Origin of the sequence: Microbulbifer thermotolerans (assembly GCF_900112305.1) — a bacterium.
GTDB lineage: Bacteria > Pseudomonadota > Gammaproteobacteria > Pseudomonadales > Cellvibrionaceae > Microbulbifer > Microbulbifer thermotolerans.
Genome location: NZ_FOKT01000007.1, coordinates 188740 through 246410, shown reverse-complemented (window position 1 = coordinate 246410; position 57671 = coordinate 188740). Strand labels below are relative to the sequence as shown.

Sequence of the window (57671 nt, the reverse complement as noted above, 5' to 3'; positions counted from 1 at the left end):
ATTGTGAAGGTATTGTCCCAGGTTTCGCCGCCGCCGACTTCGGACTGAAAACCGATGTCGTAATCAATGTACAGACACTGACCCGGCGCAACAGGTCTGCTCACTTGGAACAGCATGTCCTCACCGGGATTTTGCGGCGCGGTATAGGTGTAATCGGTCCCGTCAACCAGCGGCTCCAGGTTGGTGCCGTCGAAAAGGTAAAGCGCGAGATTTTCGATGGAGGTCTGATCCATCTGCGGCGCCAGGTCGTCGGTCAATTCAATACCGTATGCGGGGGCTCCACCGCTGTTGCAGGCTTGCAGGCGGAACTGCATAACGTCGTTTATCAAATCGACAACGGTATAGGGGTTGGGCTTGCCGCCCCTTTCCGATTTCACCAGTGGGTCGAACACCGGCTGCAGTACAGTAATGGCCGCTTCGTCCTGAAGATCTGTCGGCGTGGGGTGGCCGTCGGAGCCGACATAACTCAGCAGCGCCCGGTTGCGCAATTCGATACTGGCATCCCCGGCGAGCGCGGGATCATCGACGACTCTGGCAATGTACTGAATTTCAAACGGTGCCGGATTATTGCGCTCCACATCGCCGAAACGCCATTCCACGGTACCGGTCGCCGGCAGTGTCGGCAGTGTCACCGACGAGCAGGTGTAGCCGTCATCACAGCTGGTGCTGACTATTGTTTCCAGTACCAGTCCGGTGGGCAGCTCGTCGGTCACTACCAGCTCCTGCGTCATTCCCGGCTGCAGCCCTAACTGCAGGCTGTAGGTCACCGTATCGCCGATGCGCACACCGGCGTCGTTTTCCGGATCGTAGCTGTCGGAGACCACCGTTTTTGTCAGGAAGGTATTGTCTTCAGTGACAATAGAGGCTTCGCCATAGGTGCAGTAATCATTTCGGCCACTGGCAACACCGCCGGCGTTGCCGATACAGTCACTGTCATCGCGCTCGTACGGCTGGGTGGGGTCCGTTTGATTCTGAGAAGTCCAGCCGACCAGCACGCTGTTTTCGATTACACCACCGAATGCGCCCTGCACGCTGGCCTCGTAAGTCAGCGTAACAGCGCAACCGAGTGGCAGATCCAGGCTATCATCGCCCCGGATGCGGCCCCAGGCCACGGAACCGTCCGGCTGTGTCTGTGGCTGCAATTGGAAACTGTCCACGGCCGCACAACCTGCGCCCTGCAGCGTCAGGTTGATGGAGCCAGTATCCAGCACCAGCTCGGGCGCCAGGCTGTCGACAATACTCAGGTCATAAGCTGCGCTATTGGACGCCTCGTGGCTGATTTCCAGGGTGTAAACCAGCGTGTCACCCCCCTGGGCATTGACGTTGCCATTTTTATTGGCGACCGTTTTTGCAACTTTTAGGCGCGGTTCGGCTGCGGTGACAGGGGCGGTCGCCGGCGGCTGAAGCTGCTCGGTACTGCCATCCTGGCCATTGGTGTATTCCAGAGTTGCCAGGTTACTGAGTTCGTCGCCGTCATCTGTCGCGTCGTCATTATTAATCCGCGCCCAATAGCGGATGCGAATCTGTGGATTCTTGTCGTTCGCGGCGCTGTCGTCCTCACTGTCGGTATCGACAGTGCCAATATTCCAGATGATCGTGTCGGCGCTGTCATTTGCCGGCACGCCCAATAGCGAACAACCGGAATCAATGGCCGGGGCACTAACCGGGCCTGCACCGCTATCGATCGCCTCTATGTCCCGATACTCGCACTCGAGGGGGAAGTTTGCATCAGCGGTATTGAGTACATAACTCACCGTGCCATTGTTGAGGTTATCTGTAACCTCCACGCCACTGGTAATGCCTTCCGGCAAATCAATGACCAATTCAAAGCGACGGTGCGATCCAATCGTACGGGATTCCGGGCTGTTGTCCGCGGTAATATCGGCCTTTGTAAACTGCAGCCCCCATACCGTAGTGGAGTCCTGCGCATCGGTTTCGTAGTCATTGACATCCCCGGCGACACCCGGAAGATCACCGATACGCATCCCGTCTTCCGCGCCATTGTCACCGATCAGCCCGCTCGCGTTGAGGGCAATATCATTGCCCGGCAGCGACTGCCAGCGTGCTTCGATGGTGTTCATCAGCTCTTCGTGCGGCGCCACAGTGACACCGGGCTCTTCCGTTTCGCCGACGACGCGCACCTTGTAACTGAAAGTCACTGAGCCGCCCACAGGAATGGCGTAGGGGGCCGCGGTGTCATTGCGATTCCAGCGGAAGATGGGCGCGTTCGTATCCCCATCCAGGAAATCGACAACATCTACACCGACTTCACTGCCCTCGACATAGCGGTATTTGGTTCCGCGCAAATCGTTAAGCACCCGCAGATCGTAGGCGGTGGCGCTGGTTGCGGAGTCCGGGTTGGTGGCAGTGACGGTGACGGTGACTATGTCATCGGCATCGACTTCTTCGACGGAGAATTCCTTGGTCAGCTCTATGCGCGGGCCGCGCACGTTCAGGCTGATCGGATCGAAATTCGCTGGCTGTTGCAGGTTGCCCGCGGCGTCCTCGTAAGTCATCTGCGCGACACCGCCCGGGTTGGTCAGCGTGGCGCCATGCGCGGTGATGCTGTTGTTTTCTACCCTGGCCACAAAGGTCAGGGTAATGGGGAAGAGGCCGTCGAAGTCTCCGTATTTGCTGGTGTCATAGTCGAGCAGATACTGGTCGCCATAGCGCCACTCCACAATATTGCCGCTGCAGGTGGTCCCCTCTTTTGGCGTCGTGGGACCGTCACCGGTGTACCAGTTGGCATCCGGATCCAGAGCGCTAAGGTCTACTTCTTCCACTTCCACGCAACGGAGTCCATCCGGAAGTTCGTCGCGGAAGGTGAGATTCCGCAAACGTGCGGCAGGTACTGTGCCGACCAGACGGAAGCGCACTTCCTCACCCACAACCACATCAACACGGTCATCAGGACCGACTATTGGCCCCAAAGCCATATCCGGATCAGTGGCAATACCGGCGTTGTAAGTGGAAGTTTCCACCACCGCCTTGGGCTCTGAGTCCACCCCGATAATGGTCATGCGGGCCGCGTCGGAACCGCAGTAGTCGCTACCGTCGACACAATAGATACGCGCACCACCGTGGGCGCGGTTATCCGCACGCGGCGGTACACTGCCGTCCGCCCCCGGGTGGTTGACGTTTTCAATACGCGGCGCGGTTTGATTTCCCGCTTCTGCACTCAAACTGTCGTAGCGGAAAATATTAGCGGTGTTGTCGAACATCTGATTCGGCACCACCGTGCGGTGCGGGGTGACCCGGTAAAAGAGTTCAACACTATCGCCAGCATCGATTTGCTTGAGCGCATCCGAGTGATCGTAAGAGAAAGTGATGTACGCGGACTCACCATTTTCCTTACAGTGAATATCCGCATCGGGATTACTCGGGTCATACTGGTAATTATTGGCACCGATATTGTCGATACCGACCAGGCCGAAATCCCCTTCCGGCGTATTGTTCAAGTCATCCCGATCAAAAGGCCAAACACAGATCTGCGGGCTATCGAGAATATCGGTAATCACCACATCATAGGCGGGCGCGGCTGTAGGGCCGTCTTCCTGACGGTTTTCTACCGTGATACGGTAAACGAAGTCATCGAACTTACTGCCGCGGACATTTTCGTCTTCCCAAACACAAGCGCTGAGATTCTCCCCGGCCTGGGTGAAATTACAAACTTCCTTGGTGATATGCAGTTTGGGTTCAGTGATTGTCAGCTGAGCAGTCCAGTCCTGCCACTGTGGATAACCGGGATAATCTGGATTACATGCCTGGCCCGCACCGAATTGCGGGTTCTCCCAGTCATCCCCCGATTTGAAACAGGCACCTGCACCGCCGGAACCGTCGTTGGCGACAACTTGGCTAAAGATTGGGTTCCCACCATTGTCTGCATAAGTAACCTGAAAACTCGTGCGCCCGTAGTCAACACTTATACCGCCATGTTGGTTGGGGCTACTAACCTGATCCTCGAGCTCGTTGCGCAGACGGGTGGTCATATTGGCCAGGAACCAGTAATCCTTACTGGTTACTTCCGTGCCGCCGAATGTCCAGCTCAGGCTGTTTCCCGCACTCTCTTCCAGAGCCGCGGACGGCGAAAAACCGCTCGGGGCTATGACACCCTCACACACAGAATTCGGGGAGTGCGGCAGACCGCTTGTCGAGCAGATATCACTGAGTTCATCTTTGCGGATGTAGTGCTGACGCCCAGTGTTGCTGTCGTCACCGCCAGCGTGCAGCGGAAGGGCATCCGCCACAGCGATGGAGTCAACCGTAATATTCCAACCGGGAGTTTCAAAACCGAACCAGCCGCCGGCATAAAGATCAAAGTCACACTCTTCGCCAACCAAAATATGTGGAGGGCTGTTTCTGCCGTCGCCATCGCTGCCACCGCGATTCGGCGCTTCTTTACAGGACCCGGGTACATAGCGCTTGAGCAGATTGAAACCCAGTGCCCTGCCGCGCACAGCGTCCAGGGTATAGTTATTGGCCAGCTGCTGGGAGGGCGTGGTGCCGTCAACGCCATTCAGGTTGGCTGGTGTGGGATAAACCAGCGCTTCGCCGCTGCTGGCCCAGTCGCTTTCCTGACCGGGCTCCGCGAGCGTAATCTGCCCGATCACGTCCGCGCGCATGGTCAGGTCATCGCCCACGTTGTGATTTTTACTCAGCCAAAATACCAGAGTTTCACTGGCCCCACCGGCGAGATCGCCGGCATCACAGGCGTAGACTTTGGCATTATCTGGCAGGGGATTGCCATCGCTATTTGGATTCCCATCACCCCGCCATGCAGGAGTGTTCCACAGAGGTACCTGTTTACCGTCCAGGTAGAGCGGATTTACGGTTAGTGAGCACTGCGCCGGGGCACTGTCCACATTGATGGTCTCACCAAAGGTGACATAGAACAGATAATCACTGGCCGTATGGCCACCGCTGTTCCAAATATTGACCGTAACCGGTGTCGAGCCTTCATCGCGAATAATATAAAGCGGATGTGGAATATCGACATTGAGGTTTTCCGGATCGGGGGTAAATTCCTGCACCGCCTCCGGAATATCGTCATGCTCATAGCCATTGGTGGCACAGAAATCGCTCCAACGCACTTTTAGCCGGTTGGTCAGTGTGCCCATCGATGCAGGGTCGATTCTGGAGCTTCCCGCACTCTCTCCGCTCTCGTCATGATTATCCAGGTTCGCCATGCGATCGTAATATGTCAGCGACTCGTTCTGGTTGACCTGAATAATGCGGAAAGTAATAGTGACTTCATCGCCATGGCGAAGCAGATCCACCTGATTAGGATCACTATTGGCCATAGTGCCCAGACTGTTATCATCAGATGCCAGGCGAAAAACCGGCGCTTTCAGCCGGGCGTCCGACAAATAGCTCTGATTTCCCGCGACTGGAGTAACCCGGTTGACCCAATCCAAACGAGACACGCGGCCCGCATAGGCTTGGTAGTTACCGCGGAATGAGGAGATTTCAAACTGGGGCTCGAAATTGGGATCGAGAATATATTCATCCGGCAGTGTGTCGGTGAGTACGACCTTATTAATGGTGCCACCAGTCAGGTTCTGCAGTGTAATACGCACCATACCGCGCATCCCCACCGGCTCCGACTCACCGTGCAGTCCAAAAAACTCCACATCGTAATTGAGCCGGCCTTCATTGTTCAGCCCCTGAATACCGCGATTCAGATTTGGCTCTGACAGCACACCAAAGCGGGCGCTATTATCGGAATAATTCGGCAATCCGTTTTCAACACCGGCACTGATATCACCGGGATTATTAATGCGGGGGCCACTGCTCCCATTGCGGAAACAGCCCCACTCCACGCCGTCAAAAGTGTTGACCTGACCAGTACAGGAATTGCGTAAATAACCCGCCAGATACAGCGTTACACTGCTACCGGCGGCGATGGAATTGCCATAACCAAAGTCCGAAAGAAGGCTGCCCGAAAGAGAATCCCCACTGATCGCATAACAGCTACTAAGCGAGCTGGGATTCGCCCCGTTGGCCACCTGTTCGGCATCCGCTTCAGTCCGGCACAGTGCAACCATATCCATATTGGCGGCACCGGAAGGGTTCATAGTGTCATCAAAGACAACGTCATACATCGGTGCATCGCCGCCGTTGGCAACGATTATCCGCCAGATAATGCCGTCATCCTCATGACCGTAAACAACATCCCCACTTGGACTCGCCGAATTGGAAAAAAAGCCCCTCGGCATACCCGCGTCCACATTGCGCACCGCTTTGTGCACAACGGGGCCAGGTTCCTTAATCGGCAGCTCATCGGTAAAATTTTCCGACTCGGAAGACGGGCTGCCACTCCCGGGCAGAGCTTCCCAGTCTTCCCAATTATCAAAGGGCCAAGTCCCCTCCCGGTCCCGATACTCTTCTCCGGAACAATTGCCGTAAGTGTAAGTCGCACTGGCCGAAATCTGCCGCGAGATAGCGACTAGTTGCTCCTGCGCGCCGGCAATGGGACTCAGTGTGACGGTTCTATCCGTCCAGGCACCGCGAGGCAGGGAGCTGATATTCCAGGTCACAGACCCGGGCGTATAAACCTGGTCCAGTTGTCCCAGATCCAGAGTGACCTGCACATTGCTGAAATCGCGGTTCTCGTTGCGGTACTGTCGGCTACCAGTGTTTCCAGGTTGTGCCTGGGTATTATTGGCAATGCGCAGAGTCACCTCGCCGCCGGCGCAAAGCTCACAGTAACTGCTAGACAGTAACGTTATGTCCAGATCCGGTTGCGGACACAACTGTTGCGCTGTGGCATTTACAGGCGACAACAGAAACCCTATAAAGGCGAAAAAGCAACAAAAAAGTGCTCTTTTCAAGAATTTCCGCCCGCTTGCATCCGACATAATCGCCACTTATAAGCCGCCACTCTAACCATCGAAATTTCCAACCGCGGCGCACACGGCACCACCACCGGATACGTCACCCGGCGAGCGAAATTTATTGGTTGTGCGCTTTAACAGCCGTGAAGCAGATCAAAATTAGTGTTCGGGCAGGGATTTTTTTTCTGGTTTGCCAAGTGGTTCTCAGGCGAAGTTGAGGTAGTTTCTTAAGGATTGCCTGCCTATTTCGCCACTTCGCGATAAAGCGACTTTGAAGCCCAGTGAGCTGCCCGGGCTATAGGTGCCCTGCCCCTCCGGCTTACGGGTAGAGGGGCAGGTACAGGCGGCATTATGCTGCCGGCAGGAAGTCGATCGGATAGAGGATGGTGATTGTCGGCACCCCTTCCTTGGCACCAAAATTAAACCGCTTCACCCTCGCAACGATTTTCGCATCCAGGCTCGGCGAATCCATATCGCTGGAGGCAACTTCGACCAGCGACACAGAGCCGTCCGGCTCGATGGTGATCTTCAGGACCATCTTCCCTTGCAGGGCCGGATTCTCGCGCAACTCGCGGTTGTAAATGCGGTAGAGCGAGGCCTTGTAACGGTCGAAGACAATCTGAATTTCCTCGTCTGTCCGGGAAGGTCCCACACCGTCACTAAGCGGCCGGTCTTCACCCGCAAAATCTCCCTCGGTTCCGATAGAGCTCTCCACCCGGGAGAAGGCCACTCCGGCGAGCGCTGTGCCCGTACCGCCGGCGTTGCGGCTGATTTCGGCGGTGTTGATACCGCCACTGCCAGCCGTCGCCGCCGCAGTGATAAGTGAGCGCTGACTGCGGTTTTCCTTTTTACCCGCGGTACTGAGTTGCGTCTGGGGACCGAGGCGGTTGTCGAGATCATCCTCGATAAGATCCTGGAAGTTATCCTTGAACGCCAGAACACCGGCGCGCTCGGCCCGTTTGCGGGCCTCTTTCTTCTCAGCCTTGGTCGGTTTCGGATCCTGCTGCGCAACCTCCTGCTTGGGCTCAGGCTTTTTCTTCTTCTCTTCAACCTTGGGTTTTAGCTTCTCCGGCTCCGGTGGCTTGGGCTTGGTTTTCTTTTCTATCACCAGCTTGGCCAGACGCTCGGGGATTTCCACAATTTCATCATTTTCCGGCTCCGGCAGCTTCCACAGCGGAACCAGATAGCCGAGCAGCAAAGCCACAAACAGCGAAGCCAAAACACAGCGGCGGAAGCGCCGTTCATCTTCGCCCTGGGTGTGCCAGGGCATCTGCATCGGGCGGAATGCCGGCGCTTCGTACTCCCGGGTTATCTCGAATTCGAACTGGGCCTCTTCCTCTTCGCGCCGCAGGTTTTCGGCGCGCTCATCCAGTTCACAAAGCTCGTCTTCGCAAATCTCGATTTCATCGGACACCCGCCTGCGCTGCTCCTGCAGCTGTTCGAGGCTGGAATTGTAGTTGCAGATCGTTTGACGAGCGCGGCAGAGGATTTTTTCAGCCGTCTCCCCGCTGCAATCATCCGCCCAGAAAAGCGCACCGGCGCCAGCGGCTTCCAGCTGATCGAGCCGGTCACAAATTTCTCCGAGCAGTTGGTGTTTCGCACCCTCTCCGCGCAGAGCTTCCAGTTGGGCGTCGATACACTGGCGCTCCTCCTCGAGCGCCAGTATTCGCTGGCGAACTATCTGTAGTTCGTCACTGACCGCCTGTTGCTGTTGAGAAAAATTGCTCACAAACTTCCGTTAACCTTGCGATGCTTTCTGAATAACCGCCAGAGAGACCTTCGTGTACCCCGCCTCAGTACAGCTGGACATCACCTTTTTCAGCAGACTGAAGGGTATTGTTCTATCCGCGAGAATATTGACTTCCGGTGGCCGCTGCTTGACCGCCTCATCACCGGCAGCCTCCTCATCGCCGGCCTGAGCGACCAGCAGTGCCTTATTCAGCTCAGCGATCATCGCCTGCTTAATGGCCTCGATGACGGTTTCCTCGCTGTTAATCACCTCTTCAGTGGCGATCACTGAATTGGACTCAACCAATATCTCCTCGTCTGTCACCATTAAAGTGACGGTTTCACGCGGTTTGGTTTCCACCACGGAGTCCGGCAGGGTGATGACTTTCGGCGGCTCCAGGGCTTCATTGCTGGAGGTATTGGTCAGCAAAAAGAACACCAAAATCGTGAACACATCCATCAGGGATGTGAGATTCATCCCGGAGGTTTTCTTGCGCCGGTGGCTCCGGGCCATGCGCTTCATGCGTCGACTTTCGTGTCTCACGGCGCATCTCCTATGGATATATCCGGAAATAAAACCACATGCTCCACTGCTTCCAGATCGTCCGGATCGGCACCCTCTTCCCGCACATCGACGCCGCGCACAGCGTCCATTACGCCGACGAGGTGCTCGTACGCAATATCCGGCTCCATCAGCAATATGGAATCGGTTTTATCGGGATAGCTGCCCTTGATCTGCAGTAGAAACTGGCTCAGTTTTTTCAGATCGTAGATTTCCTCCGTAGGCGGCACGACAAGAGCCTCCGCCCCCTGGAGAGACTGGTCGATCTGATCCTGCTGCACGTCATCCGCGGTCTCATCCCCAGCATTCAGATTCGGGAAACGGGCGATAACCTTCTCTCCATCGCTAATTTCCAGTGCTTCCTTGCGCACCACCACTTCCACCGTAACAGTGGGGTCATCCGGTGCACCACCACCCGCACCGGCGGGCATATCCAGCTCCAAAATGGTGACCCGCGAGAAAACCGCGGAAACCAGCAGGAAAGGCACCAGCACCACCATCAGATTGAGGAAGGCAGTGATGTCCAGCTCCGGAGCTTCTTTGTTTCTGCCTTGGTGCCGTCTTCTCATCAGGCTTTTTCCATTTGCTGGTCTTCAGGGGCTGCCTCCGGCGCAACCTCTTCACTTTCCGCGTCCGCAGTCGCTTCGTCCCCCTTTTCGGCAGTCTCAACCGGAGCGGCCTCGGCCTGGAAGCGCCGACGGGTGGACGCAGAAATGTGGTTGAGTGCTTTTACCGATACCATTTCCAGGCTGTCGACAATTTCTCCTGTCAGAGAGTTGAGAAAGGCGTGCACAATCAGCAGAGGAATACCGGTCATCAATCCAAAGGCCGTGGTATTCATCGCCACCGAAATACTGGCCGACAACAAATCCGCCTTCTCGGCCGGATTGGCGTTGGCAACCGCGGTAAATGCTTCGATCAACCCCATGATGGTTCCCAGCAGGCCGAGCAGGGTGGCAATGTTGGAGAAGAGCGCTACATAGGGGGTGCGCTTTTCCAGCTGAGGAATAATTTCCATCATGCTCTCTTCCATCGCGATCTCGATATCTTCGCGACGACGCACCGTACCCTGGCGAGCCAGCCCCATGGCAAGTACCTTGCTCACACTGGAATCATCCTGCTTAACCAGATTACGTGCGCGGTCGAAATCGCCGGAAGCCAGAACCGGTTGCAGCTTGTCCCACATGGCGCGATTGGTATGGCGCTCATAGACAAGACGGATATAGCGCTCTGTCGCCACCGCGACCCCCAGAGCCGCCACCACCAGGATGGGGTACATGAAAGTTCCCCCTGTCTGGAAAAAGGCGATTACGCTGTTAAAAAAGTCCATTACAAACCCTCTTTATAAAGACCGCAGTAGTTTTTGTTGATGACCAAGTAACCTTTAAGTTATCCACAGGGCGCATTCGCCAGTGAGACGACTTATCCAAAAGCGCTCGAGAACGCTCCTTTCACTGTGCGGGACTCCGCTCTGTATATGATGCTTTAGAAATGTTCAGCCCATTATCCGCGCTTCTTACCCGGTGCAGAGTTGCGTGTGCCTAAAACGGCAAAGTGAGCAAACGCTCACTGATTACCGACCCGGGTCAAGCGTCGGCTTCAGTCTTCCGTCAGGCTAAGCTCGTAGAATTCCAGCTCGCGCGTAAAGACTTCCTTGTCCAAAGGCTTGAGCTTGTCATCCATAAGACTGGACACCAACTCGCTCTCCACGCCCACCTCGGAATTTTTCCAGGGCACTATGTAGAGCGACTTCGGTGCTTCTTTGTTGCCAATAATTGAGATTCCGGATAGCTCCTTGACCTCTGTATCCACCTTTTTTTCTTCCGCGCAGAGAAAAGCAGGGAAGCACAAAAGCGCAATCAGCAGCCTTTTCACGGCCTTACCTCACAGTTTCCGGTCTCTGGCACGCGTTTATTTTTTCGCCCGCCGTTTTAAATCCGCCACCCAGATAGCCACTTCTTTGTCTTCCGGCGACAGACTCAGGTACTTTTCGAATTGTGCCAGAGCACACTGGATATCTTGCTGATAGAGATCACACAAAATGCCCAGATTTTTAATCAGAGGAAGATAATCCGGGTTTTCCGCCAGTGCGTCGGTATAAATTTTCCGCGCTTCGGTGAACCGGCCTTGCTTGCGATAGAGAACCGCAAGCTCATTTGCAGTCACAGGATGGGTCGAGTCCAGATCACGCGCCTGTAGCAAAGCCTCTTCTGCATGTTTTTCATCGCCATTTTTGTAGTAAGCAATAGCGAGATTAATGTAAGGGGCCGGCAGGCGCTTTTCGCGCTCGATTACAGACTGGAGCAGTTCAATCGCGGCCGCGTAGTTCTCCTCCCGCAGGTACTCTAAAGAGCGTTCAAAATCGCGGTTGACACTGCCCGAAACCCGCACTGTTGAATAATCAGACACCTTCCCGCCTGCCGTGGGCGTGCCGGCACAGGAAGCGAGTAAAAGCGTGATCATCAAGCTCGCCAGGGCCAGTAATGTTTTGTCACCTAGAAACATAAACGCTCTTTTCTCTACCGCGAATCTCCGCCGGATAGAGTATTTCCTTTTCATTTTGTCACCAGTTGAGGCGCATCGGGCAATTCATCTCCACGGACCAAGCGCAAGGGTCGGCAAAGCAATTCGCGCCCCCCTAACCTTCTCTTCCGGAATCCGCCATATCTGCACTGGCCTGTTCTTGCGCCGGAGGAAGAGGGACTATGCTTTCCATGTATTGCCCAGCTTCCTCCGCGCGCGCGTAGCGCGCCGGGACGAGAGAAGCGAGCTTGCCGATACTCTTATCAATCCAGCGGTTGTAGATACCAGCACCAAGCAACTCAACATTTTTCTCGTGCACCGAAATCGCTTTTTCCTCGAAGGGGAATATCTGTTCCTCCAGTGCCAGTTCGTACTCCTCCAGCTCCAGCGCACTCAGATTGGTCGGACGTTCGGATTCCTTGAGGGCCTGACTAAAGTGGAAATAGATCTCTGCCAAGTAGTAGGTCGCCGCAGCAGTTACATCCGCCACCCGGTAGTCAATCAGATCCGTATAGGCGCTAACCGCGGCTTTCATGCGCTGGCGTTTTTCCTTCATGTTGCGCTCCAAAGGAGATACCAGCTTAATTTGCGTAAAGGCTTCGAACTTCGGTTGTGCGAGCTGCAGAGCCGCGTTTCCTGCCAGAAAACGGGTGCGGTCGTTGCGTTCATCGCCACCGCGCAGCTCAATTCGCACAATTTCTCGCAGCTCATCCATATAACGCTTCTGGCTGTCAGTGGCTTTATAGATGTCCGCGATCTTTTGTCGCGTTTCCAGAGCCGGCTCCATGGGGCTTGGGAAGAGTTTGACGTAACGGCGCAGCACGGTGAGGGCTTTGTCATTTGCCTCGGCGGCGCTGTAGAGATCCGCCGCTTGCGTCAGCGCCTCGCGGCGAACATCATCGTCCTCGGACTCCCTTTCTATGCGCTCAAACTCCTCCGCTGCCAGCAGCAGCTCACCGCTTTCCTGGTACACCACGGCGAGCTTCTTGGTCACCTCCTTAGCGAGCTCATGTTCGGGGAAGTTGCGGCGGAAGCTGTTTAACACCGTCGCGGCCTGAGTCCAGTCTTGCAGCACGATAAGAGACGCTGCCGCATCGTATTCCGCTGTGGCCAGCAGGCTGGCAGTCGGCGCCGCCTCGCGGATACGCAAGAAGTGCTGTGCCGCCGCGGCGTGATCTTCCTGTTTCCTAGCCAAATCACCCTGCTGGTAAATTGAAGCGGCCAAATTGTCCACCAGACCAGCCCGATCATCGGCATCCTCCGCGGTTAGAGCCAGCGCTTGGCCATAGGCGTCTTCAGCCTCTACATAAGCTTCGGTATCAAAGCTCGCGTGGGCGACCATCATCCAGGCAGAACGCCGTATATCCTGCTCTGCAGTCGGGAATTTTTCCAATAACAGGCGACCATTTTCGATCGTCTTTGAAAAATCCTTTAAGCCATACAGTTCTTCCACGGCGCCTACCATAATCCTCGGTGCCTTTTCATGCTCCGGGAAGGTATCCGCGAATGTCAACGATGAACGGATAATTTCTCGCAACAGCGGCGCCCGCTGCTCATTTGGGGCATCCTTAAAGTTATTGGAAAGGTGTTCGCGGTAAGCGTAAACGGCCGCGTAGCCGGCTTCACTGGAATCCTTGTGTGCCGGATATTGGTAAGCGGTACGCTCATACTCCAGTGCGGCGGCGTGAAAATCGCGATTTTCCAGCATCAAACCGGCGAGCTGATAGTTGATCTCTGGTGCGCGCGGTTTATCACTGAAGGACTTCAGGTAACTGCGGTACCAGTGTATCGCCTCCTGATAATTCTCCCCTTTCTTGTCCTTCAATTTTTTATTTTGATAGGCAGCGTGATAATGGCTGGCTAGATCAATCAGGTTGCTTTGCAGGAATTCAACCACCGGGCCGTATTCATTAATATCAAATACAGTCCAGTACTGCGCGTCCAGTGCATAGGTTGTAGCGAACTCTTTCTTGGCTTCCAATACCAGCTTGGGAAAGCCGCCTTTCTTATAGATTTCGATTACGCGGATAGAGAAGTCCGCTGAGACTTTATGCAGCGGATTGCGCTCAACAAATACATTGTAAGATTTGGCAGCATCCTGGTAGCGCCGTTTGTCCAGATAATACTCACCCAGACCACTGTATATCAGCGGTTCATACTCCCGAGTCCCCTTGCGGGAGAAATAGTCCACTACCGAATCGGGGCCGCCCAGGTAGGAAAAACTCAGGCTGATAACGCGAAATGTGTCTTCGACATGTTTGCGCTCGACCTCGTTGGTCTGCTGCTCAAAATCGTAGCCCTGGGACACCTTATAGTCGAGCATGGCAATGTAGTCATTCAATGCCATCTCGTACATTTCCTGTTTAAACAATGCCCAACCGCGCTTGTACAGGGCCAGTTCGTAAAAACTGGAAGTCTCCCCTATACCGATGACTTTGCCGTAAGCATCCTCGGCGTCCAGGTATTTTTTTCGGGTGAAATAGTACTCTCCCAAGCGGAACCATGACTCATCGATATGGCGGGAATTCGGATACGTGGCTACGAGCTTGCGCAAGACTTCCACCGCAGCCTCAATCTGCCCAGTTTCCTCATAGGCACGAGATAACTGGTACATAACCTGGTCGTTGCGTTCATAAAAGGGGTACTTGACCAGCAGCTCACGGTAAATATCGATAGCCTCGCGGGCATTGGCGGAAAGCAAAGCATCGCTGCTTGAACCCGGCAAATCCGCAACACTGGAATGCGCAGCAATATTCACTCCGGCAGTGGCACGCGCTTCGAACTCCGCATCCGATTCCCGATCAACGCGCGTCGTATCGGATTCTGGGGCCGCGGCCACAGCCTCAACGGGTTTACCCGCTGCCGGCGCATCCAGTCGCACCTCAGAGGCCCGGGAGTCCGCACCAGAGGCCACTGCAGTATCACTGCCCGCAGCTCTGTCCACTAACGCATCTTCAGCGCGGTGCGCCTGTTTGATTTTCAGGTCGGCAATACGCCGCATCGCTTCTGGAGTCAGACTGGTTTCGGGCGTTTCCTGCAGATACCGCTGGTAGGCGGCCAGCGCCTTTTCCAGGCTACCGTCGATATATTCCTCTTTTATTTCGATATCGACATCGTGCAGGCTGCCGATGGTTTTGCCGCTGTTTACAGCACAGGCATTTAGCAGCAGTGCCGCGGAAGCTACTGTGGTCACCTGTACAAGACGGCGATAACCATAAAAACGTTTATGGAAAATCACTGATCGCCTCCTTCACTCGCAGGTGCCTGTAATTCCTGCGGTGTATCCTGGGGTATCAGCTCCGCTTGTTTTGCGCGGTATTGCTCAATCTTGCGCTGATCAGCACGCTGCTCCTGCAATTCATTGGCGCGGTCATAGCTATCCGCCAGCGCAAACCGGGCCTTGATCTGATAGCCCTCCAATTGTGAGCGACGGCGTTCCAATTCGTTGACTGCCAGTGATTCGAGCATTTTCCCCTGACGGGCCATCAGCGTTTCCAGCCGGCTCTGGGCGTTTAGAAGTTGTTCCCGCAAAGTGTGAATTTTGCCGTTATAACCGGTATAACTTTGAGTAGCGGCCTGCCGGCTGCGCACATAGGACTGGTACACCGTCTGCAGTTTCGCTATCTCCACATTCAGCTCCTGCAGGTGCTTGTAGGCGTCGGTCAGCCTATCATCGTACTCTGTAGCGAGGCGCCAGTTGAGAACCCCCTCAAGCCGAGCAATACGCGCTTCAACTTCCTCACTATAGTGACGAGGGCCTGCGGCCAGCAATTCGCGCATACTCTGCAACCGCAAGCGCGCGTACTGCTCGTCGGCATTGGCTAAGTATTCCGGGCGGCGGGTAACCAACATCTGATCAATTCGGCGTTGGAACTTATCTCTCTGTTCCATGCGCAGGTGGATTCGCGCATCCAGCTCGCGAAACTTCCGATCAAGATCCGGCAAAAGCGGTTCGTAATAAGCACGGCGCAACTCGATAATATCTTCGTAGGCGCTGAGACTTTTTAGCCATTCCTTGTTGCGCTCAAACAGGTCATTCAGGTCCCGGTAGTTGCGCAGAAAATTCTGGTAGTCGTTGGAAGCCATCAGGTCGAGCAGATAGTGAGTCTCCGGCGCATCTGGCAGTTGCCGCAAAGCCACTACCCAATTCTTTACCTGCGTGGCCTCCTTGCGGCGCAAAGCCTCGAGAAATTTACCCGCGCGGACGCTGTCAATGGAGGCGCTCAGAGTATCGATTTCATTACCAAAGACCTCCAGAGCGCGGCCGTAGTTGATTGCCGCTGTACTGTGAACATCCAATTTGCCGTAGGCATAGGGCACAGCGAGCATAGCTTCCTGTACCGCTTCATCGGTGACTCTACGCTCCTGTAGCAATTTCCAAGGGACCAGTGCACGGTCATAGCGGCCGGCCCGCGCCTCCACCCAACCCGCACCGAGCAGGGCGCGGTTGGAGAATGGACCTTCCAGATTCACTCGATCAAAATAAGTTCTCGCTAGAGCGAGCTGATCGGCCTCCACCAGATACGTGCCGAGAAGTAAATTGGTTTTGTCGTAAAGCGCTTGTTTTTCCGGGTCCGAACTTCTATTTTTACCCAGCGCCGCCAACTCCAAAACGCCGCGCTCTTCCTCACCGGATTTAAGTAACGCAATTCCCAGGTTGTACTGCACAAATCCATCCAGCGATTTTTCGCCTTTCAGATCGCGCAACAGCTCCACCGCATCCTCAAAACGGCCGAGTTCCATATACACGCGCGCGCGCAAAAACTGCTCGTCGGCACGCACTCGCTCCGGCACTCGGCCATCGATCATCTCAAGGGCGTGCAACGCATTCAGCGGCTGCTGTTTGTGGTAGTGGATTTTTGCCAGCCGGTAGGCAGCTTCATTGCGTACGGGCTGCGGCACATCACCTTTCAACACGGCCTCGATGGCACGGCCCGCCTCGAGGTGCATGCGATAAGAAAGTTCGAGGTCGCCCACCGAAAACTCCGCCTGCCCCAAGTGCGCGGTAAAGGGGTCTAATTCTGGCTCGTCCAGCTGGCGGTACTGGTCGAGTTCCGTATCCAGGCCAACAATCGCATCAAAGTAATTCCCCTGATAGGCCTGAAACATGGCCGCACCGAAGAAGAGATCTTTGAGCTCCTCTCTCTCACTCTCCGCAGCAGCACTACCGCACAGCAGGACGGCCACAACCGCCCGCAGCGCCATCATGGCCCAGCATGGAAAAGATGCCTGTCGGGGAAACATGATTTACCAGTCCTTGAAGTTAATCGCGGACTCGTTGCCGGCAATCCTGATCTCGACAAATTTCGGCCCCACTTCCTTATCTACCTGATAACTGGCACTGGCCTTCACTTCCTTGCCCGACTGAACTTTGCCGATAAAAGTTACCTCCAACGGGTAACTACCTGTCTGCACATTGCCGGTGTAGATTTTCTGTACACCACCTTTTTGCAACGCTTCAATTTCGCGAAAAGTATAGAGATGATGGGCAACTATCTCGTTATTAAGCTTTAACTCAACAGCCTCTAAGTCAAAAGGCTGAAGGTCTGCCAGGGAAACAAAAAACGAGACCTGCGTATTGGATGGAAAGAGAAGCTTTTCTTCCAATTGTGTCAGTTCGGCAGTCAAATCTATTACATCTTTTTTGACGCCTTGAATCTGCTCATCAAGCCCGCGAATATCCTCGCGACTCACATCCTGTGCATTTGCTGCACACACAAGCAGCAATATTGTTAACTGTAGAATTCTAATCATATTGCCCACCTTTGATTCTACCTCTAACAATGAGCACCGGTGAGACCGCTAGCGGCCGCCTTTGGACACCTGAAATAGGGAGGTTTCAATGGGCGGGATTGTATTGCAACCAAGCACAGCCAGATGTGAGACAGGTCAAATCTCAGGCATCCAGACACAGCGGTTTCCAAATGGAGAGGATATATGCACAGGCAGCGCGTGATACACTACAGATCCTGGTCCCGTGTACACCTACCACCCCTTAAAAGCGATTGGGAGCACTGTGTCTTCGCAGCGAAGCCGAAACCTCTCTTCGCCCCAAAACGCTCCCTTTAACCAGGGTCACACTTCGATTGTGCACTGCACTAAAACCAGAAGCATCGCGAAATCAAATGTGCCTTTTTAACTCTTTTGCACACAGGAAGGCGCCAAATACTGTAGGCGAACTCGATACTTCCGGCAATGAAAGATCATGTATTTATCTTGGCGGGTCTAAAATATGAACAATATCATAAAGGTGCCCCGAAACCATGCAACCACCCTTTTTTCAGCGCGCCCCCAGCCTCTCTAGGGGCTGTGAGCCGCTCTGTCATCCTGAGTGTTAGGAAATCTCTGTTAATTCGAATGAATACTGCAGTTGATTCCAGGGCGCCCTAGCTTTGCTTAAAGATCACGTAAAGGAGCCAGAATCTCTATTACTTTGTCTTCGTTAATTCGTTTGAATTTGATATTACTACCCAGAGTAATTTCTTTGATGCTGGCATAAAATTTAACCGGATCCAGCTTCGCTATCGCATCCTCCATACTCAGACCGACTCCCCCAAGGACAGCAACCCAGGGATCTTCATCTCCCCTCAGGGTCAACAAAATCTGCTGCCGATCAAAAGGATCCAGTGCCGGCGGCATATTTAAAAGATAATAATGTGCAGCACTGCCGGCCCCCACAGCCAGGTCCAGCTTCCCCTTACGATTAAAAATAACGCAGCACGGACTTTCCACTCTTCCGTTGTCGAGCGTAAATTTAAACTGATTCGCCGCAAACTGAATAGGCTCTTTGCCGAGGTGGTTATCCACAACTACCACTGCCCCCCCTCTAACACCAATTCCCACGATAAGATTTACGCCATCTTTGCTGTAAGCCCAATACTCTTTAGCAGCAGCACTCGCGGACACAAAGAAAAGCACCCCAATAAGGATCAAATTGCGCATAGTAACCTTTCCTTATAATCAGTAATTACGGTTTTATTTTCACCTGCCATTAGCCCCCCAAGACTAAAGATAAGCAGCTTTTTACCAGACTTACCCAGCCTCTTGGGAAAAGTAAATTGCCGAATATCCCTGACAATCAATAGTCCCACTCTCAGTACACAGCCTCTTCTTCAGAAACAACGATACAATCCAGCCTACTACAAACACTCTGCCACAAAACAACGCCCCAAAATCACATTTGCTGCTTGTTGCACAAACACAATATCGCTTATACAGCCTACCTTCTGCATTGACAGAATATCTGCAAGTATCGCGGATATACATTAGAGCCTCTAAGATGATCGCATTGATATCCGCAACATTCTTAGCATTTCGAGACAAAAGGGAGCCACGTCAGCAAGCATTGCTTCTCTGACAGCTGACTTCTAGAGAACCTCTGATTAATTCATTTCCTGGTGGCAGAAGCTCTTCGGCGGCGGATGTGAAGCCCAGGCAATAGAAACCACCGGATACAAGGCGGTATCCGGCGGAGCTACAGGGAAGCACTTGTGCGTTTTCGAAATATCCGTCCTGCTGCCTGAGCGCCTCGGAACCTACCATTGTGTTCACACGAATTAACCAGAGGCTCCCTAGGTTACCTCCAACTAGCTCATATTAGCGCTACAGCTGGCTCCGTGGTGCCCGCCCACTGGACCTGCAACAACCAGAAAACAATAGTCTAATGGGCAGAATGAAATAGCGAGCCCCAGATACGCGAAAGCCCCGCAAAGCGGGGCCTTCAGAGTGTTGCCGAAATTAACCGGCACTTTGTGATGGTGCCCAGGGCGGGACTTGAACCCGCACGGCCATAGGCCACTACCCCCTCAAGATAGCGTGTCTACCAATTCCACCACCTGGGCAAAAACTGAAATTCTGTTACTGCTGTTCCTCACTCTCGGCTGGAACCTTCTCGGATTCCACTTCCGGCACTTCTGGAAGCTCATCGGCCTCCGGCTGCGCGTCCAGCTGCGGAATATCACTGGGGATATCACTCTCAAGCTCCGGCAACTCACCCGGCTGCTCAATAGCCTGAGGCACCTGAGGCAGGTCCGCGTCTATATTCGCTTCAGCACTCTGCTTGGCCAGTACCGCCAAGCCGAGGCTGGTGACAAAAAATATCGTAGCCATAATGGCGGTAAGACGGGAGAAGAAGTTACCGCTACCCTGGCTGCCGAAAACCGTTGCCGAAGCGCCAGCACCGAAAGAAGCGCCGGCCTCCGCACCCTTGCCCTGCTGCAGCAGAATCAGGCCGATAATGCTGAGCGCGGTCAGGATGTGTACAACTAAAACCAATTTTTCCATTGTATGGAAACTCTCTGTCTGGGTTCCGCAAACCCGCCATTCAGTGTCTTAGGTTCCGCCGGCCAGGTCAATCCGCCGCGCGGCAAATTTTGGCAAATTCTTCCGCCTTCAACGAGGCTCCGCCCACCAGAGCTCCGTCGATGTCCGCCTGGGCGAACAGTGACTCGGCATTATCCGCCTTCACACTGCCGCCATACAAAATTCGCACCGTGGCACCGGCATCGCCCAGGCGCCCGCGAATAAAACGGTGCACTTCCTGGGCCTGTTCCGGCGTGGCTGTCACGCCGGTACCTATGGCCCACACCGGCTCATAGGCGATGACCGAGCACTTCCAGCCGTCGCTACCGGCTACTTCCGCAACCGTCTGTAACTGCCTACCGATCACCTCCAGCGTGCGCCCTTCTTCCCGCTCTTGCCGGGATTCACCCACGCAGAGAATCGGTGTCAGGCCGGCAGTTTGTGCGGCAACAAACTTGCGTGCTACCTGTTCGCTGCTTTCACCATAGAGGCTGCGGCGTTCCGAGTGCCCCACTATCGCGTAGCGGACACCCCAGTCCAGTAACATGGAAGCCGATACTTCGCCGGTAAAAGCCCCGGAGACTTCTTCGCTGAGGTTCTGCGCCCCCAGCGCCACCATTTCCCCGGCTTTTTCCGCCACCAGGGGCAGATAGGGGAAGGGTGGGCAGACCACCACTTCGCAACTTGCGCCGTCGAGGTTGAGCGCCGAGAAAAACTGCTCGGCAAACTCGCGGCTGCCATTCATTTTCCAGTTAGCTGCTACCAGCGGTATGCGCATGTGTGCTCCTTCAAGGGGCGCAAATCTTAGCGATATTGCCGGGGAATGTAAATGCGAAATGATGGATATTGATAAATCCAACCGCACCTACTGTCAGCGAGGGTATGGCAGGCTTCGCCAGTCAAGGCCTAGCACCAGCCAACCGCGCCCTAAACACGTATCTTACGCGTTCCCCACTCGCTCCACCACAGTGGAAATTTTCTTTGCCAGCTGCTCTACCTGTGCGGCATCCTGCCCTTCAACCATCACCCGGATCAACGGCTCTGTGCCGGAGGGACGCAGCAACACGCGGCCAGTGTTCGCCAATTGGCGTTCCGCTTCGCCGACTGCAGCCCGTACGTCAGCGTGATCCAAAACGCCGTCTCGATGGGCCAGGCGCACGTTGATCATATGCTGGGGCAGCATTTTCATGCGCTGCTTGAGTTTTTGCAGCGGCTCGCCAAAGTCACTCACCGCGCGCAATACCTGCAACGCGGACACTATACCGTCACCCGTGGTAGTCGCGTCAGCGCAGATGATATGGCCGGAGGATTCGCCGCCCAGCGACCATCCGTTGGCTTGCATTTTCTCCAACACATAGCGGTCACCCACTTTGGCGCGCTCGAAGGGGATATTGCGTTCGCGCAGAGCCAGTTCAAAACCGTAGTTGCTCATCAAAGTACCGACCACACCGTTACAGCCACCGAGATATTGCTGCCGGTGCAGAGCAATAATAAACAGCAACTGATCGCCGTCGATCAGTTCGCCGTCGCGGTCGACGAACAGTACCCGATCGCCGTCGCCGTCGAAGGCGATACCCAGGTCTGCCCCCATTTCCAGTACGGCTTTTTGCAGCTGCCGAGGGTTGGTAGAGCCACATTCCAGATTAATGTTGAGTCCATCGGGGCTGACACCGATAGCCGACACCTCGGCGCCCAGTTCCCGGAACACCTTGGGCGCAATGTGGTAAGTGGCACCATTGGCGCAGTCCAGTACGATTTTCAATCCGTCTAGCGCAAACCCCCAAGGGGTGGACGCTTTACAGAATTCGATATAGCGGGCGGCAGCATCGTCAATACGCCAGGCTTTGCCAAGGTTGGGGGCAGTGATGATCGGCTGCTCCAGTGCAGCTTCTATATCCTGCTCCACCTGATCCGGTAACTTGCTACCGTCGGCGTTGAAAAACTTGATGCCGTTGTCCTGATAGGGATTGTGCGAGGCGCTGATTACAATACCCGCGCGCGCGTGAAAGGTACGCGTCAAATAGGCGATTGCCGGCGTGGGCATGGGCCCCAAGAGGCCGACGTCGACACCGGCATTGATTAAACCGGCCTCCAGGGCCGCCTCGAACATATAGCCGGACACACGGGTGTCCTTGCCGATCAGGATGCTGGCGCGCCCAGAACGCTTGTCTCCGGCCATTTTCCCCAGCACCTTGCCAGCGGCATAGCCGAGGCGCAGCATAAAGTCCGGAGTGATGACTCCCTCACCTACACGGCCGCGTATGCCGTCGGTACCAAAATATTGTCTCGTCATTTATTTTCCTTAAAACCAGCCCCAAAAAGGTGGGGCGGTCTATACAAGTTCGGATTCAAAGCGCCCCCTGGCCACCGCGGAAACTCTGCCGGGGGCACGAGATCACTGCAGCGGGCGCACCGCATTCAGGAAGAAAGTGCCCCACCTTCGACAATCGCCCACATCCGCAGAACGTCCACCGTTGCGGCGACATCATGCACGCGCAGTATCTTCGCTCCGCGCTCCGCGGCGAGCATGGCCAGGGCCAGGCTCCCGGGCAAGCGTTCGTGAAGCTCCCGGTTCAACAACCGGCCGATCATCGACTTGCGCGACACCCCCACCAACAGCGGGACATCCGGCGGCGCCAGGGCCGCGAGATTGCGCATCAGCGCCAAGTGATGATTGTCGTCTTTGCCAAAACCAAAGCCCGGGTCGAGAATCACGCGCTCGCGGGGAATACCCGCCGCCTCACAGGCCCGCATTCGCGCACTGAAGTAAGTACCCACCTCACGCACTACATCTTCGTAATGCGGCGCCAGTTGCATATCTCCCGGTTGTCCCTGCATATGCATCAGACATACAGGCAGACCGCTTGCGGCAGCAGCCTCGAGTGCACCGGGACGCTCTAGTGCGCGCACATCATTGATTAATCCGGCACCGGCGGCAGCCGCTGCCGTCATTACCGAGGGCGTGCTGGTGTCTACGGATATCACCACGTCAAATCTGTTGTTGATGGCCTCAACTACCGGCAACACCCGATCCAATTCTTCTTGCGCGCCGACAGGGAGCGCCCCCGGGCGGGTGGACTCACCGCCGACATCGATAATGGCCGCGCCTTCTCGCAACATTTGCTCCGCACGCCGCAGCGCAAGATCCAAGTCCAGTGAACCGGCGGAGTAGCAGTTACCACCATCGGAAAAAGAATCGGGCGTGGTATTGAGAATGCCCATGACGACCGGGTTGGTCAGATCCAGGGTATGTTTGCCACAGACTAATTGCATGGGGAGTTATTATCGGTGTGTATTGGGGAAATAACGACTCAGCCCCTCCACCGTCACCGGAAGAGGGGCTGTTACTCAAAACTCTGGAAGCCAGGGTGTAATCAGTGCCCGGACACCGGCCCGCCGATGGGTTTTTCTGCCTCATCGCTACCGGCTTCACCGCTGGGCTTGCCACCACCGGAGCCGAAATCGCTGTCGTGCCAATCGTGGGGCGGACGCACTTTGCGCCGTGCCATCAAGTCGTCCACTTGCTCCGCATCCAGCGTTTCGTATTCCATCAGAGCATCTTTCATCGCCTCAAGAATATCTCGGTTCTCCTCCAGGATTTTCTTGGCACGGCTGTAGCAGTCGTCGATGATACGGCGCACTTCCGCATCTATCTCGGCGGAGGTTTTGCCGGATACGGGATTGCCCTGCCCTGGCTGACCGCTCTCATCCTCGCCGTAGTGCAGCGGGCCCAGTTTTTCTGACAGCCCCCACTTGGTCACCATATTGCGTGCCAGCTGAGTGGCCCTCTCAATATCGTTGGAGGCACCAGTGGTAATCCCCTCGGCCCCAAGCGTCATTTCCTCGGCAATGCGGCCGCCAAACAGAGAACAGATCTGGCTGACAATGGCCCTCCGTGACAGGCTGTACTTATCCTCCTCCGGCAGGAACTGGGTTACGCCAAGGGCGCGGCCACGGGGGATAATGGTGACTTTGTGCACCGGATCGTGCTCCGGCATCAGCCGGCCAACAATTGCGTGCCCCGCCTCGTGATAGGCGGTATTCACCTTCTCCTTCTCGTTCATCACCATGGATTTGCGCTCGGCACCCATCATGATCTTGTCGCGGGCGCGCTCGAAATCATCCATGGTCACCACGCGCTTGTTGGCGCGGGCGGCGAAGAGAGCCGCCTCATTGACCAGGTTGGCCAGGTCAGCGCCGGAAAAGCCCGGAGTGCCGCGCGCGATCGTCTGGGGATTTACCTTGTCATCCAGCGGCACTTTGCGCATATGCACCTTGAGAATCTGCTCGCGGCCGCGAATATCCGGCAGGCCGACGAACACCTGGCGGTCGAAGCGCCCCGGGCGCAGCAGCGCGTTGTCGAGCACATCCGGACGGTTGGTGGCGGCGATGACGATGACACCTTCGTTGCCCTCAAAGCCGTCCATTTCCACCAGCAATTGGTTCAAGGTTTGCTCGCGCTCGTCGTGTCCTCCGCCAACACCGGCTCCCCGGTGGCGACCCACAGCATCGATTTCGTCAATAAAGATGATGCAAGGAGCTTGCTTCTTGGCTTGCTCGAACATGTCGCGGACACGGGAAGCACCCACGCCGACAAACATTTCCACAAAATCGGAACCGGAAATGGAGAAGAAGGGCACTTTGGCCTCACCGGCAATCGCTTTGGCGAGCAATGTCTTACCGGTACCGGGCGGTCCACACATCAGCACACCGCGGGGAATATTGCCGCCCAGGCGCTGGAATTTGGATGGATCGCGCAGAAACTCCACCAGCTCCTGAACTTCTTCCTTGGCCTCATCCACACCCGCCACATCGGCAAAGGTGGTTTTGATCTGATCCTCGCCCAGTAGGCGCGCCTTGCTTTTACCGAAAGCCATAGGGCCGGAACGACCACCGGCACCGCCCTGCATCTGGCGCATGAAAAACATAAAGACCGCGATAATGATCAAAATCGGGAAGCTGGCCACCAGCAGCTGCTGCCAGATGCTGGGAGATTCCGGCTCCCGTCCGACAAACTGCACATTGCTGCGCACCAGCTCGTTGGTCAGTTCATCATCAATGATCTGCGGCTGTATGGTCTTGAAGCGGCTGCCATCGGCCTTTTCACCGGTAATGACCAGACCGTCCACAACCACGCTCTTCACCTGGCCCGACTGCACATCCTGGACAAAGTCGGAATAGCTGAGGGCCTCGTCCCGTGACTGCGGTTTAAAGTTCTGGAACACCATCAGCAGTACCGCCGCGATGATTAACCACAGTACAAGGTTTTTTGCCATGTCATTCAAAGGGATAGCCCTCTCGCTTTCGCTCTCAAAATCCGTTCACACCAGTCTAGCCTGGAATCCCCGCGACCCGGCACAGATGCCGCGGCGCGGATCATGCTTATACCATATCAGGGGCATTGGTCAGAAATGACCCGGATACCACACTGGCGTTTTTATCAGCCTTTGAAGCCCCGCGCCACCACATAGACCTCGCGCGAGCGGGGTCTGGACGCATCGGGCTTACGGGTGACAACACTGTTGTAGCTGCCGCGCAGGTCTCGGATCAGCTGATCAAACCCCTCGCCCTGGAACACCTTGGCAACGAATACGCCGCCGGGCTTCAGTACTTGGCGCGCCATATCCACCGCTAGTTCCACCAGATACATGGAGGCCGGCTGATCCACATCGCGCACTCCACTCATATTGGGGGCCATATCCGAAATCACAAGGTCTGCCTTGTCGTCGCCGAGGCAATCCAGCAGCTGGTTGAGTACCGACTCCTCGGTAAAATCCCCCTGCACGAACTCGACGCCCGGCAGCGCATCCATCGGCAGAATGTCAGAGGCCAGTACCCTGCCCTTGTGCCCCACCAGCTCCGCCGCCACCTGGGACCAGCCACCCGGTGCCGCTCCCAGGTCCACGACGGTCATACCGGGTTTGAACAGCCGGTCTTTTTTCTGCAGTTCCAGCAGCTTGTAGCTGGCGCGGGAGCGGTAACCCTCCTTCTGGGATTGTTTGACGTACTGGTCATTAAAATGTTCACGCAACCAGCGGTGGCTGCTTTTGGATCGGCCCATCGGGTAGAATACTTCCTAAGTTTTTTCATAGGGGCGGCCCGGGGCCGTGATCAGTACCGGTTACCGGTGAGATCACAGCTCCGGGCCGCTCCTACAATTGATATCGAATATCGGAGTATTGTATGCCTTTAACCCCCGACCGCAAAAAAGCCCTGCGCAGCCTGGGCCACAATCTCAAACCGGTGGTCACCGTCGCTGGCAAGGGACTCAGTGAGGGCGTCATGGAGGAGCTGAACCGGGCGCTGGAGGACCACGAACTGATCAAGGTCAAGCTGATGATCGCGGACAGGGAACTGCGCCACCAGGTTATCGGCCAGCTCTGCGAGCAGAGCGGCGCCGAGTTGGTGCAGGAAATCGGCAAAATAGCGCTGATCTACCGCCAGGCGGAAAAGCCCGATCCTCGCCTGTCCAACCTGCTGCGTTGACTGATTGCCTCCCCCGCCGCTTCCCAGCTCGCGCCTAGACTGACGCCACTGGGAGACGGCGAAGCCGGGCGACTTTCAGCCCGAGGCAGGCACACACTCCGCTTTCAGCAGTTCCCAACGCTGCCCATTCTTTGCCCGCTCAAGCCAACATCTGCCGCCGCTAAGCAATAGGCGGAATTTTTCCGGCGACTCCAGATTACGCCCCTGCAAAGGGCGTTGACGCAAGTCTTGCGGAGGATTGCGCTCGATAATGAGCGCACTCTCCCGCGTCAACACCTCTTTCGACAGGACCACATCGGCACCGCCCAATGCCTCACTGACCAGGCGCTGCAGCTCTTCGCGAGCCTCCGGCGTGGCGGCGGCCAGGAGCGCGGGCGTATCGTCACCCACCGCTGGGGGCGAGCTACAGGCTCCGAGCGATAACACCAGCGGCAAAATTGCCCAATTGGCTTTTTTCATAGACTCACCTACCAAGGGTCACAATACGGTTTTGCCGCCAAGCGGGTTTGACTACCTTGCCGTCCGAGAACATCACGCCCAATTGCGGCTGGGCGACAAAGCCCGCAGCGGCGGAGGTTTCACACTGACCATCGGCAATATAGTTCAGCGCCACTGCCAGGCGGCCTTCGTTCTCGTCGCCCAGGGGATGTGAGAAGTCGTCGGCAACCTCACAGCCCTTCACCAGTGCATAGCCATCGTCATAACTACTCGGCGCGAAACCGTCGGAGTATTCACCGAAGCCCTTGTCGTTGACCCCCTTGAACTGGATAGTAAACCAAGTGGTGCCACAGTTATCGGTGGGATAAAAGCCATAGGGCTTGCCGCAGGTCTGAGAGCCGATTAACACCACTTTCACATTCACGCCACGCAGACTGTTGATAATCGCCTCGCTGGCAGAACAGGTATTGGGGCCGGCGAGCACAAAAACCCGCTCCAGGTTCAGGCTCGGCAGCGACTGATTGCCCGGCAGTTCCCACTCGCCCAGAGTCACATCAATAAAGGGAATCGGCTCCAGCGGCTCACCGGTAACCGGGTCGTGGGTGGGATGCTGGTCGTTGAACTGCATCAGTTCAAAAGTTTTGCCCTCGGTGCGCTCGGGCCCCGCGATCATATAGGCGAGCTGACTGGCGATGGCCAGATATCCGCCACCGTTGTAACGCAGATCCAGTACCAACTCGTCTATGCTTTGTTGCCGCAATTGCGTGACCGCATCGCGCAGGGCTTTCTCCGCAGTGCCGATATGATCGTTGAACAGCAGATAGCCCACCCGCTCACCGCCGGAGCCTTCAAGCACATCTACCTTAGGCACTGGGTCTGACACTACATTGGCCGCTGTCAGTTCGACGGTATAAAGCGTCCCGTCCCCGCGTTCGAATTCAAATTCGTGAGTGTCCCCCGCGGCGGATGGCCAGAGGGCATTGTTGATAAAGTCGATATCCGCCTGGGAACTCACCTGCGACATATAGACATCGCCAATACGTACCACGCGCATACCCCGCGCCACCTCGGCGGGCCACTCTTCACTGTCGCTATAAGCGGCATACACCTGCTCGGGGTTGCTGTTGAACACCGCCCATTGAAAGCCGTACCCCACAGAGACGCCAGACTCGGATTGCTGGTTCCATTCGGCCGTAGGCATTGAGTAATGGAAATTGTCTTTTTTGCTGCCGGAAGGTGTATACCCCTCGGTTTTAAGCAGCGCAAAATACTCGGTGGGATCTGCATAGCCAGCCGGGTCCCGATCTTCTATCTCGTCGTACCAGAGATAAGTCTCGTGACTCCATGAACGCAGCCAATTGTTTTCCCACAGTGCCGAACTGCACTGGTTGGCGAACTCATCCGACGGCAAGAAAACACCTGGCTGCCAAGCGGAGGGCTGGTCATCATGCCCTGCGTCATCCCCACCGCCTCCGCCGCTACTACAGGCGGAGAGCTGGATCGCACTGAGGGTGAGGAAAACGCATATAAATAGATGTCGGCGGGTCCCCCCCATACAACAAGCTCCTTGTTTTATATGTTATTGGAGCCAAAGAGGTTATCACCGCCAACGGTTTTGTTCGACAGAACACATGTGGCTTGGTGTGATCTGTGAACTACGCCTCAGCCGCAACCGGCTGCCCGGCCTTGCTCAGTTTTGCCAGCACGGCCTGCAGGCTCTCCTTGGCATCACCGAACAACATGCGCGCATTTTCCTTGTAAAACAGCGGGTTGGCGACGCCCGCGTAACCGGAAGCCATGGAGCGTTTCAGGATCACCACCTTGCCGGCCTTCCACACCTCCAATACCGGCATGCCGGCGATAGGAGATCCGGGCTTTTCCACTGCGTCCGGGTTAACGGTATCGTTGGCTCCGATTACCAGCACCAGATCGGTATCGGGGAAGTCATCGTTGATTTCTTCCATTTCCAGAACGATATCGTAGGGCACGTTGGCCTCCGCCAGCAGTACATTCATGTGCCCGGGCAGGCGGCCCGCCACCGGGTGTATACCGAAACGCACTGTCTTGCCCTGCTTGCGCAGCCTGTCGGTCAGATCGCTGACCGCCTGCTGCGCGTGGGCCACGGCCATACCAAAACCGGGCACTATGATGACGCTGCGCGCGCTTTCCAGGTCCGCTGCCAGTTCGTCGTAACTGGTCGCCACTGCCTCGCCTTCTATCTCGCCCTCGGCCACTTCGCCACCATCGGAGCCAAAACCGCCCAAAATTACGCTGATAAAAGAGCGGTTCATGCCGCGACACATGATGTAACTGAGGATGGCACCGGAGGAGCCGACCAGAGCGCCAACCACAATCAACAGATCATTGCTGAGCATAAAGCCGGTGGCCGCGGCCGCCCATCCGGAGTAGCTGTTCAGCATCGAGATCACCACTGGCATATCGGCGCCGCCGATCGCCGCAATCAGGTGGATGCCGAGCAGCAGGGCAATGGAGGTCATGATCAACAGATTGATCACCGTGCCCGGATTGAGATCAGAGGGAATAAACAGTGCACCCAAGACCACACAGGCGAGAATCGCGGCCAGATTCAGCCAGTGGCGCGCGGGCAGCATCAACGGCTTGCCGGAAATCAATCCCTGCAATTTCCCGAAAGCCACCAGAGAACCGGTCAGTGTAATTGCCCCGATAAAGATCCCCAGATAGATCTCGGTGTTATGTACCAAGTGCGCGGCGCCAGTCAGGGATACCCGCGGATCCAGAAAGCCGCCCCAACCGATCAGCACCGCGGCCAGCCCGACAAAACTGTGCAGCAACGCCACCATCTGCGGCATCTGTGTCATGGCCACGCGCTTGGCCAGTGTGAGGCCAATTACCGCTCCCACTGCCATGGCGATGGCCACCAGCCAATAAGCGCCAGCGGCGATACCGGCCACAGTGGCCCCGATGGCCACAATCATCCCCACCATGCCGTATAGGTTGCCGCGCCGCGCGGTTTCGTGGCTGGAGAGGCCCCCGAGGCTGAGAATAAACATCACCGCGGAGAAGAGATAAGCCATGGAAATCATACCGTTCATCACTTTTCTCCTCCCTTAGCGCCGGAACATTTTCAGCATGCGATAGGTGACAAAAAAGCCACCAAAGATATTGATACTGGCCACCAGAACACCGACAAACGCCAGCAGTGTCACCAACCACGAACCCGTCGCGCCGACCTGTAACAGCGCGCCGACAATGACGATACCGGAGATCGCGTTGGTTACACTCATCAGCGGCGTGTGCAATGCGTGGGTCACATTCCAGATCACCTGCCAGCCGACGAAAATCGACAGTACAAAAACGGTGAAATGGGATACAAACTCCGCCGGCGCCACGCGGCCAAGCCACAGTAGCAGGGCACCGGCCACCGCCCAGAACGCCAGAATGGAAAGCGGCGATTTCTTCTTCGGTTTTTCCGCCTCCACTGCCACCTGCGGTTCAGGTTTCTTTTCTACCGGTTTTGGCTGCGCGGTAATTTTCGGCGGGGGCGGCGGCCAGGTGATCTCACCACTCTTGACCACAGTGGCACCGCGAATAACCTCGTCGTCAAAGTTGATATTGATCTCGCCGTTTTTTTCCGGGGTGAGATCGCTCAGCAAGTGCGCCAGGTTAGTAGCGTAGAGACTGGAGGATTGGGTGGCGGCACGGCTCGGCAAATTGGTGTAGCCGATAATGGTCACACCGTTTTTGACGACCTTCTCATCGGCCACGGTGTAATCACAGTTGCCGCCCATCTCAGCAGCCAAATCCACCACCACTGAGCCCTCGGCCATACTGTCGACCATATCGGCGAGCCACAGTTTGGGCGCGGGCTTGCCGGGAATCAGCGCGGTGGTAATGACGATATCCACTTCCTTTGCCTGTTCGCGGAAAAGCGCCATTTCCGCTTCGATAAACTCCTTGGACATTTCCTTGGCGTAGCCGCCAGTACCCGAACCCTCTTCCTCGATATCCACAGTGAGGAACTCGGCACCCATGGATTCCACCTGCTCGCGCACCTCGGCGCGGGTGTCAAAAGCACGCACTACGGCGCCCATGCTCTTGGCAGTGCCGATCGCGGACAGGCCGGCAACACCGGCACCGATTACCAAGACCTTGGCCGGCGGTATCCTGCCAGCGGCGGTAATCTGCCCGGTAAAGAAGCGACCGAAGTTGTGTGCCGCCTCGATGACCGCGCGGTAGCCGGCAATATTGGCCATGGAGCTGAGCGCGTCCATCTTCTGCGCGCGGGAAATCCTCGGAATGGATTCCACAGCCAGAGCATTGATTTTTTTATCGGCCAGTTTCTGCAGCAGCTCCGCGTTCTGCGCCGGTTTAAGAAAAGCGACCAGGGTTGCGCCTTCTGGAATCAGCGCCAGTTCTTCGTCCGTAGGTGCCTGAACCTTAAGCACCAAACCGGCACCCTCCAGACACTGTTTGATATCCCCGCGAACTTCGGCGCCGGCCTCTATATAGGCCTCATCAGTAAAAGAGGCCCGTGTACCGGCGCCCTTTTCCACCACGACGGAAAAACCCAGTTCGCGCAAACGCTTTACACTTTGAGGCGTCGCCGCTACACGCGCCTCCCCTGGTGCGGTCTCTCTTGGAATGGCTATGATCACCGCTATGCTCCCTCACAATTGCTGTTATTTGGATAACTAATCTACCGCTATAGTTACCTCTGTTACTTTTGGTCTGACCAATTGGTAAGAAAGCCGAGTGTAAACCTGCTGACGCAAGATGAAAAGAGGCGGAGGGCGGTAGCAGCGATTAAGTTCTTCTATAACGTTCTTAGCCTGAAATAATCGATGTTTTTTACGGCAAGAACGTTGCAAAAGAAACCACTTGTCTAATTTTTTGCACAGACAAATAGGGTATAGACAGCCCCTACGAAAATTAGGGAACCTCTGATTAAGTCACTTTCTGGTGGCAGAGGCGCTTCGGGGGCGGATGTGAAGCTCAGGTGATAGGACGGGCATTTTGAAACCGTCGGATACAGGGATGTATCCGTCGGAGCTACAAGGAAGTACTCGTGCGTTTTCGAAATGTCCGCCCTATTGCCTGAGCGCCCCGGAAGCTACCATAGTGTCCACGCGAATTAATCAGAGGTTCCTTAGAGAAGCGCCAAGCAATTCGCTGCCGAGACACTCCAGTATTTCGCAGGCAAACATAAAGCTCAGGTGATAGGATATGCCAATAAGCCGCCGAATACAGTGTAGCGCGCAACTTTGGAGGCGCATTTATCGGCGGCTCCTTATTCCAGAAATTTTCGATAAAAACGATGCTGAAAATTCAACAGATCGATCATATCGTGCTGCGTATAAAAGAACTGCAACCGATGCTGGATTTCTACACGAACATTCTCGGCTGTACTGTGGAGCGCGCGCAAAAAGAAATCGGCCTGTACCAATTGCGCGCGGGCAGCAGCCTGATCGACCTGATCCCCGTCGATCAGAAACTGGGGCGCGCCGGCGGTGCCGCACCTGGTGCAGAGGGGCGTAACCTGGACCATCTTTGCCTGCGTATAGATCCCTTTGACGCCGAGGAAATCACCACCTACCTACGCGACAATGGCGTGGACGCAGGCCCCGTGGAATCCCGTTACGGAGCCGAGGGGGAAGGCCCTTCGATTTATATCTCCGACCCGGAAAACAATGTGGTGGAATTGAAGGGGCCACCTTGGCCCCAAGGGAAACGCTGATTCATTCGCGCCGGGCCCACCGGCCGACATCCAAATACTGGGGACCACTGCCCTCCTCCGCCGCAACATCGCCCGGGTTGCGCAACGGGCAACTGTCCATCGACAGGCAGCCGCAACCGATACACTCCTCCAGCCGGTTGCGCAGCAATGTCAGCTGCTCGATACGCCTGTCGAGATCCTCGCACCAGCGCGCCGACAGCCGCGCCCAGTCTTTCGCATTGGGCGTGCGGCCATTCGGCAGGGTATCCAGCGCCGCGCGTATCTCCGCAAGCGGAATACCGGTGCTCTGCGCCACCTTGATAATCCCCACCCGCCGCAAAACATCACGAGAGTAGCGCCGCTGATTACCGGCGGTGCGCCAGCTGCTAATCAGCCCCTTGCTTTCATAAAAATGCAGGGTGGAAACCGCCAACCCACTGCGCGCCGCGACTTCCCCCACGGACAATTCCCTGTGCAATCTATCACCACACTTACTCATAGCCAGCCGCAATTTCCACCATAGTGAATATTCATAAAGCCGCGCATCGGCGGCCATTGACCTCAAGTTAAGTTGAGCTTTTACACTGCGCGCCGTTCGATTGCAACCACGGGAAAAGTCACTATGAGCAATAATCTTCATCTGGCTGTTATCTATGGCAGTGACCGCGAAGGTCGCTTCTGCGACACGGTGGTCAACTGGTTGGCGGGCCAACTGGAGCGCAGCGGCTACAAGCGCGTGCGCTTTATCGACCCCGCGGACAAAGCCACCGATACCCACACAATCCTCGACGCAGCCGATGCCTTTATCGTCGTCACCCCGGAATACAACCACGGCTATCCCGCCCCCCTCAAGGCCATCATCGATTCCGCCAAGGCGGAGTGGCAAGCCAAACCCCTGGGGTTTGTCAGTTACGGGGGCGTTTCCGGCGGTGCCCGCGCGGTGGAGCAGCTGCGCCAGGTTTTTGCGGAACTGCACACAGTGACGTTGCGGGACAGCGTCAGTTTTATCAACGCTTGGGAGCAGTTCGATGACAGCGGCTGTCTGCGGGAACCGGCACGCGCGGAGAGATCCCTTGCGCGCATGCTGGCACACCTGCGCTGGTGGGCCCTGGCCCTGCGCAAAGCCCGCGAGGAAACCCCCTATGAGGAGATCCTTGCATGAGCTTTGTGCCCCCGCCCGCGGGTGAGGTGCCGCCGGTCTCCCCGCTGCGCCGCGCCACGCTCCTGTGCCTGGCGGCGCTGACAATTATGTCCGGAGCGACCATAGCGCCTTCCCTCCCGGCACTGCAGGCCCACTTTGCCAATCATGCGGACAGCCAGCTGCTGAGCCGGCTGGTGTTGACCCTGCCGGCACTGTTTATCGCTCTCTGCGCCCCGGTGGCGGGTGCGATTTGTGACCGTTTCGGGCGCATGGGAATTTTAATGGTATCCGTCCTGCTCTACGGGCTGGCCGGTCTTTCCGGCCTGGTGGCCGACAGTCTCTCCGCCATTCTCGCCGGTCGCGCGCTATTGGGGGTATCAGTTGCGGGGATCATGACTTCCATAACCGCACTGGTGGGGGATTACTTCAGCGGCCGCGAGCGGGAAAAATACATGAGTCAGCAGAGCGCTTTTGTCAGTTTCGGCGGCGTGCTGTTTCTGATCGGCGGAGGGTGGCTCGCAGACCTGCACTGGCGCGCCCCCTTCGCCATTTACGGAGTTGCCCTAATCCTGCTGCCGGCGGCGCTACTCTACCTTAAGGCGCCGACACACAAAGCCCGCGCTGTTGAGGTTTCACCTTCCTCGGACACTGTACCCTACCTGCTGCTGGGGACGATCTTTGCCACAGGGCTACTCAACAGCCTGACTTTTTATCTGATACCGACCCAGCTGCCCTTTTTGCTACGGGAGATCGGCGTTGAACAACCGAGCCTCACGGGTTTGGCCATTGCCGGCGGCAACCTGATGGGCGCACTGTCATCCCTCTTTCTCTATCACCGCATCCGTGCAAAACTGGGATTCGCTGGCGTATTCGCCTTTTGTTTCATCTTTATGGCAAGCGGCATGTTTTTGATCTCATCCGCGAATGCCTTGACCGCAATCCTGGCGGCAACCTGCGTGTTCGGCGTCGGAATGGGATCGCTTATGCCACATCTTTTTTCCGGCGCCATTCAACTCGCGCCGCAGAAAATGCGCGGCCGCATATCCGGCGGACTCACCGCCAGCATATTTACCGGCCAGTTCCTGTCGCCGCTCGCAAGCCAACCGAGCAGCCACTACCTGGGACTTTCCGGCTGCTTTGCCGCCGCCGGACTGCTGCTCCTGCTTGCGGCTTCAGCTGCTCTCGCTGCCGCACTGCGGCCTCTTTTCAGCAGTCCATCCCGGCCAATTTTGAGGCAATAACCAGCATACGCCAGCGGGGAAGCGCGCATTGGCTTGCCCGCGCCTCCCACCCGGCCAAAGTATCCATGCGCACTGATGGATACAGGCCGGGACACTTTCGGGATATTTTGCTGGAGAAACCGACTACCCTGGAAAAATTCACGCTTAGTAAACTCTCCGGCAAACAGGATACGGGACCGTCAGCAATTGCCGTGCGCCGCGACCATGCTGCGGGAAACACTTCAGCCGGGACCACCCGCCGTATGGGATACTATGACAGCATCAGAGACCGATGCGGAGTCCGGCATCGCCGGGAAAATTGTCACTTACGCCTGTCGATCGGAGCGCGGGCCAGCCGACCAAGGATTTTATTTTTCGGGAAGGAGAAACAGTGGAACCGATAATTTCCGTCAAAGGCCTCAACAAAACCTACGCCGGTGGTTTTACCGCCCTTAAGAATATCGACCTGGAGATTCAACGCGGGGAAATTTTCGCGTTGCTGGGACCGAACGGGGCCGGCAAGACCACACTGATCAGTATCATCTGCGGCATCGTCAACCCGAGCGGCGGCACTGTGCGGGCTGGGGGATTCGACATCCAGCGCGACTACCGGCGCGCGCGCGGCGAGATCGGCTTGGTGCCACAGGAGCTGGCCACGGACTCTTTCGAAAGTGTCTGGACCACGGTCAACTTCAGCCGCGGCCTGTTCGGCAAAGCCCCAAACCCGGCCTATATTGAAAAAATCTTGCGCCAGTTGTCCCTGTGGGAAAAGAAAGACAGCAGGATCATGGCTTTGTCCGGCGGCATGAAGCGCCGGGTGATGATCGCCAAAGCCCTATCCCACGAGCCCAGCATACTCTTCCTGGATGAGCCCACCGCTGGCGTGGATGTCGAACTGCGCCAGGACATGTGGAAAATGGTGCACAGCCTGCGCGAGTCAGGGGTCACTATTATCCTCACCACCCACTATATCGAAGAGGCGGAACAGATGGCCGACCGAATCGGCGTTATCAACCGCGGTGAGCTGGTTTTGGTCGAAGAAAAAAACACATTGATGCAAAAAATGGGAGAGAAGGAACTGAGCCTGCACCTGCCGGAACCCTTGCAGGCGGTGCCGGAATCCCTCGCCGATCTGCCTCTGACCCTGAGCGCCAACGGCAGTCAGCTGGTGTACCGCTTCGATATCAAAAGCAGCGATACGGGCATTGCCGAATTTCTCCGCCGCCTCAACGAGGCCAATATCGAGTTTCGCGATCTGCACACACGCGAGAGCTCCCTCGAGGAGATCTTCGTCGGTCTGGTGCGGGGCGCACGCAAAGAGAAAGAAGAACAGTTGACCAAGGAGGCCCAGGGATGAACTGGTACGGAATTCGAGCCATTTACCAATTTGAAATGGCGCGCACCTGGCGCACCCTGATGCAAAGTATCGCTTCCCCGGTACTCTCCACTTCCCTGTACTTTATTGTCTTCGGCGCCGCCATCGGCTCGCGCATGGGAGAGATAGACGGCGTCAGCTACGGGGCCTTTATCATCCCCGGATTGATTATGCTGTCACTGCTCTCGGAGAGTATTTCCAACGCCTCATTCGGAATTTTCTTTCCGAAATTTTCCGGCACTATCTACGAAGTATTGTCAGCTCCGGTATCGGCCTTCGAAATCGTCGCCGGCTATGTGGGCGCCGCGGCCAGCAAGTCGATCATACTCGGCGGTTTGATTCTGGTTACCGCGCGCTTTTTCGTCGACTATGAAATCGTCCACCCCTTTTGGCTACTCGCCTTCCTGATATTGACCTCAGTGACCTTTAGTCTGTTCGGCTTTATCATCGGTATCTGGGCGGACGACTTCCAGAAACTGCAAGTGATTCCGCTGATGGTGATCACCCCCCTGACCTTTCTCGGCGGCGCCTTCTACTCCATTGATATGCTGCCCGATCCCTGGCGCACAATCACGCTTTTCAACCCGGTGGTCTACCTGATCAGCGGTTTTCGCTGGGCCTTCTACGGCGTGGCGGATGTGAATGTCGCTGTCAGCCTGGGAATGACATTGATCTTTTTAGTGATTTGCCTGACTGCGGTCTGGTGGATTTTCCGTACTGGATACCGGATCAAAACCTGAAGAAGTGATCCTGTGGGGCGGGCGCGCTACCCGCCCCACATTCAATCAGGGGCCATAGGCGCGCAGAAAAACCTGCACCACCTCATCCACCCGCTCGCGGATTTCACACTCGCTAGGCGGTGCACAACTATCCACCAGCACCTGCATATGCCGACATCCCATCAACATACCGAAGAACTGATCCGCAGCCGCAGCCGGGTTCTCCACACGTAGCAACTTCAGCGCCACCGCCCTGCGGAGTAGAGACTCCATCTCACTCAGAGTGCGCCTGGGCCCTGCCTCCAAATACAGCTGCGCCATCTCCCGGCAGGATTCCGCACATAGAATGCGCATCAGGCTGATGGCGTCCTCCCCCTCAACCAGGGACAAGAAAGCGGTACCTATCCGCGTCAGTACCTGCTCAATCGAATCCCCATTCTCCAAAGCAAAGATCGGCAGCGGCATCTGATTTTCGCACTTGGCCTCAATGGCCGCGGTAAAGAGCGTCTCCTTATCGGAAAAGTGGCTGTAGACCGTGAGCTTGGACACCCCCGCAGCGGAGGCCACCGCATCCATACTGGTGCCGGCAAAGCCTTGGGTCAAAAACAGCCCCTTGGCCGCTTCGAGAATTGCCCGGCGTTTGGCCGGGTCCTTGGGGCGGCCCCGAGGCACAGGGGCAGAAATCGGTTCTGGCATGGATCTACTAATACTAGACTCGACAGTTTACTAAATTTACTATACTGGCCAGTATAGCATTGCCGGTCACTCCGGCGCCCGTTTTCACGCCTTTGCACTCGGGAAGGGTTCTGACTATGTTCCGACCGCTTGTGATCGCCGCGCTTCCGTTTTGCCTGGCACTGGCAGCTTGCACACCGCAAGATCCCAAGGAAGGAGAAGATAAACCGCGCCCGGCGGTGATGGTGCAACCGCAGACCGCCGGAGCGCAGCGGGATATCTACCCGGGCGAGATCCACGCTCGCTACGAGCCAGCACTCTCTTTCCGTATCGGCGGCAAAATCAGCCGGCGGCTTGTGGACGTGGGAGACAGAGTCAAAAAGGGCCAGCCGCTGGCGGAGCTGGACGCCAAAGACCTGCACCTGCAACTGGACAGCGCCCGCGCACAGCTCTCTTCCGCTGAAGCGGACCACCGTCTGGCCAAAAACGAGCTGACCCGCTACCAAAAGCTGCTAAGTAAGCAGCTAATCAGCCGTTCCCAATTCGACACAGTGGAAAGCCGCTTCGAGGCCAGTGCCGCCCGACTCGAGCAGGCGCAGGCACAGCTGGATGTGGCGCGTAACCAGGCCAAATACGCGATATTAAAAGCCCCTCAAGATGGTGTTATCGCCCGGCGCCTGGCTGAATCAGGACAGGTGGTGGCCGCCGGACAGACGGTCTTCACACTGGCCGCGGATGGCGACCGCGAAGTACGCATCGATCTGCCAGAGCAGGATATCGGCCACTTCGAAGTGGGCCAGGTGCTGGCGGTGGAACTCTGGTCCCGGCCCGGAAATTTTTTCCCGGCGCGCATCCGCGAAATATCCCCGGCCGCCGATACCACATCCCGCACCTTCGAGGCGCGGGTGGCCTTCGACAACCGCGAAGTGGGCGCGGAACTGGGGCAAAGTGCCCGGGTATTCGTAGACAGCGATGCCGCCAGCGGCACCGTCTCTGTCCCCTTGTCCGCAGTCACCGCCGACAACGGCCAGCCCTACGTCTGGGTGTTGGACCCACTGCAGCAGACGCTGCACAAAAGACTGGTAACCCTCGGCCCCTACGGCGAGGAAACTGTGCCGATATTGAGCGGGCTCGGCCCCGATGAGTGGGTGTTGGCCGCCGGCACTCACCTGGTGCGGGAGGGACAGCGGATTCGCCCGGTGGACCGGATGAACCGCCCCATCGATCTCGACCGCAAACTGGCACATCAGGAATAACCGATATTGTCCGACGTCCCGCCCAGGTCGGAGGCAACTGCGACGGGAACCACCGCCATGCGCTTCAATCTCTCTGAATGGGCACTGAGAAACCGACCACTGGTACTTTACGCCATGCTGATTCTCGGCCTGATGGGTGCCCTCTCCTACACACAGCTGGGCCAGAGCGAAGACCCGCCTTTCACCTTCAAGGTCATGGTGGTCAATACGCTGTGGCCGGGCGCCAGCGCTGTGGAAGTATCCCGCCAAGTCACCGAGCGCATCGAGAAAAAACTGATGGAGACCGGTGATTACGAGCGCATCACCTCCTTCTCCCGCCCGGGCCAATCCCAAGTTTTGTTCGTCGCCCGCGACGATATGCGCTCCAGTGAAATTCCCGATCTCTGGTATCAGGTACGGAAAAAAGTCGGCGATATCCGCCACACCCTGCCGCCGGATATCAGCGGCCCTTTTTTCAATGACGAGTTCGGCACCACTTTCGGCAATATCTACGCGCTGACCGGCTCCGACTTTGATTACGCACTGAAAAAAGACTACGCCGAACGCTTACAGCTGGCCCTGCAGCGAGTGAAGGACGTGGGAAAAGTGGAGTTGATCGGCCTACAGGATGAAAAAATCTGGATAGAAATCTCCAACACTAAACTCGCCGCCCTCGGAATCCCTCTTTCCGCAGTACAAAATGCCCTACAAGCACAAAACACAGTGGCAGATGCGGGTTTTGTGGACACCAGCAGCGAACGGATTCGCATCCGTATCAGCGGCCAATTCAACTCGGTAGAGGAGATCCGCCGCTTTCCAATCAGCGCAGGTGGCCGCACCCAGATGCTCGGAGATATCGCGCAAGTGAGGCGCGGTTTCAGTGATCCACCGCAACCGCGCATGCGCTTTATGGGCGAGGATGCCATCGGCATCGCAGTATCCATGAAGACCGGCGGAGATATCCTCAAGCTGGGTGAAAATCTCGACGCCGCCTTCACCGAGCTGCAGCGGGATCTACCGCTAGGGCTGGAGCTGCACAAGGTCTCGGACCAGCCGGCGGCGGTCAAACGCAGCGTGGGTGAATTTGTACGGGTGTTGCTGGAGGCACTGGCGATAGTGCTGCTGGTCAGTTTTTTCTCCCTCGGTACGCGCACGGGCTTAGTGGTGGCGCTCTCGATCCCCCTGGTGTTGGCAATGACATTCGCGCTGATGAATTATTTCGGCATAGGTCTGCACAAAATCTCCCTGGGATCACTGGTTCTGGCACTGGGATTAATGGTGGACGACGCCATCATCGCGGTGGAAATGATGGCAATCAAAATGGAGCAAGGCCTTTCCAGACTAAAAGCCGCCGGCTTCGCCTGGACCAGCACCGCCTTCCCGATGCTGACCGGGACGCTGATCACCGCCGCCGGTTTTCTGCCGATTGCCACCGCACAATCAAGCACTGGTGAATACACCCGTTCCATTTTTCAGGTGGTTACTCTGTCTTTGTTGGCCTCCTGGGTGGCCGCAGTGGTCTTTGTGCCCTTCCTCGGCGATAAATTGCTCCCCAATCTCGTCAGGAGAGATAGCAGCGGGCAGGTACAAGATCCTTACGCGAAACCTTTTTATCTGCGCTTCCGCAAACTAGTGACCTGGTGCCTGCGCTACCGGAAAACCGTCATATTTTTAACCCTGGCAATTTTCGCCGCGTCAGTCGTGCTATTTCGCCTGGTACCACAGCAATTTTTCCCCGCCTCCGCTCGCCTCGAACTGATGGTGGATCTGAAGCTCGCCGAGGGCGCCTCGCTGCAGTCCACCGAATATCAGGCACGACGTCTGGAAAAAATGCTCGCGCAAAACGCTCTGATCGAAAATTACGTGGCCTATGTGGGGACAGGATCGCCGCGCTTCTACCTACCGCTAGACCAACAGCTGCCAGCGGCAAGTTTCGCGCAGTTTGTGGTGCTGACCCGCTCGATCGAAGAACGGGAAGCCGTGCGCAGCTGGCTGATCGATACCCTGCGCGAACAATTTCCCACCCTTCGCTCGCGGGTATCAAGATTGGAAAACGGTCCTCCAGTAGGTTATCCGGTACAGTTCCGCGTGTCTGGAGAGCATATTCCACGGGTGCGCGAAATCGCCCGTGCGGTAGCGGACAAGCTGCGGGAAAACCCAGCGGTAACCAATGTCCACCTGGACTGGGAAGAACCGAACAAGTCGATACAACTAAACATCGATCAGGCCCGCGCGCGTACTTTGGGCGTCAGCTCCGCCGACCTGTCCCGCGCTCTGCAGAGCTCGCTCACTGGTATTCCCGTCAGCCAGTACCGGGAAGACAACGAACTGATCGATGTGCAGGTGCGCGGCGATGACCAAAACCGTCACGCTCTCGGTCAAATAGGCAATCTGGCGGTACAGACTGACAGCGGAAACTCAGTGCCCTTGAATCAACTTGCGGACCTGGAATACGGCTTTGAAGAGGGCATTATCTGGCACCGCAACCGGCTTCCAACAGTGACCGTGCGCGCAGATATCTACACTGATACACAGCCGGCGACAGTGGTTAAAGAGGTCTGGCCGCGCCTCGCGGATATCCGCGCACAGCTGCCGCCCGGTTATCTGCTGGAAATCGGCGGCAGCGTAGAGGAATCCGCACGGGGCCAGAAATCCGTCAACGCCGGTATGCCGCTGTTTCTACTGGTGGTATTTACCCTGTTGATGCTGCAACTGCGCAGCTTTTCCCTGTCCACCATGGTGTTCCTGACTGCGCCCCTGGGCATTATCGGCGTCACCCTGTTTCTACTGCTGTTCGGCCAGCCATTCGGCTTTGTCGCCATGCTCGGTACCATCGCCCTGGCGGGCATGATTATGCGCAACTCGGTAATACTGATCGACCAAATTCAGCAGGATATCGCACAGGGCCTGACGCCCTGGGATGCCATTGTCGAATCCACCGTGCGCCGCTTCCGCCCGATCGTGCTGACTGCACTGACCGCGGTACTGGCGATGATCCCACTGTCGCGCAGCGACTTCTTCGGACCCATGGCGGTAGCGATTATGGGCGGTCTGATCGTGGCCACGGCGTTGACGCTACTGTTTCTTCCGGCACTCTACGCAGCCTGGTACCGAGTGCGGGAGGGAGAAACGGCCGCAGGGCGGCGCCGCTGCTCACTTCTTCCAGCGCTGAACCGCTGGATCAAAACGGAGGAAGACTTGTAGCGGGGGTGTGCGCCGGGGAAAACATTCCATTGTCTGAGTGCCCTGGAAGCAATGGACCTGCACAGGTGAATAAAAGAGACGCCTTAACCGGGCTTTCTTTTGAGGAGCGCCATCAGCTGATCCGGCCGATCCGTCACCAGACCATCCAGCCCCAGGTCAATATAACGCCGCATGTCCGCCTCTTCGTTCACCGTCCAGGCGGACATGTGCAATTTCAGCTTTCGCGCCGCGCGCATCAGCCGCGGGGAGAAAACCGGTATTCCCCAGTAGCGCATCGGCAATTGCATCGTCTGATAGGCGGGCCGCAGCAACGATTCAGCATGCAACAATTGGGCGACGAAGAAGCCCATGGCTTCCAGCCTCGTCGCCCCCGTCGCCACTTCCGGGCACAGGCGGCGGAAATGACGAATCACCCCCTGGTGGAAAGAAGAGACTATCACCTGAGAACCCTTGCCCGAACGGCGCAGACTCTCGCACATGGCTTCGGCCGCACGTCGGTCGTTGTTTTTCAGTTCGATGATCATCGGCGTACCGGGCAGTGCGGCGAAGGCCTCGTCGATAGTCGCAATGCGCAGGGGCTGATCTCGGTAGGGATAAACCTCACCATCCTGGCTCCAGTTGTAGCCCATATTCAGCTGGCGCAGCTCTTCCAGTGTGCTGGCGCCCACCGCTCCCCGTCCATCACTGGTGCGCTCCAGGCGGCTATCGTGGATCAAAACCAGATGACCGTCGGCGGTGAGATTCAAATCTATTTCCAGCGCATCCACACCCAGCGCCACCATTTTTTTCAGGTAAAAAAGCGTGTTGCCGGGATAAAGCCCCCGCCCCCTTTCATCGCCGTGGGCGATTACCAGCGGGCCCTTCTTTTTAGGCAGATCGAGCGCCGATGACGGCGCAGCGTGCGATCTGGCGTAGAGCCAGAGTATCAACAGGGCAATGCAAAAGAGTGACAACCAAAACATCAATCACCGGATAGGATTTAAAGGCTAAGGAACCTCTGATTAATTCACTTCCTGACGTAAAAACTCTTTGAAGCCAGATGAGAAGCTCAGGTGATAGGCTGGCCATTTCGAAACCGTCGGATACAAGGAGGTATCCGTCGGAGCTACAGGGAAGTACTCGTGCGTTTTCGAAATGGCCATCCTATTGCCTGAGCGCCCCGGAACCTACCATAGTGTTCACGCGAATTAATCAGAAGTTCCCTAGCAAGTGTCTCAGGGTAAAATTTGTTCCAAATGTTCGAGATCATTGACCACCTGCCAGCTGCCGCCGCTCTCCTCAACACGGCGCTGCCATTCCTGCAGCCGCCACAAATATTCATTGGGATCGATATTGTCGCTGCGCAGTTTGGTCACGTTCAGGGCCACCAGGCTGAAGCCGTCCAGAGTGAGCGGCAGATCGCGGTTATAGCCTTCCGGGATCTCCTCCTTTAAGTCGGAAAAGATCAGTATCACCTTGCGCCCGGGCTGCTTTTCATTGAGAAATTCCACAGCCTGCAGCAGACCGCCGGTAATATCGGTATAAGCAGCGGGCCGCGCCTCGTCGACGAAGCGCTGTATCGCCTGCTGGAAGACCCGTTTCTGTTTGTTGGCGACACTGGGTCTGTCGTCGAAGGTAACCTTGGCCTTGATATTCTTTTCGCTGAAACTGCCGCTGTTGATACTGGCCACCACGAAAGTATCGCCGGGGCGCATCTTTGCCAGGGTGTAATTAATCACCTGCTGCGCCTTGCCCAACTCCTCGGTATAAGTGCCCGAGGTATCGATCAGCATATAGACACCCTGGTTGTGCACCATCGGTTCCCCGCACCCAGTCAGAAGCAGAAGGGTCGCAGCGACGATCAGGTACTTCATCAGGCTTCCTCCGCGCTTGCCGCGGCGGCCGAGCTGGCTCGCCGGTTCAGGTACAGGCTCTCCAGCCACAGCGGTAGAAAAATCACAATATCGTAAAGATGCACCAGCAGAGAACCAGAACGCAGCGCCGCGATACCACCGAGGCGCAGCAGTACCGAGAGCGCTCGCAGGAAGAAGACCGCCAGCAATCCGATAACCGTGCGGGCAGAGGCAATAAAATTTTCCAGAGGTATGGCGACAAAGGTCAGCGCAAACGGCAAGATAAAGCCCATACCCATCTGTGCCGCGGTGGTAATCCAATAGATGCCACCGCTGACTGTCTCCACCTCGGCGCCGCGCAACTGCGCGCTGACAGCCAGATCCTCCTGCATCAGAATCTCGCGCATAAAGGCCAAGCCCGCTTCCACGCAGGCGAGGAAAAACAAGAGCCCAAAGGCCGCCCACAACATCCGTGTGCGCAATTTGTCACTCAGGGCGCCAATGACCGGGAACAATCGCGTGATACGCAGGCACTCCATCAAAAAGAGACCCAAGGTAATCTCCACCAGAATAATCACTAATGCGGAAATATCCGCCACCTTAAAATTGCCGATATAACTGGTGCCTCCGACCATTTCCATCATCGGCCGCGCGATCAGATGAAAGTTGATCAAAGCACCGCCGACGGCAATCGCCAATACAAAAGCCGAGATGAAAAATTGACTCAAGGAAGAGGAGGACAACATGCGCAACGCGCGGTCGCTGCCCTGCTGTATTTCCTCGTAGCGCGCCATATGGCCGTCGATCGCCTTGGCGCGGCGAATTACGGAGTCGACGCTTTTGTTGACCTGTCCCAGGGTGGAAAGCATAGAGCGCCAACTGGGCATCATGCGCTTGAGCAGCTGATGGCGCTCGCGGGCGGACTCCCGGTAGGCCTCCAGGGCCTTGGATTCCGCCTTGCGCATGGAGTGGTGAATCGTCTCCAGCACATCGCCCACCACCGGGTCACTCTTGGCGGGGATCTCCGCCACCGCCTTGATCGCCTTAGCCCAGTTGGTGGGCTCTGGCGGCACTTCGGCGCTGCGCACATAATCTTCGTCGATGGCCGTCAGCTGCTCACAGAGCTTGCGGTGCAGAACTGGATACTGCGCCAGCTCCTTTTTCATCGTCGCCTCTATGCGGTCGAACTCCCGCTCCACATGGCGCTCCGCCGCCTCGCGGCCAGCGGCCAGCAGCACCTCCCGATTGCGCTTCTGCAAGCGCTGCCCGCTATTGGCCACGGCCCGGGCCCCCAGGCGCAGGGATTGGTGAAAAAAGCGCGCCAGTGCGAAGATACCCTGGTGCACAGGTTTGCGAGCAACAAACAGTGCCGAAAGCGCCAGTACAAACCATAGCCAGAGCGGCAGGCTTTCCAGAAGTTCAGTCATGATTTTGCCTCCTCAAGAAGGTCTAGTCGGACTCCATCCTAGCAGCAGATGGCAACACAAGCGCTCAGAAATTCCTATTTCACATAGGAGGGCTTAGCACAAAGGCCCTGATCGAACACAAATCAATCAATATACCGGTAAAAACGAACTATTATCCGAGCCACCAAGATAAAGATGGCCGAAGAAAACGCAATAAAACTGACGTTTTTTCCTCAGAAAAGTTTAAAAAAGACCGTAACCGGCGGAATAGTCCCATTTCAGGTAAATTCAAGAGGGCTCTAATTATTCTGCAACACCCATTAATGGCTAGTGGCCATACGTACCCGCCTAAAGGCTAATTTGCCCCATGATGACAATCAAAGCGATCACACCCTGCAAGCGGCTTCTCGAAAAAACCAAACCGATCTGCCTTGATTGTGATCGCCCTGCCCCCCAGCGGCATTACTGAGGTAGATTCTCCTTCACTAGACAAAATCTCTCAATCGATCAATTGTTGCGGCCCCCGGATTTGAGACAGCCCGGACCCAGCAGCTTAATCTGTCATCCCAGGAGGATGATAGCAATGAGTGAGAGCAAAGAACGTAAGGTACACAAGCCGGAGCTCAAGGCCATAGTGGACTTGGAGGCGGTACGCGGCGTAAAGACGATCAGTGAGATCATGCAGTCGTATGGGTTGCATCCGGTGCTGGTTGAGCAATGGAAGAAAGAGATAATTGCTAGCCCCAGTGCGCTGTTCGAGACCAAGCGCGACCCCAAGCCAGCCAAGAACAACAAAGCAGAAGAAGAGCGTCTGTAAAGCGAGATCGGGCACCTGAAAATGGAAGCAGACCGGCTCAAAAAAATTAGAGGAGTCAGCCGTGAAGAGAGGATGCCTGGATAGACAGCACAGATACACTGCCTCTGTGACCTGCCCCCAGTTTATCCGGCACACCTCCGCTAGCCTACTGATTCAGGAGAATGCGAGCCCTTCCGTCCGGGTAAACCTGGAACATTGGCTGAATCGGCTGGCGCCCGAGGACCACAATCCCTATCCCCACACACGGGATGTATCTTGAAACTTGGCTTCAAACGAGCCCCATTTCGAATAGACGATCAGCGGTATCCCGTATGGTTTGATGTACTGAGCGCGTCTCCCAACCCAGCAATCCCTTGGCGCGGCTACTATCTATACATTTTTTCTTCCCTGCTTCCGAAGCCGTATCTTTTAATGATTCGGAAAAAATAGCCATTATTTTTAAAAGCCAGTTAGGCAGCTGGCGATAGGGTACTTTTGAGGCCTGCGCGCCGATCTCCCGGTAGAGTATGGTTGCCAATTCAATCAGTGGGATACCGGTATTCGCTGATGCGATAAAACGCTTATTAGCAGCGACAGTGGACTCCATTACTAGAAGATGGAGTACAGCAAGATCCCGTACATCAACTACGCCGATATGGATTTTGGGGATAGCTTTCACTCTACCTTTGATTAACATCTGAATAAGCATGATTGAGCTAGAAAGCCGTTTTCCAAGTGGAGGCCCGAAAACACCGACCGGGTTAATCACGGAAATTTCTAAGTCACCTCCACTACTGTTAATGTACTCCCATGCTCGTTTTTCCGACAGAGTTTTAGAACGGATGTATGGGCTTAACTTGCTATTATCTAAGTTAGTCCAGTCGTTCTCGGAATAAAGATCCTTTCCTTTGGGGTGACCGTATCCGATTGCACCAAAAGAAGATGTGAGAACCACGCGCTTAACGGACGCAGCCTGCGCATACTTGAGTAATCGCAAGGTCCCATTACACGCTGTTCCAATAATTTCTTCTTTGTCTACAGACTTTGAAGGGAAGGGGGAAGCAACATGTAATACATAAGTAACGCCATCAAGCGCTTTCTGCCACCCCTTGTCATATCTGAGATCAGCGAAATGAAAAGAGAGCTTTGAGAGGTCTGAAATTCCTGCAGCAATGAGCATCCCTCGTATATATTCGACTCCGGATCGATCTCTGAATGTGACGCGGACACGATAATTATTCTTAAGTAGCTCTACAACGCAATAACTGGCAATGAATCCCGTTCCCCCAGTTACAAGAACATCCCTCATTTTTTTTCTCCTGGGGTTCTACAACAGACTTTGATACAACGAAACATTTGATTAAGAAAAACCTCTTTGGAGGTGTATTGCTCTTTCCATGAAAGGCCACAGACAAAAATCGTGTTAGCAATTTCTTTAGAAGAACAGCTTCCGTAAGCATGAGCAGGTAACCCTTCATTAATGGCATCAGCAAGTTGTTGTTGGAAGGCGTGTTTAAAATGATCTACATCTTTCACGGAGATATTGTTTGCTGTGAAAATCACATCCCAGGTACCACCGTGAAACGTTTCATAATGACGCCCAAACCACGCATCTACCGCGTTAAGTAAGCGCTTTTCAAGGCATATATCGCGATTTGCCAGTGCCCGGTCAACAAGTTTCAAACCTAGATCCAAGTAGTGCGTAGCTGCCTCAACAAAGAGCGCTTCTTTGCTCGGGAAGTACAGATATAGCCCCTGTTTAGATAAGCCAGCGGCTTTGGCCAGATCCATCATGGTTGCTTTTTTAAACCCTAGCTTCCCGAATACCTTGATCGATTGTTCCAATATCTGATTCTTCACTCCACTTCCCAGCATCGTCTTCATATCATGTTTACCAATTATGCCTAAATGGTAAACCTAGTCAACACTTCAGGAGAATTATATGCGTGAGGGAAATGCGCATGCCTGGACATGTGTGTGGAAAATACGCAAGGTCATTGATTGCTATACGCATATTGCGCTGCAGTGCCATCACATAGAGGCTATTCCCGATATATCGTTAGGTTGACTATGTTCGAAAGCCGGATGGGAAGACATTGGGAACAACTTGGGCTGCAAGACAAACCGCAAGGTGTCTGTCATGCTTCGCTCGAAACAGGGAGCCAATATGTGAGCGTCTTTACCAACGACAATTGTGGTGGTACCGGATGACACTACGTGTTAGTCGTCGAGCGGGAGAGCGTGAAAACCTCGTAGCCCGACATTTTCACACAGCGCGAAATTGTGGTGCCAGCTGCGTCTGAAAATGGTCGACAAGGAAGTCAATGAAGACGCGGGTCTTGGATGGCAGCAGTTTTTGGCCGGAGTAATAGACCACTACCGCCCCCAGATCGACATGCCAGTCCGGCAACAGCCTCACCAACTCCCCTCGCTGAAGCCAGGGGTAGGCGCAGTCCACCGGCGCCAGAGTAACCCCGAGGCCCATGACAGCACAGCGACAGATGGCTTCTGGGTCATTCATGATCACAGAGGGCTTGAGACTGACATCGCAAGTAGTTCCGTCGCTGTGCTGCAGAATCCAGCTGCGCAGTCGGCCGCTCTGGGTAGAGCGCACGACGATTCCGTCCAGGCCCGCCAAGTCATCCGGGCCCCGGGGCGCAGGGTTCGCTTTCAGGAAGGCGGGCGAGGCGACGGCCACTAGGTGCAACTTGCACAGCTCCCGCGCCACCACGCCCGGCACCAGTTCAACAGCGCCACTAATGGCGGCATCGAATCCCTCTGCAACCAGGTCGACGCGACGATTCTCGAAATGCCAGTCGGGTACGACTTCCGGGTAGCGCTGTTTGAAGTCGGCCAGCAGGGGCAGCACATAGGTCATGCCGAAAGAGGGGGACAGACTGACCCGCAGTCGGCCAGCGGGTACTTGTCGCGCCTCATCGATGCGGGCAATGGCGGCCTGGATATTGTCCAGGCTGTCGGCCACCTCGGCGTAAAAGCGCTCTCCGGCCTCAGTTAGGGTCAGGCGCCTGGTACTGCGATGGAACAGGCGAGTGCCGAGATTACTCTCCAGTCGAGCCACATTCTTGCTCACCGCTGCAGCGGAGATTCCGAGACGCCTGGCGGCCTCCGAAAAGTTCAGCGCTTCTGCCGCACGCACGAAAGAAGTCAGGTTTCCCAAGGTCTCCACGGCAATTCCTGTTCCATTTGGTTGAAGCTAATACTACTGATTGGGGACTTATGCATCCAATCCATGAACCCTATAGTTCGCAGTGTAGGTTCTAAATGACCTTGGCTGGAAATGTAACTGACACTCCAGTTTGCGATTGCGGTTGCTCCGGGTAGCCGTCCTCTTACACCAATCGTGACCGCCGAATGCACACTACAGCACTTAATCATACAAGATGGGCAAAGACGCGATGAAGATCCAAGACACCCGCAGCACCAAAGTGCAGTTGCTCGAGCGTCTGGGTGCCACCGGTACTGAGAGCGTGCAGACACTGTTCGCAAAAAACATCGGTTGGTTTGTGCCCGACTCCATGGCGCTGTCGTGGGTAGGTCCGCGTACGAAATGCAACCAAGTCGCCGCCTTTTTTCATTAAATGTGGCCGCATTTTGAGCCCGGCAAGAGTGAGGTCAGGGTAGACAAGGTACTGGTTAAAGGCGAAGGCGCGGTAATTATCGGGCATTTCACCCAGCTAGTGACCCGCACCGGCAAAAAGCTGTCGACGCTGCTGGTGATGCATCTGAGGATACAGGAGGGAGAGGTCATCTGCCTGCATCTGTACGAGGACACTCTGGAGATTGCGCGCACATTCGATATGGGTGCCCGAGGCCCCCAATAAAGCCAATTCATAATTGGAGAATCGTCATGACTAAAAGACTTGAAGGTAAAGTCGCACTGATTACCGGCGGCACCACGGGTATTGGCCGAGCCACCGCACATGAGTTCGCGGCACAGGGCGCAACGGTGTTTATTATCGGGCGCCGCCAGGCAGAGCTGGAAGAGGCAGTGGCTTTAGCTGGCCCAGGCACCATCGGCATTCGCGGCGATATTTCCAAAATGGAAGACTTGGATCGCATCTACGAATCGATAGCAGAAAAAGCCGGTCACCTGGATATCGTTTTCGCCAATGCCGGGGGCGGTGATTTCCTGCCCATGGGTGCCATCACGGAGGAACAGTTCGACCGTATTTTCGGTATTAATGTCAAAGGGATGCTGTTCACGGTTCAGAAGGCACTGCCTCTGTTGCGTACGGGCGCCTCGGTCATTCTGACCGGATCCACCGCTGCCAGTGGCGGCACTGAAAACTTTAGTGTCTACGCGGCCAGCAAGGCAGCGGTACGTAGCTTCGCCCGCAACTGGATACTGGATCTGAAACCGCGTGGTATTCGCGTCAATACCCTAAGTCCTGGCCCGGTGGAAACACCTGGGCTGACTGGTCTTGTACCCACTGAGCACACGAAGGGGTTTCTGGACGGCTTTGCCGATATGGTGCCACTGGGCCGCGTGGGCCAACCGAACGAAATCGCCAAGGCGGCGTTGTTCCTGGCCTCGGATGACAGCAGTTTCGTCAACGGCATCGAGCTATTTGCCGACGGAGGCCTGGCCCAGATCTAAATTCTGGATGCGGGCAGCGCCAGTTTGTACGTTGCCCCACTGCTGCAAACCTGCGCCACCAATGAATAGCTATCTCACAGGTGGAAGCGCAGTCAATTGGCTGCCCTCCCGTTCTTTCGAAGGCGTTTCCACTTTTAGCTCAACTACGCGCCGCAGTGCTCTGCTGCTCGCACTTTGTGTGTGTGGCTTTGTCGTTACCCTGACCTACACAGCGATCGGAGTTGCCCTGCCCGAGATATCTACCGAGTTAGGTGCAGAGCGCGTTGCCGCCACCTGGGTGATCAACACCTTTATATTGGTGTTTGACTCCTGCGTGGTGGCAGCCGGAACGGCATGTGCCTTGGTATTCGTCCGAAAAATAGGTGTAAATGTGCTCTTGGGGCCTGATGTGCTCGCAATTTACAGCAGTACCTTTCAGTGGACTTTTCTTACCCTGGCTGCCGTGGTTACTCCTGTGCTCTAGCAATTTCAAAAGCACTCACTTTTCAAGGTAAAAAATGGGGGCACTTCCAGTGCCAAAACTGACCAGAAATAGTGCTGTTGGCGCCGGACGATTGCAAAAGGTGGGCTTGTCGCCCGCAGAGTTTGGGTTTTCAAAAAGAGGCGCACCTCGTGCTGGAGGATATCGTATGAAGATCGGAGTAATTGGTGCCGCAACGGTCGGGTGGACGCTTGCAAAAAAGCTGGCTGGTAAAGGGCACGATGTGCAGATTGCCAATAGTCGAGGGGTCGAATCACTTGTACCAAGAATCGTCGATGCCGACGTGCCTCTGCAGCCTGTTTTACTGGAGGAAGCATTGAGCAATGACCTCGTCTTACTAGCGGTGCCGTGGGTCAAGATACGAGAGGTATTAGATCGGCAACTGGATTGGAATGGGCGGATCATCATAGACGCCACGAATATTTTCACCTCTTACGCGCCGGACTTCCAAGTCGATGACCTGGGAAACGATAGTGGTAGTGAAATAATAGCGCGCCTCACACCCGGTGCGCGCGTTGTTAAGGCATTTAATACTCTACCTATAGAGAAGATGTTCGCGCCATTGCCTGCAAGTGGATTAAAGCGGGTTTTATTTGTCGCCGGCAACAACGAACCCGCAGTGAAAGATGTAATGAATATCGTCAGAGATTGTGATCTCGATCCTGTCGCAATTGGATCTCTTGCTGTAGCTGGCCGACAAATGGAGCTTCATGGCGCACTTAACGGACTTGAACTGTTTTCCCCGTCCGATGATAACAAGGAAATGGTGTAGCGCGCCTTTGTTGCGCGCAACATGCCATTGTCATTTTTTAACTTAAAAGAAGTAATTTACCTTAAGGTTTATTTATATTAATCTTGGTGAAATCATCGCTAATGGAAATCACAAAACCGTAATTTAATTTCATCGAAAACCTACTGTCAGTGCAGAGGCGTAACGCAAAAACACCAAATATATAGACCTTGGATTCAAAATTCCTATTTTACCCCCCCTGAACAGATCGCAACTTACCACTATAATCACGGTAATTAATCAGAGATTTATTAAGGACCTCTGATGAATTCGCGTGAACACTATGGTAGCTTCCGGGGCGCTCAGGCAATAGGACGGACATTTCGAAAACGCACGAGTACTTCCCTGTAGCTCCGACGGATATATCCCTGTATCCCACGGTTTCGAAATGCCCGCCCTATCACCTGAGCTTCACATCCGCCCCCGAAGCGCCTCTGCCACCAGAAAGTGACTTAATCAGAGGTTCCTTAACCTTTTATATTTGAAATAATATTTTCCAATAAAGCAGATCAAAGACCACCTAATCCAAGCTTTTCCTAAAGCGTGATACCGCCAACACCATCATCAACACAATAAACACCAGCAGTGCCACCCAGTCCTGCCACAACTCCACGAGTTCAGCACCGCGCAGCATAATGCCGCGTATCAGGCGAATAAAGTGAGTCAGTGGCAGCAATTCGGCTATCCATTGGGCAGGTTCGGGCATACCCTCAAAGGGAAACACAAAACCGGATAGCAGTATCGACGGCACAAAGACAAAAAAAGTCATCTGTATGGCCTGAAACTGGGACTGAGTAGCAGTGGAAATCAGCAATCCCAGACTGAGATTGGCAAAGATCAGCAGCAACGCCGACAGGTAAACATCCAGCAGACTGCCGCGAATCGGGACCTGAAACAACAATACACCCGACAGCAGTATCAGACTTGTCTGGATTAGGCCGATAGCGCCGTAGGGCAGTAACTTACCCAGCATCAACTCGCCCTTACTGACCGGTGTGGCGATCAGCAGTTCCATGTTGCCCCGCTCCCGTTCGCGCACTATGGCAACGGCCGTAAACATCATCATGGTCATAGTCAGAATGATGCCAATCAACCCCGGCACAATAGTGATCGCCGAAACCCGCTGCGGGTTGTAAAAGGCCACGACACTGATCGGCAGCTCGGGCAGTGGTATCGAAGAATCCCTCGGGCTTCCGGGCGTATAAGTGAGCGGCATCTGCGCCAGCTGCAAGGCCGCGTTCTGCACCACAGTGTCACTACCGTCCACCAGGACCTGAACCGAAGATTCTCCCAGGGCCCGGCGGCGTTCGAAATCCCAGGGAATCACCACGCCAACACTGATCTCACCCCGGCGCAGCATACTCATCAGTTGCTGTGGGCTCTCGGCATCCTTGACAGGTTCAATAACACCAGTGGCCAGCATATCCATAACCACCTGGCGCGATCCGCTGGTGAGTGCCTGATCAGCAATGGCGGCGGGCAGATGGCGCGGATTCAGATTGATCGCGTAGCCGAACAGCACCAGCTGCAGTATGGGCATGCCGACAATCATCAGCAGTGTGATATGGTCCCGACGCAACTGACGCAGTTCTTTGATGACAACTGCCCAGAGCCTGCGCCAGTTCACTCGGATTCCCCGCGCAGCTCAACGGCTTTGTGTTCGTTGGTGGCGGCAACGAAAACATCTTCCAGACTCGGTGTGGTGGCACTCACCTCGGCACTCATCCCGGCTGCGGCAAAGGCCCGCTCAATGCGACCCGCACAGTCTCCCACTTCGTCACAAAGCACCCGCAGGCTGTTGCCAATCTGTGCCGCGCTGATTACGCCTGACACCTGCATCAACAATTGTTTGGCTTGGCGCGGGCGCTCGGCGCTCACTTCCAGCGTGCGCCCTCTGAGCGCGCCGGTCAGGTCCGCTGGCGTCCCATCCGCCACCAAGTGACCTCGATCGAGAATCGCCAGTCTGTGGCAGCGCTCAGCCTCATCCATATAGTGGGAAGAAACCAGTATCGTTGTGCCCGCATCCGCCAGCTCGAACAGTTTCTCCCAAAAATCCCGGCGGGATTCCGGGTCCACCGCGCTGGTAGGTTCATCGAGAAATAGCAGGTCCGGCTTGTGAACGATGCTGCCCGCAAGTGCCAGGCGCTGTTTCTGACCGCCGCTCAAGGTGCCCGCCAGCTGGGAAGCGCGCCCGGCGAAACCGTATTCCTGCAGCAGTTCTTTCACCCGGAGAGAAGCCTGCCGGCGCGACAAGTTTTGCACCGCGGCAAGAAATTGCAGGTTTTCCCACAAAGTCAGGTCGGTAAACAGTGAAAAGTGCTGTGTCATGTAGCCGATATGCTGGCGCAGTTTCTCCGCTTGTTCCGGTATGCGCAGACCGAGTACTTGTATATCGCCGTCACTGGGCGTCAGAAGTCCGCACAGCATGCGGATGGTTGTGGACTTGCCCGAACCATTGGGCCCCAGAAAACCGTATACTTGGCCGCGGGCGACAGTGAGATCCACATCCGCCACAGCGCGCAAGCGGCCAAAAGTTTTGCTCAAATTACGCGCCCGGATGGCAATCTCCACGTCATTTGTCATCCGCACCCTCCTCGTACTGGGTGAACGCCGCCCATAGAGGGAGACCAGCGGAAAAATCCGCGGCGTCCTCGCCCAGCTGAATTTCCGCCAGGTAACTCAACCGCGCCACATCGTCGCCAGTCAGCGCATAATAAGGAGTGAAACTCGGCTCGCTGCGTATCATACGCACGCGGCCGGCAAAACGTTGCTCCACGCCATCGATATAAACCCAGGCAGGATCACCGACCTGGATACCGGGCCGCAGGGGCTGTGGAATATAAACGCGGGCATAGGGCGCTTCTCCCACCAGCATAATCGCCAGGGGACCACCCACCGGGGCCTCATCGCCAAGCTTGAACGGCAGAGTATCTACCAGCCCGGCTCTGGGCGCCTGCACTGTGAGTTTCTGCAGCAGCACAGACTGTGCCTCAGCTTCCGCGCGCGCCTGTGCCAGTGCCTCCTGTGCTTGTACAATCTCTTCGCTGCGGGTTCCCCGCTGCAACTCCAGCAAAGCCGCTCGGGCGGAATCCACCCCGGCACTGGCACTGTCAGCAGCGGCTTCGGCACGGTCGATATCCGCTTGAGAGATATAATCCCTGGTGCCCAGAGCCAGCAGGCGACGGTAATTCTGCCGGGCGTCTTTCTCTTCCGCGACAGCCGCAGCCAGACTAGCCTCGGCGCGCTGGATTTCCTCGATACGCGGCCCTACCTGCAGCTCTTCCAGCAGCGCTTCATTGCGCGCCACCTCCGCTTGGGCCGCCGCCAGCTGTGCCCGTGTGCGCCGGTCATCAAGCCGCAACAACACCTGTCCGGCACTGACTCTCTGACCTTCACGAACTTCAATTGCGACAATTTTCTCCGCTGCTGGCGCCGGAAGTGCTATGCGGTTCCACTCCAGAGTACCCAATGCGCTATCTGGTTTTGTTTCACAACCGCTCAACAAGCCGCACAGCACCACCACATACAAAAAGGAACTCCATCGTCCGCAGGAACTCACGAAGTGCCGCAAGATAGAACTCATCATAAAAAAACAATTCCGCTGCACTGCAACCCTTATCAATTTTAATTACCGGAGGTTTTAAGTTGTGTTTTGCCGCGGCAGTCAACATATAGCATATGTAAAATACTTTCTTATTACTAGATCAAACTTTTTCGGCTATTTTTAAAGCAAATCCCAATCCAGGATCACCGGTTCTTGGCGTATTCTTAAACACTCTTGGTCACCGGCAAAAGATCAAGCCCTCCTGAAAAAATCAATCATAGAGATCTTAAAAACTGACACTTTTTTGCCTAACAGCACGCTGTCAGCGTCTACACTCCAAACTAACTTCTCATGCTCTAGGTTATTTCACCTATATTTACTAACAGATGTCATAAAAACCACCTTGATGAAATGGCATCCAGGCCAAGAGCTGAGAGAAAAGTATCGCGACATCCATTCGCGAGATGGATCCAGATTCCGTTTTTTGCGTATCGATCCAACCAAGGAGAGGTAAGAGGTATATGCCGGTTCTTTTTGTTAGCAATTCCGGCCTACATGGTGAATTGCTGTTTTCTCTGATTTCCAAGTCACTGCCGTACAATTGGGAGAAAGCCGAGATAGGAAAACAGTGTCACTGTCTTCAACACTACCAGGCAATCGTCATTGATTGCTGGCAGCTGGCCACAAACCCGAATTTAGATCAGATTCTCTCCCAGTTGAAAAACGTCTCCCACCCAAGAATCCTTCTGATCAATTTCCCCAGTGATCTGTCCGGCAATTCGGCTGAAAAATTTAAACGGCAGAATTTTCGCCTGCTGTGTGACTCCAAGACAAGTCAGGAAAACCTGATCAAGAAGCTTGAAGCGGCAATTCAAAATACAGAAGACCATCCTTCTGAAGAAAAGCAAAGCGTACCTATTCTAACCCGGCGAGAGCAAGAAATTCTGGTACAGCTCACTAATGGAGAGCCGAATAGCGTTATCGCCTCCAAGCTTCATCTTAGCGAGCATACAGTGAAGAATCATATGTACAACATATTCCGCAAGATTGGAGTAAAAAACCGACTACAGGCCAGCAACTGGGCCAAATTGCACCTACAGGCTGAGCGAATATGAGGGCACTGATACTCCTGCTTCCACTGCTTTCTGCCTCGGTGTCGGCACAGGAAACCGATGTAAATGGCGGCACGCTTGAGGAAAACGACGGCCGTATCGAAGATGAAATCAGCGGCTTTAATATCGACCGCACCATAACCCGAACAGGGCACGACTTTGTTCGTTACATGAGTGAATACCGAAACCTTCACTACCCGGACAGTACCTACAACCTAACGATCCATGAGCGCCCTTCCGCCAGATGGGGAAATCTGATCTGGATCACCTACAACAACAAGACCGTATTCCGTCGGTTTATCAGCCCGAGCACTAACGATATCCGACGCCTAGCCGAAGAGGCATCGATACATATTCACGAAATGGTACTGCAAGAAAAAGTGCGCAGTGCCCTAACGGATCACTTTGATTTAGGTAAGGACGAGTTCTAATGAAAACCGTAAAAATAGCTGGCCTGACTTTAGCCCCCGTACTTTTCCTGATCTTCACACCGCTATCCGCCACGGAGCTGATCTATGAGCCAGTAAACCCAAACTTTGGCGGCAATCCTCTCAACGGCAGTTATTTGCTCAATAACGCCCAGGCACAGGATCGTCACAAAGATCCTGACCGGCTAGACACTCTCTACGAGCAGCCCAGCGCCCTGGATCGGTTTACCGACTCCCTGGAAACCCGCCTGCTCAATCAGTTGCTTACGGATGTCGGAAACGGCAACAGCGGCGAACTGATCACCGACGACTTTATTGTGCAGATCGTCGACAACGATGGTGTATTGACGGTACTGGTGACTGACCGGAGCACCGGCGATAAAAGTGAAATCATTGTAAGCGGGTTAAATCCCACCAATTAAAAATTCTGCAGGCTTACGCAGGAATAAAATCAGGAGATAGGCAATGCGTACTGCAATAAGAATTTTTGCTTTGCCCGCACTAGCGCTGATAGCCACCTTAAGTGGAT

Annotated in this window: 49 protein-coding genes, 1 tRNA gene and 2 pseudogenes (2 of these 52 only partly in view); 19 read left to right on the top strand and 33 right to left on the bottom strand. The window is 55.5% G+C overall.

The genetic code is table 11. From position 1 onward, the window contains the following. The 18 genes from BM155_RS13075 to rlmE form a co-directional block, all read right to left on the bottom strand. Positions 1-6782, bottom strand: partial view of a DUF11 domain-containing protein gene (locus BM155_RS13075; RefSeq protein WP_139223264.1) — the 5' portion only. Its footprint begins 4768 nt before the window's first position; 6782 of the gene's 11550 nt are visible here — the first part of the coding sequence; it begins with the start codon at positions 6780-6782; its stop codon lies beyond the left edge, outside the window. A gap of 400 nt (positions 6783-7182) precedes the next feature. Further along, positions 7183-8562 carry an AgmX/PglI C-terminal domain-containing protein gene (locus BM155_RS13070; protein ID WP_083421194.1) on the bottom strand — a complete coding sequence of 460 codons (1380 nt, stop codon included), beginning with the start codon at positions 8560-8562 and terminating at the stop codon, positions 7183-7185. A 9-nt stretch (positions 8563-8571) separates the two neighbouring features. Beyond that, complete coding sequence (locus BM155_RS13065; protein WP_231902452.1) at positions 8572-9105, bottom strand: ExbD/TolR family protein; 534 nt, start codon at positions 9103-9105, stop codon at positions 8572-8574. Continuing rightward, positions 9102-9692 carry an ExbD/TolR family protein gene (locus tag BM155_RS13060; RefSeq protein ID WP_074903577.1) on the bottom strand — a complete coding sequence of 197 codons (591 nt, stop codon included), beginning with the start codon at positions 9690-9692 and terminating at the stop codon, positions 9102-9104. The genes BM155_RS13065 and BM155_RS13060 overlap by 4 nt, the downstream gene beginning before the upstream one ends. Continuing rightward, positions 9692-10453 (bottom strand): MotA/TolQ/ExbB proton channel family protein, encoded by a 762-nt coding sequence (locus BM155_RS13055; RefSeq protein ID WP_067151742.1) that lies wholly within the window; start codon positions 10451-10453, stop codon positions 9692-9694. The genes BM155_RS13060 and BM155_RS13055 overlap by 1 nt, the downstream gene beginning before the upstream one ends. Before the next feature lie 269 nt (positions 10454-10722). Next, on the bottom strand, positions 10723-10998 hold the full coding sequence (locus BM155_RS13050; RefSeq protein ID WP_067151740.1) for a hypothetical protein: 276 nt from the start codon (positions 10996-10998) through the stop codon (positions 10723-10725). A 36-nt stretch (positions 10999-11034) separates the two neighbouring features. Continuing rightward, a complete protein-coding gene (locus tag BM155_RS13045; protein ID WP_067151737.1) occupies positions 11035-11628 on the bottom strand; it encodes a tetratricopeptide repeat protein in 594 nt (197 codons plus the stop codon). 133 nt (positions 11629-11761) lie between these two features. Next, positions 11762-14884, bottom strand: a complete 3123-nt coding sequence (locus BM155_RS13040; protein WP_067151734.1) for a tetratricopeptide repeat protein — start codon at positions 14882-14884, stop codon at positions 11762-11764. Next, complete coding sequence (locus BM155_RS13035) at positions 14881-16890, bottom strand: tetratricopeptide repeat protein (protein WP_074903576.1); 2010 nt, start codon at positions 16888-16890, stop codon at positions 14881-14883. Before BM155_RS13035 ends, BM155_RS13040 begins: the two co-directional genes overlap by 4 nt. Before the next feature lie 3 nt (positions 16891-16893). Further along, positions 16894-17400 carry a hypothetical protein gene (locus BM155_RS13030; protein WP_067157393.1) on the bottom strand — a complete coding sequence of 169 codons (507 nt, stop codon included), beginning with the start codon at positions 17398-17400 and terminating at the stop codon, positions 16894-16896. A gap of 642 nt (positions 17401-18042) precedes the next feature. Continuing rightward, positions 18043-18588, bottom strand: coding sequence for a hypothetical protein (locus BM155_RS13025; RefSeq protein ID WP_067151732.1), 546 nt, complete (start codon positions 18586-18588; stop codon positions 18043-18045). Between the two features lie 813 nt (positions 18589-19401). Beyond that, a tRNA-Leu gene (locus tag BM155_RS13020) sits at positions 19402-19487 on the bottom strand. A gap of 16 nt (positions 19488-19503) precedes the next feature. Then, complete coding sequence (gene secG / locus BM155_RS13015) at positions 19504-19929, bottom strand: preprotein translocase subunit SecG (protein ID WP_067151729.1); 426 nt, start codon at positions 19927-19929, stop codon at positions 19504-19506. A 67-nt stretch (positions 19930-19996) separates the two neighbouring features. After that, entirely contained in the window at positions 19997-20725 is a 729-nt protein-coding gene (gene tpiA / locus BM155_RS13010; RefSeq protein ID WP_074903575.1) for a triose-phosphate isomerase, read from the bottom strand. Between the two features lie 162 nt (positions 20726-20887). Then, positions 20888-22240 carry a phosphoglucosamine mutase gene (gene glmM, locus BM155_RS13005; protein WP_067151724.1) on the bottom strand — a complete coding sequence of 451 codons (1353 nt, stop codon included), beginning with the start codon at positions 22238-22240 and terminating at the stop codon, positions 20888-20890. A gap of 125 nt (positions 22241-22365) precedes the next feature. Next, the gene (gene folP / locus BM155_RS13000) at positions 22366-23220 is read right to left on the bottom strand and encodes a dihydropteroate synthase (RefSeq protein WP_074903574.1); all 855 of its coding nucleotides are present in this window, start codon (positions 23218-23220) and stop codon (positions 22366-22368) included. Between the two features lie 101 nt (positions 23221-23321). Continuing rightward, on the bottom strand, positions 23322-25223 hold the full coding sequence (gene ftsH, locus BM155_RS12995; protein ID WP_067151718.1) for an ATP-dependent zinc metalloprotease FtsH: 1902 nt from the start codon (positions 25221-25223) through the stop codon (positions 23322-23324). 164 nt (positions 25224-25387) lie between these two features. Further along, complete coding sequence (gene rlmE / locus BM155_RS12990) at positions 25388-26008, bottom strand: 23S rRNA (uridine(2552)-2'-O)-methyltransferase RlmE (protein WP_067151715.1); 621 nt, start codon at positions 26006-26008, stop codon at positions 25388-25390. Positions 26009-26130: 122 nt separating this feature from the next. Between rlmE and yhbY the strand changes: the two genes are divergently transcribed. Next, entirely contained in the window at positions 26131-26433 is a 303-nt protein-coding gene (yhbY, locus tag BM155_RS12985; RefSeq protein WP_067151712.1) for a ribosome assembly RNA-binding protein YhbY, read from the top strand. 75 nt (positions 26434-26508) lie between these two features. On the opposite strand, the gene BM155_RS12980 is transcribed toward yhbY, so the two are convergent. The 4 genes from BM155_RS12980 to BM155_RS12965 all read right to left on the bottom strand — a co-directional run bounded on the left by BM155_RS12980 (position 26509) and on the right by BM155_RS12965 (position 31508). Continuing rightward, the gene (locus BM155_RS12980; RefSeq protein ID WP_067151709.1) at positions 26509-26892 is read right to left on the bottom strand and encodes a hypothetical protein; all 384 of its coding nucleotides are present in this window, start codon (positions 26890-26892) and stop codon (positions 26509-26511) included. A gap of 4 nt (positions 26893-26896) precedes the next feature. Then, positions 26897-28426, bottom strand: coding sequence for a S41 family peptidase (locus BM155_RS12975; protein ID WP_074903573.1), 1530 nt, complete (start codon positions 28424-28426; stop codon positions 26897-26899). 100 nt (positions 28427-28526) lie between these two features. Then, positions 28527-29945, bottom strand: coding sequence for a Re/Si-specific NAD(P)(+) transhydrogenase subunit beta (gene pntB, locus BM155_RS12970; protein WP_067151703.1), 1419 nt, complete (start codon positions 29943-29945; stop codon positions 28527-28529). Positions 29946-29960: 15 nt separating this feature from the next. Next, a complete protein-coding gene (locus BM155_RS12965; RefSeq protein WP_175487799.1) occupies positions 29961-31508 on the bottom strand; it encodes a Re/Si-specific NAD(P)(+) transhydrogenase subunit alpha in 1548 nt (515 codons plus the stop codon). Positions 31509-32167: 659 nt separating this feature from the next. On the opposite strand from BM155_RS12965, the gene BM155_RS12960 reads away from it, so the two are divergent. Next, positions 32168-32587: a VOC family protein gene (locus BM155_RS12960; RefSeq protein ID WP_074903570.1), complete on the top strand. Its 420-nt coding sequence runs from the start codon at positions 32168-32170 to the stop codon at positions 32585-32587. A 1-nt stretch (position 32588) separates the two neighbouring features. On the opposite strand, the gene soxR is transcribed toward BM155_RS12960, so the two are convergent. Then, positions 32589-33026, bottom strand: a complete 438-nt coding sequence (gene soxR / locus BM155_RS12955; protein WP_269454581.1) for a redox-sensitive transcriptional activator SoxR — start codon at positions 33024-33026, stop codon at positions 32589-32591. Between the two features lie 162 nt (positions 33027-33188). Here soxR and BM155_RS12950 point away from each other — a divergent pair, with 162 nt between their 5' ends. From BM155_RS12950 to BM155_RS12935, 4 genes are all read left to right on the top strand, one after another. Further along, positions 33189-33728 carry an NADPH-dependent FMN reductase gene (locus BM155_RS12950; RefSeq protein ID WP_067151685.1) on the top strand — a complete coding sequence of 180 codons (540 nt, stop codon included), beginning with the start codon at positions 33189-33191 and terminating at the stop codon, positions 33726-33728. Continuing rightward, the gene (locus tag BM155_RS12945) at positions 33725-34948 is read left to right on the top strand and encodes an MFS transporter (RefSeq protein ID WP_074903568.1); all 1224 of its coding nucleotides are present in this window, start codon (positions 33725-33727) and stop codon (positions 34946-34948) included. Before BM155_RS12950 ends, BM155_RS12945 begins: the two co-directional genes overlap by 4 nt. A 370-nt stretch (positions 34949-35318) precedes the next feature. After that, entirely contained in the window at positions 35319-36284 is a 966-nt protein-coding gene (locus BM155_RS12940; protein ID WP_067157387.1) for an ABC transporter ATP-binding protein, read from the top strand. Next, positions 36281-37042, top strand: a complete 762-nt coding sequence (locus BM155_RS12935; RefSeq protein ID WP_067151680.1) for an ABC transporter permease — start codon at positions 36281-36283, stop codon at positions 37040-37042. The genes BM155_RS12940 and BM155_RS12935 overlap by 4 nt, the downstream gene beginning before the upstream one ends. A 45-nt stretch (positions 37043-37087) precedes the next feature. Here BM155_RS12935 and BM155_RS12930 read toward each other — a convergent pair whose 3' ends face one another. Then, complete coding sequence (locus BM155_RS12930; RefSeq protein ID WP_067151677.1) at positions 37088-37717, bottom strand: TetR/AcrR family transcriptional regulator; 630 nt, start codon at positions 37715-37717, stop codon at positions 37088-37090. 116 nt (positions 37718-37833) lie between these two features. On the opposite strand from BM155_RS12930, the gene BM155_RS12925 reads away from it, so the two are divergent. Both BM155_RS12925 and BM155_RS12920 read left to right on the top strand, forming a co-directional pair. Further along, entirely contained in the window at positions 37834-38952 is a 1119-nt protein-coding gene (locus tag BM155_RS12925; protein WP_074903566.1) for an efflux RND transporter periplasmic adaptor subunit, read from the top strand. A 6-nt stretch (positions 38953-38958) separates the two neighbouring features. Then, positions 38959-42135: an efflux RND transporter permease subunit gene (locus BM155_RS12920; RefSeq protein ID WP_302848369.1), complete on the top strand. Its 3177-nt coding sequence runs from the start codon at positions 38959-38961 to the stop codon at positions 42133-42135. 83 nt (positions 42136-42218) lie between these two features. On the opposite strand, the gene BM155_RS12915 is transcribed toward BM155_RS12920, so the two are convergent. The 3 genes from BM155_RS12915 to BM155_RS12905 all read right to left on the bottom strand — a co-directional run bounded on the left by BM155_RS12915 (position 42219) and on the right by BM155_RS12905 (position 45394). After that, a complete protein-coding gene (locus tag BM155_RS12915; protein ID WP_074903564.1) occupies positions 42219-43097 on the bottom strand; it encodes a glycerophosphodiester phosphodiesterase family protein in 879 nt (292 codons plus the stop codon). Between the two features lie 252 nt (positions 43098-43349). Continuing rightward, positions 43350-43988, bottom strand: a complete 639-nt coding sequence (locus BM155_RS12910; RefSeq protein ID WP_074903562.1) for a vWA domain-containing protein — start codon at positions 43986-43988, stop codon at positions 43350-43352. After that, on the bottom strand, positions 43988-45394 hold the full coding sequence (locus BM155_RS12905) for a hypothetical protein (RefSeq protein WP_067151664.1): 1407 nt from the start codon (positions 45392-45394) through the stop codon (positions 43988-43990). Before BM155_RS12905 ends, BM155_RS12910 begins: the two co-directional genes overlap by 1 nt. A 562-nt stretch (positions 45395-45956) precedes the next feature. Here BM155_RS12905 and BM155_RS12900 point away from each other — a divergent pair. Further along, positions 45957-46297 (top strand): annotated as a pseudogene (locus BM155_RS12900) (transposase); the annotation flags it as partial. Continuing rightward, positions 46267-46434 (top strand): annotated as a pseudogene (locus tag BM155_RS16820) (YjbQ family protein); the annotation flags it as partial. The pseudogenes BM155_RS12900 and BM155_RS16820, both read left to right, overlap by 31 nt. Positions 46435-46458: 24 nt before the next feature. Here the strand turns inward: BM155_RS16820 and BM155_RS12890 are convergent. The 3 genes from BM155_RS12890 to BM155_RS12880 form a co-directional block, all read right to left on the bottom strand. Beyond that, entirely contained in the window at positions 46459-47478 is a 1020-nt protein-coding gene (locus BM155_RS12890) for an NAD-dependent epimerase/dehydratase family protein (RefSeq protein WP_074903560.1), read from the bottom strand. Beyond that, complete coding sequence (locus BM155_RS12885) at positions 47475-48053, bottom strand: TetR/AcrR family transcriptional regulator (protein ID WP_074903558.1); 579 nt, start codon at positions 48051-48053, stop codon at positions 47475-47477. Before BM155_RS12885 ends, BM155_RS12890 begins: the two co-directional genes overlap by 4 nt. Before the next feature lie 382 nt (positions 48054-48435). After that, positions 48436-49356, bottom strand: a complete 921-nt coding sequence (locus BM155_RS12880) for a LysR family transcriptional regulator (protein ID WP_074903556.1) — start codon at positions 49354-49356, stop codon at positions 48436-48438. 229 nt (positions 49357-49585) lie between these two features. Here BM155_RS12880 and BM155_RS16815 point away from each other — a divergent pair, with 229 nt between their 5' ends. The 5 genes from BM155_RS16815 (at position 49586) to BM155_RS12860 (ending at position 52040) form a co-directional block, all read left to right on the top strand. Next, positions 49586-49768, top strand: coding sequence for a hypothetical protein (locus BM155_RS16815; protein WP_139223262.1), 183 nt, complete (start codon positions 49586-49588; stop codon positions 49766-49768). Further along, positions 49769-50011, top strand: coding sequence for a nuclear transport factor 2 family protein (locus BM155_RS16810; RefSeq protein ID WP_083421189.1), 243 nt, complete (start codon positions 49769-49771; stop codon positions 50009-50011). 26 nt (positions 50012-50037) lie between these two features. Beyond that, positions 50038-50787, top strand: a complete 750-nt coding sequence (locus BM155_RS12870; protein WP_074903554.1) for an SDR family NAD(P)-dependent oxidoreductase — start codon at positions 50038-50040, stop codon at positions 50785-50787. Positions 50788-50848: 61 nt separating this feature from the next. Then, on the top strand, positions 50849-51250 hold the full coding sequence (locus BM155_RS12865) for a hypothetical protein (protein WP_074903552.1): 402 nt from the start codon (positions 50849-50851) through the stop codon (positions 51248-51250). A gap of 49 nt (positions 51251-51299) precedes the next feature. Beyond that, positions 51300-52040 carry an NADPH-dependent F420 reductase gene (locus BM155_RS12860; RefSeq protein ID WP_175487798.1) on the top strand — a complete coding sequence of 247 codons (741 nt, stop codon included), beginning with the start codon at positions 51300-51302 and terminating at the stop codon, positions 52038-52040. A 538-nt stretch (positions 52041-52578) separates the two neighbouring features. On the opposite strand, the gene BM155_RS12855 is transcribed toward BM155_RS12860, so the two are convergent. From BM155_RS12855 to BM155_RS12845, 3 genes are read right to left on the bottom strand one after another with little or no spacing between them, the layout of a single operon-like run. Beyond that, entirely contained in the window at positions 52579-53685 is a 1107-nt protein-coding gene (locus tag BM155_RS12855; RefSeq protein ID WP_067151658.1) for an ABC transporter permease, read from the bottom strand. Continuing rightward, positions 53682-54641: an ABC transporter ATP-binding protein gene (locus tag BM155_RS12850; RefSeq protein WP_217641533.1), complete on the bottom strand. Its 960-nt coding sequence runs from the start codon at positions 54639-54641 to the stop codon at positions 53682-53684. The genes BM155_RS12855 and BM155_RS12850 overlap by 4 nt, the downstream gene beginning before the upstream one ends. After that, positions 54631-55644 carry an HlyD family secretion protein gene (locus tag BM155_RS12845; protein ID WP_254773188.1) on the bottom strand — a complete coding sequence of 338 codons (1014 nt, stop codon included), beginning with the start codon at positions 55642-55644 and terminating at the stop codon, positions 54631-54633. The genes BM155_RS12850 and BM155_RS12845 overlap by 11 nt, the downstream gene beginning before the upstream one ends. Positions 55645-56123: 479 nt before the next feature. Here BM155_RS12845 and BM155_RS12840 point away from each other — a divergent pair, with 479 nt between their 5' ends. The 4 genes in view from BM155_RS12840 to BM155_RS12825 are tightly spaced (at most 43 nt apart) and all read left to right on the top strand, a layout consistent with a single transcriptional unit that may run on beyond the window. Next, positions 56124-56717 carry a helix-turn-helix transcriptional regulator gene (locus BM155_RS12840; RefSeq protein ID WP_074903547.1) on the top strand — a complete coding sequence of 198 codons (594 nt, stop codon included), beginning with the start codon at positions 56124-56126 and terminating at the stop codon, positions 56715-56717. Next, positions 56714-57145 (top strand): CsgE family curli-type amyloid fiber assembly protein, encoded by a 432-nt coding sequence (locus BM155_RS12835; protein ID WP_074903545.1) that lies wholly within the window; start codon positions 56714-56716, stop codon positions 57143-57145. Before BM155_RS12840 ends, BM155_RS12835 begins: the two co-directional genes overlap by 4 nt. Beyond that, complete coding sequence (locus BM155_RS12830; RefSeq protein ID WP_074903542.1) at positions 57145-57564, top strand: curli assembly protein CsgF; 420 nt, start codon at positions 57145-57147, stop codon at positions 57562-57564. The genes BM155_RS12835 and BM155_RS12830 overlap by 1 nt, the downstream gene beginning before the upstream one ends. A 43-nt stretch (positions 57565-57607) precedes the next feature. Next, a protein-coding gene (locus tag BM155_RS12825; protein ID WP_074903540.1) for a CsgG/HfaB family protein crosses the window boundary here: on the top strand, positions 57608-57671 show its 5' end (the start). 806 nt of this gene lie beyond the right edge of the window; 64 of the gene's 870 nt are visible here — the first part of the coding sequence; the start codon lies at positions 57608-57610; its stop codon lies beyond the right edge, outside the window.

Excerpts from the sequence above, each read along its gene's own strand:
- BM155_RS13060 (WP_074903577.1), bottom strand. The coding sequence starts at position 9,692 with ATGAGAAGACGGCACCAAGGCAGAAACAAAGAAGCTCCGGAGCTGGAC.
- BM155_RS13055 (WP_067151742.1), bottom strand. The coding sequence starts at position 10,453 with ATGGACTTTTTTAACAGCGTAATCGCCTTTTTCCAGACAGGGGGAACT.
- BM155_RS13045 (WP_067151737.1), bottom strand. The coding sequence starts at position 11,628 with ATGTTTCTAGGTGACAAAACATTACTGGCCCTGGCGAGCTTGATGATC.
- BM155_RS13035 (WP_074903576.1), bottom strand. The coding sequence starts at position 16,890 with ATGTTTCCCCGACAGGCATCTTTTCCATGCTGGGCCATGATGGCGCTG.
- BM155_RS13030 (WP_067157393.1), bottom strand. The coding sequence starts at position 17,400 with ATGATTAGAATTCTACAGTTAACAATATTGCTGCTTGTGTGTGCAGCA.
- BM155_RS13025 (WP_067151732.1), bottom strand. The coding sequence starts at position 18,588 with ATGCGCAATTTGATCCTTATTGGGGTGCTTTTCTTTGTGTCCGCGAGT.
- secG (WP_067151729.1), bottom strand. The coding sequence starts at position 19,929 with ATGGAAAAATTGGTTTTAGTTGTACACATCCTGACCGCGCTCAGCATT.
- tpiA (WP_074903575.1), bottom strand. The coding sequence starts at position 20,725 with ATGCGCATACCGCTGGTAGCAGCTAACTGGAAAATGAATGGCAGCCGC.
- glmM (WP_067151724.1), bottom strand. The coding sequence starts at position 22,240 with ATGACGAGACAATATTTTGGTACCGACGGCATACGCGGCCGTGTAGGT.
- folP (WP_074903574.1), bottom strand. The coding sequence starts at position 23,220 with ATGCAATTAGTCTGTGGCAAACATACCCTGGATCTGACCAACCCGGTC.
- ftsH (WP_067151718.1), bottom strand. The coding sequence starts at position 25,223 with ATGGCAAAAAACCTTGTACTGTGGTTAATCATCGCGGCGGTACTGCTG.
- rlmE (WP_067151715.1), bottom strand. The coding sequence starts at position 26,008 with ATGGGCCGATCCAAAAGCAGCCACCGCTGGTTGCGTGAACATTTTAAT.
- yhbY (WP_067151712.1), top strand. The coding sequence starts at position 26,131 with ATGCCTTTAACCCCCGACCGCAAAAAAGCCCTGCGCAGCCTGGGCCAC.
- BM155_RS12980 (WP_067151709.1), bottom strand. The coding sequence starts at position 26,892 with ATGAAAAAAGCCAATTGGGCAATTTTGCCGCTGGTGTTATCGCTCGGA.
- BM155_RS12975 (WP_074903573.1), bottom strand. The coding sequence starts at position 28,426 with ATGGGGGGGACCCGCCGACATCTATTTATATGCGTTTTCCTCACCCTC.
- pntB (WP_067151703.1), bottom strand. The coding sequence starts at position 29,945 with ATGAACGGTATGATTTCCATGGCTTATCTCTTCTCCGCGGTGATGTTT.
- BM155_RS12960 (WP_074903570.1), top strand. The coding sequence starts at position 32,168 with ATGCTGAAAATTCAACAGATCGATCATATCGTGCTGCGTATAAAAGAA.
- BM155_RS12950 (WP_067151685.1), top strand. The coding sequence starts at position 33,189 with ATGAGCAATAATCTTCATCTGGCTGTTATCTATGGCAGTGACCGCGAA.
- BM155_RS12945 (WP_074903568.1), top strand. The coding sequence starts at position 33,725 with ATGAGCTTTGTGCCCCCGCCCGCGGGTGAGGTGCCGCCGGTCTCCCCG.
- BM155_RS12935 (WP_067151680.1), top strand. The coding sequence starts at position 36,281 with ATGAACTGGTACGGAATTCGAGCCATTTACCAATTTGAAATGGCGCGC.
- BM155_RS12930 (WP_067151677.1), bottom strand. The coding sequence starts at position 37,717 with ATGCCAGAACCGATTTCTGCCCCTGTGCCTCGGGGCCGCCCCAAGGAC.
- BM155_RS12925 (WP_074903566.1), top strand. The coding sequence starts at position 37,834 with ATGTTCCGACCGCTTGTGATCGCCGCGCTTCCGTTTTGCCTGGCACTG.
- BM155_RS12915 (WP_074903564.1), bottom strand. The coding sequence starts at position 43,097 with ATGTTTTGGTTGTCACTCTTTTGCATTGCCCTGTTGATACTCTGGCTC.
- BM155_RS12910 (WP_074903562.1), bottom strand. The coding sequence starts at position 43,988 with ATGAAGTACCTGATCGTCGCTGCGACCCTTCTGCTTCTGACTGGGTGC.
- BM155_RS12905 (WP_067151664.1), bottom strand. The coding sequence starts at position 45,394 with ATGACTGAACTTCTGGAAAGCCTGCCGCTCTGGCTATGGTTTGTACTG.
- BM155_RS12890 (WP_074903560.1), bottom strand. The coding sequence starts at position 47,478 with ATGAGGGATGTTCTTGTAACTGGGGGAACGGGATTCATTGCCAGTTAT.
- BM155_RS12885 (WP_074903558.1), bottom strand. The coding sequence starts at position 48,053 with ATGAAGACGATGCTGGGAAGTGGAGTGAAGAATCAGATATTGGAACAA.
- BM155_RS16815 (WP_139223262.1), top strand. The coding sequence starts at position 49,586 with ATGAAGATCCAAGACACCCGCAGCACCAAAGTGCAGTTGCTCGAGCGT.
- BM155_RS16810 (WP_083421189.1), top strand. The coding sequence starts at position 49,769 with ATGTGGCCGCATTTTGAGCCCGGCAAGAGTGAGGTCAGGGTAGACAAG.
- BM155_RS12870 (WP_074903554.1), top strand. The coding sequence starts at position 50,038 with ATGACTAAAAGACTTGAAGGTAAAGTCGCACTGATTACCGGCGGCACC.
- BM155_RS12865 (WP_074903552.1), top strand. The coding sequence starts at position 50,849 with ATGAATAGCTATCTCACAGGTGGAAGCGCAGTCAATTGGCTGCCCTCC.
- BM155_RS12850 (WP_217641533.1), bottom strand. The coding sequence starts at position 54,641 with ATGACAAATGACGTGGAGATTGCCATCCGGGCGCGTAATTTGAGCAAA.
- BM155_RS12845 (WP_254773188.1), bottom strand. The coding sequence starts at position 55,644 with ATGATGAGTTCTATCTTGCGGCACTTCGTGAGTTCCTGCGGACGATGG.
- BM155_RS12840 (WP_074903547.1), top strand. The coding sequence starts at position 56,124 with ATGCCGGTTCTTTTTGTTAGCAATTCCGGCCTACATGGTGAATTGCTG.
- BM155_RS12835 (WP_074903545.1), top strand. The coding sequence starts at position 56,714 with ATGAGGGCACTGATACTCCTGCTTCCACTGCTTTCTGCCTCGGTGTCG.
- BM155_RS12830 (WP_074903542.1), top strand. The coding sequence starts at position 57,145 with ATGAAAACCGTAAAAATAGCTGGCCTGACTTTAGCCCCCGTACTTTTC.